Origin of the sequence: Piscibacillus salipiscarius (genome assembly GCF_042685285.1) — a bacterium.
GTDB lineage: Bacteria > Bacillota > Bacilli > Bacillales > Alkalibacillaceae > Piscibacillus > Piscibacillus salipiscarius.
The window spans coordinates 1-55,505 of record NZ_JBHUMZ010000022.1; the positions used below are offsets into that span (position 1 = coordinate 1).

Here is a 55,505-nt window from a genome sequence, read left to right on the forward strand (position 1 = left end):
TAGGAATGCTCCTGCAGGAACAGCACGAGCTGAAAATCACGCCAAACGAACGGGAGTGAGTTTGGGGAAGTTGAAGCCGTGCCTGCGGAAAGCGAAGCATTTTGATGCAGCTAAAAAATGAAGACGAATATTAGGGGTTGATCTCTCCTCTAATATTCGTCTTCTTCTAGATTAATTAATATTTTGTCCCAGCCTCTTGGTTTTTCGAGTAAATAAAAAAAGTTTCTAGTAAAATTGCAATTTTGTCTAGTAAATCTTAAATTTTGTCTAGTATTTTTTCGGAATTGTCTAGTAAATCTCTAGAATTGTCTAGTAACGTAACTGTTTTGTCTAGTATTGTATTAAGATTGTCTAGTTAATCTGAAGTTTTTCTCTTTCCTCGTTATACAATCGGCTCAGCGTACTTATTTTCTAAGCTTTCATTTAATGGGCGGCCGGTATCGTATGATATATCGCCGAGTAGGTCAAAGGCTGTTGCCCGCACTTCATCCAATGGTTTTTCCCAATATTGTAAAATAGCATTAACGAGAGTTACCGCCTCATCTCTGGCTTGTTTGTATAAATCAATAAAACTCTCTGTACTTGGCTCTTGAGTAGCTGAATGATGCCAAACCTCGTGCCGTTCATTTAAAAAGTCCGTTACCTCCGTGATTGGCCTATGTGAAATAGGTGGAATCACTTTTCCTAATAATTTATTTTTCCATCCATATGGATCATAAACGATTCTTAAAGCTAGCTTCATATCTTGATAAGACTTCTGAACAAAGCCTTCCTGCATTGACAGGTCATCTCCAAAATGTTCGTGCAAGATCTTCTCTAACATCACAGACAAATAGGAGTTAAGCTCTGTGCCCACATTTAATTTCTGAGAAACCGGTTCCTTCCAGGTTTTAATATTTCTAAAGTTCCACAGCATTAACGTATCAATAATCGTCTCGAGCTTTTGATGGTCATAGTCTTTATAACCAGCTCTATAATGAATATATGGATGCGTTACACGATCGAGAACATGATGAGTGATAAAACCCAGTGTATAGGCTTTCGTTTCGTCTGTTCCAATTTTAGCGCCTTCAATCATATCACGTAGGACGATCCCGCATTTATTACGGTGCATGAGAAGTCCTAGGTCATTAATTGGAGAACTCTTTGTCCAAGGCCAGGGGTTATGATAGAAGAACGGGTCTGGCCCTTGTGCTCCTAAATTAAAGTAATGTTGGTGCTTACGTACTTGAGAGCTTAACGGGACATATTCCATGACATCTTCACAAAATAAAATATGGGTCCAGACGTTTGGCATACGATCACCTTCTTAAATACTTGATACATAACTGATTCTAGATATATGGGTAAATCCCTTCTTTTTGAAGAAAATGTCAGGTTATGTCGGAAAATAAAAGGGAAAAGGTTTATCTAAAGAGGTTTTTGTTTAAAATGTTCTTAGCTGGTCTTATAATGAATAAGTAGCTCCTAAGAGGAGGAAAGATCATGTTCAAATTAATTAAGTATGCCGTTGTACTGTTAGTCATCGGTTATATTATAAATTCCCTGCCAGAGTCGATGTTTACAGATTCTAAGCAAAACGCAGCATCTAATGAAGAGACGACTGCTGTTGAAGAAGTCGGGAGCAGAGTTCAGCATTTAGTGACCAATGTTGACTGGGCAGAGGCTACGGAGAAAGCTGTCAATGGACTTAACCGTGCAGCGATGATGCTGTCTATGTACTTAGAAGGTGATGAAGACGTTGATGTAGTCCCAGTTTTTAAAGGTGATGAAGTAGACGGGACAGAGCGGGATTCTGACCAAGTCCATGAGTTTGAACGCCGCGTTCATGAACTGGTGAATGAAGAGCGAAAAAAGCGGGGACTTGAGCCACTTGAGTTTTCTGTTGACGTCAGCCATGTCGCTCGCGCTAAATCTCAGGATATGGCAGACAAAGATTATTTTAGTCACGAATCACCAACGTATGGATCACCATTCGATATGATGCAAGAATTTGGCCTGAAATACATGGCAGCTGGCGAAAATATCGCGATGGGTCAACGGAGTCCAGAACAAGTCATGGAGGGCTGGATGAATAGTGACGGACACAGAAAGAACATTCTCCATGAAAACTTCACACATCTAGGTGTCGGTTTTATTAAAGACAACGGAACTTATTACTGGACGCAGATGTTTATAGGGAAGTAGGAAGAAGCCGGATCACAATGAGTGGTTCGGTTTTTGTATAGTAATTAATATGTGAATAGGAGGAATTACAGTGAATTTAAATAAAATAGACTACTTACTGCTTATTGGGATAGGTGTTTTACTAATTATTGATCATTTTGTTAGTGGATTCTCACATAATTTTCTAGCTTGGATTTTTGCTGGGCTGATCGTTTATAGTTTAAATTATAAAAAGTACAAGGAAGGATCATTAGAGCAGATAAGGAACTGGCAAGTCGTCAGCACGTTGATCATAACAGGAATGGTCATCATTTTCTCGTTAATCGGTACCGTTAATGAACCAGGGGTATCTTTTGCTAGCGGAATATTCTGGTTCGCCATATTGCTTTCGATTTTTGAAATTATGTACCAAACCAATCAGATAAAACAAGGAACTGACGATCGTTAATTCCTCTGGTTAGTATAAAAAATTCTGATCCACATGATAACTTAACTTTACATTGAATATAATCTACCAATGAAAGGGTGGATTGTCATGTGGAAGGAATTCAAGCAGTTTGCTTTGAGAGGCAATGTCATAGAACTAGCTATTGCAGTAATTATTGGGACGGCTTTTAGTAAAATCGTAGACTCACTTGTAAACGACATCCTAGCACCTGTTTTAGGACTGCTTGCAGGCGGGACAAGTTTAAAATTTTTGGTCATTAACATTGATGGGACCGTTATTCGTTACGGAGCTTTTTTACAATCAACCATCGACTTCTTAATTATTGCCTTTTCAATCTATATCTTTATCAAGATTTTTAATTACATTAGAGGGAAAGAAAGTGTAAAACTTGAGGAGGCTCCTCACCCTAATCAAGAAGTGCTGAATGAAATACGTGACTTGTTAAAGGAAAAGAAAAAAGACGAAAGAGGCCCGAAGTTACGTATCAAATAGTAAGGAAGCGGTCTACTAACTAGAAACTTTTTCTATGGTATATATTAACTCTTAAAATCTGGTTGAAAGTTGTTATAATGTGCGTGTGGGGGTCAAGACATCTAAGGAGGTAATACCTTGAAAATGTTAAGACCAATTACGGCTGTGTTAATCGCAGTCATTATGTCAATTATTTTAGCTACTGGACAAGTAGCAGCAAGTAGCCAAGTCGATAGCCAGTCGTCAAACGAAGCACACACATTCACAGTTAATTTCTCTGAGTGGTTCCAACAGGATACAAAGTTTAATTGGAATAAATTTATAGATTACTACTGGAATCAAGCACAAAAACAGCAGCCAGTAGAAGATAAAGAGAAGCAAGCTGAGCCAAAAGAAGAGGCTCCAAAGCAAGAACAACCGGCTGAGCAAGAGCAGCCAGCTAAACAGGAGCCAGCTCCTGAAAAGCAACCTAAACAAGAGCAACCAGCTGAAGCTCCTCAAAAAGAGCAACAAGAACAAAAAGCTGAAGCTCCACAGCAAGATCAGCAACAAGAGCCAGCTCAAGAAAAGCAAGATCAACAACAAACTTCAGACTTACAAGCATTTGAGCAAAAAGTTGTTGAATTAGTCAACCAAGAAAGACAAGAACGTGGTTTACAACCATTAAAAGCTTCATCTGAATTAAGTGATGTTGCACGCGAAAAATCACGTGATATGGCTAAGAACAATTACTTCAGCCACACATCACCAACTTACGGTTCACCGTTTGATATGATGAAGCAGTTTGGAATTGACTACCGTACTGCAGGTGAAAACATTGCGATGGGTCAAACGACTCCAGAACAAGTTATGAATGGCTGGATGAATAGTGATGGCCACCGTAAAAACATCTTAAGCAGTAACTTCACACACATTGGCGTTGGCTACGTTGAATCAAATGGACAAACTTACTGGACACAAATGTTCATTGGTAAATAAATAGAGAGAGTAGAAAAAGGGAGACGTCTGGCTTAACTTTCTGTTAGGTCGGGCGTCTTTTTCTTAAGCTGAAATTGACCACGTTTACTAGACAATTTGACTGTTTTACTAGACAAAATTTAAGTTTTACTAGACAATTTCGAAATTTTACTAGAAGATTTTTTAATATACTAGACAATGAACATGTGCTTGGAGTACTAGGAGAGCTCTTTTGTGTTAAGATATGTTAAAACATGAATTACACTAGGGGGTCATAACATGGTATTTGAAACGGACCGGATTTACTTTCGCAAATTAGCTAAGGATGATGTCAAAACACTCTATAATTGGCACAATGACGTTGAAGTGTTTACGAACATGAGATCGTCACTTGATCTTTACAACCATGAAGACATTGAAGAATTTTATGACAAAATTAAAGAAGGTAAGAGCTTCATCATTGTTAATAAAGAAGACAATCGTGATATTGGAAATATTTCATTGGTTGGCCTTAACTTTAGGCAGCGTCATGCAGAGATCTTATTACTAATTGGCGAAAAAGATTACTGGGGGCAAGGTTACGGGAAAGAAGCGTTTCGACTGCTATTAAATTATGCGTTTAAAGAGCTCAATTTACACAGAGTTAGTTTAAAAGTGTTTTCGTTTAATCAGAAGGCTAAGAAAATGTATGAGAATCTTGGTTTTACAGTTGAAGGCAAACTAAGAGAGAGCTTCTTTAGACACGGAGAATGGCATGATATTTATATCATGAGTCTTCTGCAGCAGGAATACGCTGAACTAAACGAATAACGATGCTTTACATATCATATTTTTGTGGTAATATATTGAAAAAGTGAATCCAATGATGAAGAGAGTAATTTAGATGTAGCTAACAGCGAGTTAGGGTTGGTGTGAGCCTAACAGTGAAACCTAAATGAACCGCACTTCTGAGGAGCTACCTGAAACCTAGTATGGTGAGCCGGGGTAACCCCCGTTATCAATGTAAAGTGGCCTGTTAGTTTTAACAGGTAAAAAGAGTGGTACCGCGACAACTCGTCTCTTAATGGTTAAGAGGCGAGTTTTTTTATTGAGGAGGAATCTAATGGATATAAAACAGTCTCTCACAACGGTCATTCACGAACATGTTAGTGAACATTTAACCTTAAAGGAAGTAGCAAAGTTAATTGAAAAGCCTAAAAGTGAAAACCATGGAGACTATTCGTTTCCTTGTTTCATTTTAGCCAAAAAAATGCGTCAATCCCCACAGGGAATTGCTTCAGACATAACAAAGAAGATCGAGGATCCACTAATTGAACAAGTAGAAGCAGTTGGACCTTATGTCAATATCTTTTTAGACAAATCAGTTGTGAGTACAAACGTGCTTAAAACCATTCTAAAAGAAGGCAGCAATTACGGTCAGTCGCAAATTGGCCAGGGTGAGAAGATCGTTTTAGATTTTTCCTCACCTAATATCGCTAAGCCTTTCTCGATGGGGCATTTACGGTCTACAGTCATTGGTCAGTCACTTGCGAATATTGTTGAGAAGGTGGGTTTTCAATCAGTCAAAATTAATTATCTAGGTGATTGGGGAACCCAGTTTGGAAAGCTCATTTATGCCTACAAACTATGGGGCGATGAGAATAAGGTGCGCCAGAATCCGATCAAAGAGCTGCTGGAGCTTTATGTGAAATTTCATAAAGAAGCGGAAGCGAACCCTCAGTTAGAAGATGAAGGACGAAATTGGTTTAAAAAACTGGAAGATGGAGATGAAGAGGCTCATCAACTATGGGACTGGTTTAGAGATGAATCACTAAAAGAATTTAAGAAAATCTATGATTTGTTGGGTGTGGATTTCGATTCTTATAATGGTGAAGCCTTTTATAATGACAAGATGGCTAACACGATTAATCAGCTTAAAGAAAGAGAACTATTAGTTGAATCAGATGGAGCAGAGGTAGTCAGTTTAGATGAGTTTGACCTTCCACCTTCGTTAATAAAGAAGCGTGACGGGGCAACGTTGTATGCGACGCGTGATCTTACAGCTGCTATTTACAGGCAAAATCAATATCAGTTCAAACAAGCGATCTATGTCGTTGGACATGAACAGTCCTTGCATTTTAAGCAGCTATTTTTAGTTCTGCAGAAGATGGGCTTCACGTGGGCACAGAATATGCACCATGTTCCGTTTGGTTTTATTTTAAAAGATGGCAAGAAGATGTCGACCCGTAAAGGTAAAGTTGTGTTACTCGATCAAGTTATTCAAGAAGCGATTGAGTTAGCTAAGGAGAATATCGATGACAAAAATCCGTCCTTGGAAAATAAGGAGAAAGTCGCGGAGATGGTTGGTGTGGGTGCCATTATCTTTCACGATTTGAAAAATGATCGCCTTAACAATGTAGAGTTTTCACTTGAAGACATGCTCCGGTTTGAAGGCCATACAGGTCCTTATGTTCAGTATACGCATGCACGCGCCCAGTCTATTTTAAGTAAATATGCGGCAGAGCCAAAGGTGAATGATGGTGTAAACGATGATGAATCTTGGCCAGTCGTAAAACGATTACATCAGTTTCCAGAAGTGATTTTAAAGAGTTATATAGAATACGAGCCATCTGTTATTGCTAAGTATTTAATTGACTTATCGCAGGCTTTTAATAAATATTATGGGAAGGTCAAGATATTACATGATGATAGGCAGCTAGACGATCGTCTTGCATTAGTCGAATCAACAGGAATTGTAATTAAAGATGGATTACGTTTATTAGGAATTAGTGCCCCCGAGAATATGTAAACCTGCAGGTAAAATAGCTCAACATGTTGATAAAAGTTGAAAACGTGAAGGTAAATCGCAAAAACATGAAGATAAATCGTGAAAACCTGCAGGTAAATTAGAAAAACCTGCAGATAAACCAAAAAAACCTGCAGCTACAATAAAAGCTTGAGGCCTTGCGCCTCAAGCTTTTTCATCTTCTAATATCCAATCGACGGCTTCACTTAAATCTTTAAAGCTTTTATAAGCTTCTGGATGTGTGTTTACTACCATTAGACTTTTAATACCGACTGCATTCCCTGCTTCGATATCAGGCTCGCGGTCGCCGACCATATAACTTTTCATTATATCGATATCATAATCATCAATGAGGTCGAGTAACATTTGTGAACCTGGTTTTCGGCAGTAACAGTTTTCATGAGGGGCATGCGTGCATGCCATAATTTCGTGTATTTGCGCGCCTTGCTTTGCGAGTTCTCTAGCCATATGATCATGAATATCGTTTAGCGTATCTTCTGTCATATAACCTAATCCAACACCACCTTGGTTTGTAACGACAAACACTTTAAAGCCGGCATCGTTTAACTTTTTAATCGATTCAGGTACGTTTTCTAAGAAATACAGATCTTCTTTACGATTGACAAACTTAACGCGATGGGTCTTGACTTCATTAATGACACCGTCGCGGTCTAAAAATACTGCTTTATTCAATTGCACATTCATCCTTCCATGCTAATCTGTTGATGATCGGTTTCATCTATTGTCCTAAATTTAAATATAAGAACTAAAAACACTATTTGAGTGATGAGCCCAGCAATTGCTAGGATTATGATAAAGCCTAATAAATGGCTGACATTGATACTAAATGTGTTTAACAGCGCAATAAAGAACATGATAACCAAATAGGCTTTCATCGTCTTCTCCGTACGCCTTTTTAAATCACTACGATTCATTTGGTCAGCCAATTCAATTAATAACAGAAAGATGTAATAGGCTAAAACAATACTTAATATCGTAACACCTAAAAAGTAAAAGTTCCAGAGTCCGAGTGTTGTATAAGTGGCATTAGGGTCCACAAACATTTCTGGAATTACTAAGCCGGCGAGAAGAATAGAAATAATTTGAGCCGTTCTAGCAGGCTGAATGTTATTGGCAAAAAAGTTAAATCCTACTGTCGTGATGACATAACCTAAAGGGTCCATTAAGACGTCGAACTCATTTAATCGAAAATCTAAAAAGACAATTAATAACCCCCAAAAAATTAATAAAATGGCTTTTCTCATGTATGTTATTCCCCTCTCGCTTTGATTAATTCCTGAATATCCTTTGATGATAGGTTAGGATCTTCATGTAATAGCAGAGGAATGGCGAATGACTCGCCTTGGTCGGTCGTTCCGTTTAACTGAGCTCGAAAAAGGTACATATGAGTCTTATCTAAATCAATTTGAGTATATATGTATAATTGCTTACCTTGTTCGATCTTGTAAGGTTCGGCATCTTGAAAAAGCCCCCCAGGTAGTTCAGACCACTCGGCCTTCATCAAAGGTTCAATCGGGTGATTTTTCGATTTATTTATTTCCTCTCGCCACTCTTGTTTCGTCGTTCCTTTGGCGGTGTTCAGTTTAACTTCAAAATCTCCTTTAACTTCTTCTAAAGGTATACTTAATGATTCGATCTGTGCGCTCTCATGAAACTGTTTTGATTCAATCGCACGTCCATCGCTACCACTTCCATAGTGTCTTGATGTGTATATGTGGGGTTTTTTCTCAAATTGAGAAGGTTTCTTCACGTTTACATGGCCAACATCGACTTTCGCTGAAGTTCCATCATTAAAGTGGACCGTCATGTCATTAAAAGAAAACGGTAATTGAATTTCTCTAACAGATGGTTCGTTAAAATAAATAAAAATTTCTCTTAACGCATGATGGCTATATTCCGTAATATTTCTAGGTTTGTTTGGATGTTGAAACGCGAAAGAATTATTTTGAAGATGAAAGGTTTTACCATTAATCGTGACATAATTGATTTTTCGCTGATTAAATTTATTATCTATGTAGTAAAATTTTAAAGGTGTTTCTCCAACTTGATGTACGTAATAGTGTTCTAAAAATAACGGTTGATCTAGTTGTTGTGCGTTAAAGTATATGGAATTACCAATGGAGCTCAAAACAATAATGAGCAGCCCTAGTAACAGAAACTTTAATTTCATTCTTAATTCCCCCTCATACATAGCTATATGTTACCAAAAAATAGATTAGAAAAAAATGGTTTATATCAGAAGTCTTTCATCGGACAGACACCCATTCTTTAAAGTCTTACATATGATGATGGTGTGAGGCTTTTTAGAAAGGAGAATAAACCATGAACGGATATAACGGACAACATGGTCCATATCGGCAGCCAGATGATGATGATCAGTTTTCTCCATTTAACTTTCTTGGACAATTAATCGGTTTTCCTGGTCAATCGCCGGGAGGGTTTCCGCCAGGGCAAGGGTTTGGCCCAGGTGGCTTCCCAGGCGGTGGTCCTGGAGGCTTTCCAGGAGGTCCAGGTGGGTTCCCAGGTGGCGGCCCAGGAGGTTTTCCTGGCGGAGGACCGGGTGGCTTTCCAGGTGGACTAGGTCAAGGACCAAGTGGCCCCCCACAAGGACCACCTCCATCTTTTACCCCGCAGCAAGGTGGTCAGTACGGAGTTCAAGCGGTAGACCCGGGTTCCATTAGGGGCTGCTTGTACCGATACACTTATGTATGGCTAGATAACCGCCAGCGTTTCTGGTTCTATCCAACATATGTCGGTAGACGCTCAGTATCTGGTTACAGGTGGACTGGGTTCTTCTGGGTGTATTATGGTGTAGATTTAAGACGAATCGATTCATTTCAGTGTTATTAGGATCTGAAAAGAGCTGAGCGCCCGTTTAACCACGGAGAAATTTACTGTATTAGCACAAAAAAGGACCCCACATTTTACTGTGAGGTCCTAAAAACTATTAGGGGGAGGAGATAGTTTATTCTAATACCGATGATACGGCTTGATCGCTATTGATAATTAATAATACTTTACCTTCATCCATGTCTTCTTCATATTCTTCAGCTTCATCTTTACTAAAGCCCATTTCTTGAAGTTTAGTTCTAAGTTCGTCACCTTTTTTGTTGAACATATTATTCAAGAAGTTTTTCATATCTTGCTCACTAAAGCCAATCGTGTTGGCTTTTGCATTACTCGCAATACGTTCTGTACGATCGTCATCATGTGACAATATATACACTTCAGAGTTGTCAATTCCGTGATCTTTTAGTTTTTGAACATCTTGAACAAGTTTTTCATCATTCGTATATTCTTTTACAAATGGCATGTCTTTCACTCCTTCTTTAATATGTTACATTAGGTGTTTACCACGTGAACGAAATCTAAAACATACAAGAAGGGCTTAACTTAATAAATCATCAAAATCTCGCTCGCCTCTTACGATTAATAGAATCTTCCCTTGATCCAACATCGCTTCATATTGTTCAGCGCTTTCTTCTGATACGCCAACTTCTTCTAGTTTTGCTCTTAATTCATTGCCTTTTTGGTCAAATCCTTCACTTTGCATGAGTTCGATCGTATGTGTTCGAGTTTTATGAGCTAAATCTTCTGTATGCTCATCATCATGAGTCAATACATAAATATCTTCTTGACTGACACCATTACCTAATAATTTCTTAATGTCATGTTCAATGTTTTGGTCATTTTTATAATCTTTTACATACGCCATAAAACTTTCCTCCTTAATAACCTGAACGTTTGTCGTCAAATTTATAGTCGTCAATCATGTGAAAGTCATGCTTCTGCAATGGAGTTTCAGCAGGGCCTTCTAACACCTCACCAGTATATGAGAATCGAGATCCATGACAAGGACAATCCCATGAACGTTCTGATTCATTCCAATTAACTTCACATCCTGCATGAGTACATGTCGTGTCAACGATATGAACTTGTCCATCGGGATCTTTATAAGCTCCTTTTCGCTCACCATCCATTCGTATAATCGAACCTTCATCATGATCTAACTCTTCAATTTTAGTGCGTGGCACTTCCATTTTTCCTTTAATTAAGTGTTTAGCCATATCCAAGTTTTCCATGAAAAATTTCTTTAAACTTGGATCTGGTGAAAAGCGAGAAGGAGAAAAGACGTCTTGATATGGATTCATCTCACCTAAAACATAATCACTCATTAACTTTGCGGCATTAGTTCCATTCGTCATACCCCATTTACGGTAGCCTGTTGCAATTAGTACGTTTTGTCGTTTCTTAGTAATCGGGCCAACATATGGAATTTTATCTAGGGTGATAAGATCCTGAGCTGACCATCTGTGTAAAATTTCATATTCATTTTCTGTAAATAAGTCATCACAGAAGCGTTTTAAGCCTTTAAAGTGTTCCATCATGCCTTTACCTTGACCAGTCTTGTGATCCTCACCACCGATTAAATAAACCTCTTCGCCATTATAAGTAGCCTTACGGATTGAATGTTCTGGTTTATCAACACTTAAGTACATGCCACCTGGATAAGGTTTGTTAGCTTTAACAGCTAACACATATGAACGGCTGGCATACATTCTAGTTGAATAGAGTCCCGTTCCTTCATAAAAAGGAAAGTGAGAACAGGCTAACGCGTAGTTAGCTTTCACACGAAAGCCGTCTCGAGTGACAACGACAGCGGCACCGTGAGCATCCTCAACATCAACAGCAACTGTCTGTTCATAGAACTTCCCGCCTTTATCCTGGATGAGTTTAATTAAATGAGATAAGTATTTTAGCGGATGGAACTGCGCTTGATTTTTCATAGATAAAGCATTTTCAATTGGAACATTAAAGGGAATCTCACTTTCTAAATTTCCTTTAATATTTAAGTTGTCATAAGCTTGGTACTCTTTTTCAAGCTTATTTTTGTACTCTCCAGAAGTTGAAAATAGATAGGCATCCTGTTTCTCAAAATCACAATCAATTTGATGGTTCGTCACAAGCTCTTCAACCAATTTAAGTGCGTCCATATTCGCCTCATAATAGAGTCTGGCTGTGTTATACCCCATTTTATTAATTAAATCCTGATAGATAATTTCATGCTGGGCGGTTACTTTTGCCGTCGTATGTCCAGTTGTGCCATTTAATAACGTACTAGCTTCAAGTAACGCGACTTTAATATTTTGTTGTGACAAAAGATAGGCGGCAGTTATGCCAGTAATTCCACCACCAATAATGACGACATCAGTTGTTAAGTCTTCAGTAAGTGGTTCAAAGGTCGGAATTGAAGTCTCTTCAAACCATATAGAATGAGACTGATCCGGAAATTTAGGTTTAGACATCATTTTACACTCCATTTCTATATACCCTTTTTGTGTAGTATTTGTCACAATCAGAAGGATATTCAGATGCATTATTTTATTGTAAAATATAGTTAGATGGAGGGGATTAAATGTCGACGGCAGTTTATTTAATTATAGGTGTTTTATTTGTCGTAACGTTAATTGGTACATTCTTAATTGGGAAAAATGAAACAAATAAAGTTAAAAAGTATGAACAAGAAGGCCACTCACCAAAAGATGAACTTAAACGTTCTTGGGAATATGAGACATCTTCATTGCAGAAAAACATTCCGTCTCTGTTAATTATTTATGGAGTCGTGGTCATTGCAAGCATTATCGCTTTAGCCATTTATATTTTCTGATTTGACATAATTTTGTAATATTCATTTAAACCTTGTGTAATATGAAAGCGGTTCAAGTGGTGTTATTCTTATAATTAGAAAAAGGTTATTTCCCCCTAGTCACATATAGTGAGAAGCAGTAGTGAAGCTATGAACACATGTTCATAGCTTACTTTCTTTTGTCAAAAGGAAATTCGACATAACTTGCGAAATATATATATAAGGGGGGATTTCGTGGAGAACGTATTTAACCCGTTTCCAGAACTTGAAACAGAGCGAATTAAATTAAAGAAGCTTACCTATGAGGATGCTGCAGATATCCATCATTACGCAAGTCAACGCATCGTATCAGACAATGTCACTTGGGATGCCCATAAAAGTATAGAAGAAACATTACAGTTTATTGATTTTGCCCAAAGTCGATATGCGGACCATCAAGTAGCGCCATGGGAAATTAATCATAAAAAAGATCAAAAAGTAATCGGGACGGCCGATTTTGTATGGTGGAAGAAAGATCATCGTGTAGCAGAGATTGGCTATGTCTTATCACCGGATTATTGGGGAAAAGGTTTAATGCCAGAAGTGGTCAATAAAATGATAGATTTTGGCTTTAATAACATGAAACTTGTTAGAGTCCAGGCCTTATGTTTTGAAGAAAATATTAATTCTGAACGTGTGATGCAAAAAGTCGGGATGTCATACGAGGGAACGATGACGAAGAGATTTTTTGTTAAAGGTGAACACAAAAACTTAAAAATTTATGCCATAACTAATTAACCCAAGGAATTAAGCATCCTTGGGTTGTTTTGACTCTGGTTTTTTTTCATTTAACATTTTTTTAAGTTCTTCTTTATATTTTCGTGAGACTAAGATATATAAGAAGTCTCCAGGTTTAATTTCAGTATCACCATAAGGTGTGATTAACCGATCACCTCGCACAATGGCACTGATTGTAGCTCTTTTCGGAAATTCGATATCTTTTAATGTTCTACCCACCACCGCATTATCGCGATTTGCCTGAAACTGAATCATCTCGGCATTTGCTTTGGCAATTGAAATCAACTCAATAGAATGGTGCGGAGTATCTTTAACTGGCCCCATTAGACCTAATTTTTCCGCGATATAGTTAATCGATGAACCTTGAACAAGAGCCGATGTTAAGACAACGAAAAAGATAATATTGAATAATAAAGTAGCATTTTCAATACCGGCTACAATTGGAAAGGTAGCTAAGACGATTGGTACAGCACCGCGTAGACCTGCCCAAGATAAGAAAATCTTTTCTTTTACGGTATACTTCATTCGAATTAATGACAAGAACACGGCAGCTGGCCGAGCTATAAAAATAAGAACGAATGAAATTAATAATCCTTGCGTCATGACACTAAAAGAAAAGACGTGTTCAGGAAAAGCAAGTAATCCTAAAATCACGAACATTAGAATTTGAGCCATCCAAGCGAACCCTTCATTAAATTGCGAAATAGAATAACGGTAAGTTAATTCTGAGTTACCAATCACAAGGGCTGCAACATATACAGCTAAAAACCCACTGGCATCAATGGTTGAAGCAATACTATAGGTTAGTAACCCAAACGATAAAGTAAAAATCGGGTATAAACCAGATGATTCTAAATTAATTCGATTAATTGAAAACGAAGCTAATTTACCGATGCTTAGTCCAAGTAATAGACCCATTCCCATTTGCCAGAAGAAAGAAGGAATCATGATCCAAAGACTTGTGTCAGGTTGTAATAGTAGTTCAATAAAAATGAGTGTTAAGAATACAGCCATGGGATCGTTTGTACCTGACTCAGCTTCAAGAGTTGCTCCCATCTTGGCTTTAATATTTCGTTCTTTTAATGCTGCGAACACGGCTGCGGCATCAGTAGAACCAACAATAGCACCAAATAATAAGGCCTCATACCATAAGACATCTAATATATAATGAACGGCTACTCCTGTGATCAGTGATGTAAGAAGGACACCAACAGTTGCAAGCGAGATAGAAGGTAGGGCAACAGATCGAACGGTCTTCCATTTTGTTTGAAGACCACCTTCAAAAAGAATAATAATTAGTGCTAGAATACCTGCCATTTGAGCAATTTCTGCATTATCAAAGTAAATCCAGCCTAACCCGTCGCTACCAATTAACATTCCGACGAGTATGAAAAGGACTAGTGAAGGAAGACCAATGCGGCTAGAGAATTTTGCAGCTATGACTCCACTAATTAATAGAAAAGCTATGATTAATACGAATACATCATTATCAAACGAACCTAATTGCATGGCAGTTCCCCTTTTTTCACATTGTCTATTAACTATTTTATCAAAACTTCTTATTAATTTCTTCTGATAAAACTTTTCAGGTTCATAATTAAACTTATTAATAAGAGTTGGTATAATTGAACTATGTTAAAATAAAATTATTAATTTTCTGAATAAGGAGGATGCTGATGAGTAACCAAGTTCCCGTTTTAAAATCTCAATTATCGCCGCCGCCAGTAAAAGATCAATTTATCCATCGCATTAAATTACATAGACAATTACAACTCATTCCTAACTATCCTCTAACAATCATTTATGCTGGAGCTGGTTATGGTAAAACGGTTGGTTTAAGTAGGTTTATCCAAGACTTAGATTCTAAATCGTGTTGGCTAACAGTTGCCGAATATGACCAGCATATTATTAGATTATTAACGAAAATGGTGACAGCTATTCAATCCGCCTCACCTGAATTTGGTCGTGATTTAATGGATCAATTTAATCAATTGAATCAACATGTAAAAGATGATGAGCTTTGGACGTTAATGACGATGATGGTTAATGAAATAGAAGCCTTAAATGATGAACTAGTTTTAGTAATTGATGACGTTCATGTGTTAAATCAAGCCCATTCTTTTCATAAATGGATGCAGTTATTAATTAAGCATATTCCAAAAAACATTCACATCGTCATATCGACTAGGCATAAACCTAACTGGACACCATTACAACAATTAAAGGTCCAAGACGATTTATTAGAGATTATCACTCAACACCTTGCCTTGTCATTAGATGAAATGGATCACCTGATTAGAGACATGAATAGCATCGAACTAAATGATGATCAAGTTGAAGATATTTATAGCCTGACTGAAGGCTGGCCAATTGCTTGTTCAATGGTGGTGCAACAATTATCATCGGGGGTCTCTATTAATTAACTCTTAAATGAAACAGATTTTGTTTTAAAGGATTTATATCAATATATGCAAGTTGAAATTTTTTATAAACAACCTTCAATCGTCCAAAAGTTTATTGAACAAACAAGTGGTTTAAATGAATTAACAGAAGACTCGTGTAACCGTCTAATCCATATTTCACATTCAGACTTAAGTCTGATGTAAAAACATTCCCAAGTTGGTAACACTTTTCAGAAAATTTGTTATATAATGACAATGGATTATGAAAATGGGGGATGAGAATGGAGAAAATTATTGAGGTTAGGAACTTAGAGAAGGTTTACAAAAAGAAGAAGACAAAAGAACTTGTCAAAGCAGTAGATGGCGTTAGTTTTGATGTTTATCGAGGTGAAATCTTAGGTTTGTTAGGTCCAAATGGTGCTGGTAAAACAACGACCATTAAGTCAATTTGTGGTCTGTTAAAACCGAATGGAGGAAGCGTACATATAAATGGGTTTGACTCTAATAAAGAACGACTAAAGGCAGTCAATTATATTACGGCAGTGTTAGAAGGGAACAGAAATATATACTGGAGACTCACAGTTAGGGAAAACATGGAGTATTTTGCAGGGAATCGCGGAATCTCAAAAAAAGCGATTCAAGGTAAAATAGATGAGTTACTAGTTTTTTTCAATTTGAAAAATAAAGAGCAAGAACTGGTTAGTAGTTTGTCACGGGGGATGCAGCAGAAACTTGCGATCGCGATTGCATTACTCCCGGATACGGATGTGATTTTATTAGACGAACCGACTTTAGGGTTAGACGTTGAAACAAGCTATGAGGTAAGAGACTTACTTAAACAGATTGTGAGCGAGCAAGGTAAAACGATTATTATAAGTACTCATGATATGCCTATTGTTCAAGACATTTGCGATAGAGCGGTGATCATAAATGGTGGTAAAGTCGTAGCAGATGAAAAGGTTGAAGATTTAATTAAATTGTTTGAGACAAGAGCTTACAGTTTCACTATTGAAGAAGTCCTCACAGAACAGCAGAAAGTAGCCATCCATAACCACTTTCCGATAGTTGAAATAAATGACCTCCAGATTAACGTGACCTTGGAAAAAGAAGACGACCTTTATATCATTATGGATATTTTAAAAAGTAATCAAACTAAAATTGAAAAAATTGATCGTACGACAGTCGATTTTGAACAGGTCTTTATGCAGTTAATAAAGGAGGGGAATGACATTGACACAGCTGTGGCATCTCACTAAAGCCAATATGGCAAAAGAATATATAGAGTTAAAACGCTATTATCCCAATACGATCACCATGATTGTTCAATTTTATTTCGTCTTTTTAGCCATGCTGCTAGGACTATATGCTATTGGAGACCCCCAACAAGTTGATACGAACGTACAATACGTCATAGTAAACTACGTGATATGGTTTTTCATGTTAACCATTATGCAAAATTTAGGGTTTGTCGTGCTAGTCGAAGCACAGAGAGGTACTTTAGAGCAGCTCTTTATGTCGCCACTCGGCATGTGGAAAGTGCTTTTAGCAAGAATTGTCTCAAATGTATTGATTTATGGTGTGATTGTGTTTGTGTTACTTATTCTATCTATGTTAACGGCCGGCGAGTGGCTTATTTTAAGAATTGATATCGCATTACCAATTTTTATGGTTACGACTTTAAGTATGATTGGAGTTGGCTTTTTATTAGCAGGACTTGCAATTATTATTAAACAAATTCAATCCGTCTTAAATGTCCTTCAGTTTATTTTAATGGGGTTAGCTTTTGTACCACTATCAGTAGCTCCTTATTTAGTGTTTGCTCCATTTTCCAAAGGAATTGATATGGTACGTCAAGTCATGATCCACGGATATACATGGGGAGATTTTACAGCATTAGATTACACAGCTTTGCTTCTAAATTCAGTCTTTTACTTAGTGTTTGGAATTTTTATTTATTTAAGGTCTGAAAAAATTGCTATGGAAAAGGGACTTTTGAGTCAATATTAAATTTGAACGTGACAGAATAAATATTCTTTGTTAAAGTAAAATTATGAAAATTGAAAATGATGCACTACTAGGGGTGCCCAATAATCGTGGGCTGAGAGGAAGCACGCATGCTTCTAACTCTTAAAGGACCTGATCTGGTTAATACCAGCGTAGGGAAGTAGCTATGTATGACTTAGTATGTCTTCTAACGTCAGGTCCAGTTATGGCCTGACGTTTTTTTGTGTATATTTAGGTCCTTTTTTAGCATCAAAGGGAGGTGAAGTAGTGGGGCAAGTTCGTAAATTAACTGTTATGTCAGTGTTTATTGCAATCGGTATTGTTGGATCTCAGTTTATTTGGTTTCCAGCAGGAGTTGCTAAAGCTTATCCAGTTCAACATGCCATTAATGTCATGGCAGCCATTTCCCTTGGAACAGGTCCAGCTGTGTTAATAGCATTTCTCATGGCTTTAATTCGTAATTTGCTAGGTTTAGGTACGTTATTAGCCTTTCCAGGGGGGATGATTGGAGCTTTTTTCGCAGGAATTTTATATAAAAGGTTTAAGAAAAAAGGTTGGGCTGCTGGAGGTGAAATCTTTGGAACAGGAATAATAGGAGCGCTTATAGCATTCCCAATCGCAAATTTCCTAATGGGCAGTTCAGCAGGTGCTTTATTTTTTATCCCTGTATTTATAGTTAGTTGTGTTCCAGGTGCCATAATGGGTGTCTTACTAACTACTAGATTAAATCAACACATAATAAGAGCAGCAGGTAACATTGAGGAGGAGGTAGCTAAATGAGCTTTACAGAAAATTTAAGACATGAAAACGATGATTTATTTCAAAAGATCTTTAATCACTCTTTTGTTAAAGGAATTGGGAACGGTGATGTCCCGTCTGAAGCGGTGAAGCATTATATTAAAGCAGATTTTGAGTACTTAAATTCATTTATTAAGGTTTATGCATTAGCCATAGTTAAATCAAGTAGGCGAAGTGATTTTCAGTTTTTTAACGAACAAATAAGTTTTATTTTAAATGATGAAACGCACCCACACCATAACTTTTGCCAGTATGCAAATGTGGATTATAAGTCGTTACAACATCATCCGTTACCACCAACAGCAGATCATTATATAAAACACATGCTATTTCATGCACAAAACGGAACATTAGCTGAGATTTATTCTGCGCTTTTACCTTGCCCGTGGACGTATTATGAAATTGCCTTAAATTTAATCGAGCACTTTAACATTAATGAGGAGCACCCTTTTTATGAATGGATTAGCTTTTATGATCGAGACGATCTTAAGGATTTAATTCTAAATTTAAGAAAACGCTTAGACTCATTAGCATCACTAGCAAATGAAAATGAGAAAATTAATATTAGAGAAGCATTTCGTAAAAGCTGTGAGCTCGAACTTAAATTTTGGGACATGGCTTACACATGTGAAAACTGGTCTGGGTCAAGCGAGGTGTCTCTATGAAACAAGTATCAACTGTTTTAACGATTGCTGGAACCGATCCATCTGGAGGAGCTGGTATACAAGCTGACTTAAAAACTTTTCAGGAATTAAAAAGTTATGGGATGTCAGTCATTACATCGGTCGTTGCTCAAAATACGACGGGTGTTCAAGATGTGCACCACTTGCCAATAGAATTTATAGAAAAACAACTAGATTCTGTTTTAACAGATATACCTGTTAATGCATTCAAAACAGGTATGATTGCAACAGAAGATATGATGCGAGTTATACATCAGCGTATGAGGCAGCAGGATATTTACTACGTTCTAGATCCAGTCATGGTAGCTACAAGTGGTGATGTTCTAATAAATGAAAATGCGCGCGATTATTTAAGAGACTATTTAATTCCATTGTCAACGGTTGTGACACCAAATATTCCTGAAGCTGAATACCTAACCGAAACTAGTATTACGAGTATGGAAGATATGAAAGCCGCTGCCAAAATTCTTGTCAACGAATTAGGTGCTTCAGCAGCCTTAATTAAGGGTGGTCATTTGGAAGGTCATCCTATAGATTGGTTATACAATGGTGATGAGTTTTACAAGTTTACTTCTAATAGAATTAATACGACGAGTACGCATGGAACTGGGTGTACTTATTCTGCAGCCATTACAGCTCTTTTAGCGCAAGAAAATCTATTATTGACTTCTATTGAGTATGCGAAACAATTTGTGACGTCAGCTTTAAGATATTCTTTCTCATTAGGACATGGGAACGGGCCAACTAACCATTGGGGAATTCGGGAGGAATCGTATGAACTCAAACGTAATTGATGCTGTCCGAGAAAAAAGTCCACTCATTCATCATATTACGAATCATGTTGTGATGAATTTTAGTGCGAACGGTTTATTATCTTTTGGTGGCTCACCAATTATGGCTAAAGAAGAACAGGAAGTAGAAGAGATTGTTCAAGTGGCAGATGGTCTTCTACTAAATATTGGTACTGCAGTTGAGCAAGATTACAAATCTATGATTCGAGCTGGTATAAAGGCAAATGATAGAGGAATTCCAGTTTTGTTTGACCCAGTTGGAGTTGGTGCAAGCCAATTCAGACAGGCAAATGTTCAAAAGTTGTTAAAAGAAATCACGCCGACGGTTATTAAGGGGAATGCCGCAGAGATTGCCTATTTAGCAGATGTGAAATGGAAAGCTAAAGGCGTGGATGCCGTAGGAGATGGCAATGTCATTGAATTAGCTGAAAAAGCATTCGATCGCTATCAATGCCCTGTTGTCTTAACGGGAAAAAGGGATGTTATTGTAACTGCAGGCAAAACGGTAACTAATAAAACCGGTCATAGATGGTTAGAAAGAATAACAGGAGCAGGTTGTTTACTAGGAACTATCATCACCTCATGTATCTCTGTTGATGGTGATTTACAAGAACAACTAAAAGAGGCTGTCTATTTTTATGGTTTGGCCGCTGAATATGCAAGTCAATTGCAGCATGTGAAGGGACCAGGAACATTTATACCTCATTTTATAGATGCGCTTTCTTATGACCTAACGTTTTTGAAAGAGGCAACCAAATGAACGAGCATCTACTAAGAAAATATTTTATAATGGGCAGTCAAAACTGTGTGAATGATCCAAGAGACATATTACTAAAGGCAATTGAAGCTGGAATTACGATGTTTCAATTCAGGGAAAAAGGAAGTGGGTCTAAGAATGGAAATGAGAAATTAAAGCTTGGCCTTGAACTTAGGGAGATATGTAAAACCTACGATATTCCGTTTATTGTGAATGATCATGTGGAATTAGTAAATGTACTTGAAGCTGACGGTATCCATGTGGGTCAGGATGATGTATCTGTAGAGAAACTTCGGAAACAGTTTCCTTATAAAATTATAGGACTTTCAATTTCAAATCAAGATGAATTAAAACGAAGTCCGATTAATTTAGTGGATTATATTGGAACTGGACCGATTTTTGGCTCTAAGACAAAAGAAGATGCTAAGAAGCCTGTAGGGTTAGAGTGGATTCGATCGCTTAGAAATCAGGGTCTTACTCTTCCGATTGTCGGTATTGGCGGAATCAATGAAACGAATGCACAACAAGTGTTAGAAGCTGGAGCTAATGGAGTATCAGTGATTTCAGCTATTACGAAATCCAACCACATTTTTGAAACTGTTCAAAAATTATAAGCGACCACACGTTGGTCGCTTTTATTTTTGTTTGTAAAAGTAGTAAGATGATAGTCGGAGGTGGTAAAACTTGATTCGTTCATACATATTTCTACTCATCACAGTTATGATCTTCTCTGGTAATTTAATTGTTGGAAAAGCTATCAATGAATTACCACCTATTACGATTGCCTTTTTCAGAACGTTAATTGCTTTTTTAGTCGTTCTTCCATTTGGGTTCAAACAGTTTCGTTATTACCATAAAATTTGGCGTGAGAACTTTTGGCCACTTATTGGAATTGCACTAACTGGCATTACTACGTTTAATGTGTTAGTTTACTTATCGCTTAACTTTACGACGTCTACAAACGCTGGGATTGTGGAAGCGACGACTCCGGCCTTTGCGATGGTGTTATCATTTTTAATCTTAAAAGAAAAATTGAAACCTCGTCATATTATCGGGACTGTCGTATCCTTTATTGGAGCATTGTGGGTATTAACCTCGGGCTCAATTGAAAGGCTACTTGAATTAAACATTAATATTGGTGACCTAACGATGCTACTTGCGATGATCATATGGGCCTTTTACACACTGATAGTCAAACAACATAATCATAAGTTTCCGATATTTGGCGGTACACTTGTAATGGTAGGTCTAGGCTTAATAGTTATAATTCCAGCTGTTGTAATCGAGTGGTTTATTCTTGGGTTTCCTTCACAAATTGTGAATCCCGGTAATTGGTCAGGCTTATTATATTTAGGAATTTTCCCATCTTTTATCGCTTTAGTGCTATGGAATCAAGCAGTTTCCGATTTAGGACCGTCACTCTCAAGTGTATTCTTAAACTTATTACCTTTCTTCACCACAATTGGAGCCGTGATCTTTTTAAACGAACAAGTGGTTGCAGCTCAAATTGTTGGAGGAATTCTTGTTATTGTTGGGGTCATTATGGTGAATGTTAATTTTAGAAAAAGAAAATCGTCATAAACAATAAAAAAGGTTCGGATGACTAGTCATCCGAACCTTTTTCANTACGCACTCAAGTGGATTTTCAGCTACGTGTACAGGCACATCAATTACTGATGAAAGCCAATCTTTCATACCATTTAGTAATGCTCCACCACCAGTCAGCATAATACCGTGATCAACGATGTCACCACTTAGTTCAGGCGGACAGCTTTCAAGTGTAGCACGAACAGCTTCTAGAATAGATTCTAGCGGTTCTTTTAAGGCATCTTGAATTTCTTTTGAATTAAGCGAGATGGTTTTTGGTAAACCTGTAACTAAATCACGACCACGAATTTCCATTTCCATTGGATCATGATCAATTAAAGCATAACCAATTTCCATTTTTATGTTCTCAGCAGTACGTTCACCAATTAAAACATTGTAATGTTTACGTACGTGTTGAATTATAGCAAGGTCCATGTGATCTCCGCCTGTGCGGATTGAGTTGGCTGACACAACTCCACCAAATGAAATAATCGCAACTTCGCTAGTTCCTCCGCCAATGTCAACAACAACGTTTGACACAGGCTCGTCCACTGGAAGTCCAGCACCTACTGCAGCCGCAACAGGTTCTTCAATAATGTGTACTTGCTTTGCACCATAATCTTTAATGGCATTATCAATCGCTCGACGCTCAACAGAAGTCGAACCAGTTGGCGCACAGACAATAACGTTTGGTTTACGCATGGACATGCCTAAACGTTTACTTACTTTCTTAAGCATAACGTTTAACATTTGTGATGTAACTTCATAGTCGGCTATGACACCATCTTTTAATGGTCTAATCGACGTGATGTTTGCTGGTGTTTTACCAATCATTTCTTTTGCTTCATTACCAACAGCTAATACTTTACGAGTGTTCGTATCAATTGCTACAACTGAAGGTTCATTATAAACGATGCCTTTGTTTTTACTATATATTAATAGGTTAGCTGTTCCTAGATCAATTCCAATTTCTGCATTTGAAAACATTCAGATGCCTCCGTCTCTATAAGTCTTATCAATTAATCCTGTAGCTTTAATTTTAACACGGAAAATTGTCGAATGTCGTTAAGAATTTTTAACAAAAAAATTACAGAGGAGCCGATCCTCTGTAACAATACTGGTTATTTTTTCTTGGCTTCTAGTAAGTTTGCAAGTGTAGAAGCGTCATATGATTCGATTTTGCGACCTTCATGATAGCTGATACCAATATTTTTTAATTCGCTTACGAACCAACCTTTTGAACCGATATACATCTATAACACCTCTTTCTTGAATTGTTCCACTATTAAAATCATGCAGATGTCATTGTAACACTTATACCAATCATTGAGAAGGATAAAGTGTTGTAAGTTTTTGCATATGGTTTAAAAAAACATTGTGATATGATAAGAGTGATTTAGAAAGGGTTGTTATTTATGGAAAATCGCTCACTTGAAGAAGTCAAAAGACGTCTAAATACGCTAAAAAACTTTGAGTTGAACGAAGACGATTTTTATGATGCTGCTGAAGATCAATTAGATGAGGCGGGCACATCATTAGAGCGTATGGTGTCAGTATACCAGCGGCTTCAACAAGAAGTTTCACAAAAGATGAACGAAATGGATGACCATATGGGCATGACGCCTAATTGTCAGTTAGGATGTGCATTTTGCTGTTATTTTCCAATCATTATATCAAGACTTGAAGCGAACATGATTATGGCATCAATAGAAGCGATGCCACAAAGCAGGCGTGAAGAGTTTATTCATCATTTGAAGGATTATTTTGAACGTCATAAAGCATTAATAGATGAAGCAACAGCGCTTAATTTTGATGAGGAAGATATCAAATATGATTATATTAAGAAGCAACTGCCTTGCCCGTTATTAAATACAGAAACCAATGCGTGTATGGCATACGAAGCAAGACCACTACCATGCCGCACTTATGTAAACTATATGGACCCTGACATTTGTTATGAGAACTATGTTCCTGAAGAGACCGTTAGTTTTGAGTTCTTGTATGAAGATTATATGGGAGCTTTAAATGCGGCTGCACAAGTCATGTATGAAGATGAGAATCCAGACTTCTTGGACTATCCATCAGACGTTTATCAATATGACTACATGCCAGTGTTTTTAAAAGAGTGGATTGAAAATAGAAAATAAGGCTGCCCCACAAGTGGGTAGCCTTATTTTTTATGTCTTATAAAATGGGTCGAATGTCTCATATATCAAGTTCAATGTCCCATAAAATCATTTTTTTGTATCATAAATCTGAAAAATTGTCTCATAACTAGCCAGAAACGTCTCATAAATAAGATGTCATGTCCTATAAAAGTCAACCGTTACTGCGCAAGCGTATCTGTTAATACGTACTGATTATGTTCAACAGGTTTTTCCTTAGCATCGGTTAACCAAACTGCTCGCATGCCTAATTGAAGGGCAGGTGCGACTTCGTTCATGAAGTTATCGCCAACCGACACGGCTTGTTCAGGTTTTACATGATACTTTTCTAAAACATAGCTAAAATGTTTCTTCGTATGAACGGGTTTCATAGCCGAAGGAATGAGTTCTTCAAAATGCTCGTCAATGTCTAAGAATTTAAGCAGACGCTTTGCGTCGACTTCATCACTATTTGTACATACAATTAAACGCCTACCTTGCTGTAACTCTTTAAGATAACCTTTTAATCCTGGTGTTTGTTTTAGATAACCGTCTAATTCCGCCATCTGCTCTTTAGTTCGATTGTATGATGCTTGAATAACGTCAGTGCCAATACCGAAATGGCGTGCAATCGCATATGGAGGCCACCAGCCATCTCCAATCGGAACCCAGTTTTTAAAATCAAATTCATGCGCAGCAATCGTTTTAGGCGCATCTTGTACGTTTACCACTTCACCTTCCCAATTATGAGCTTCTGTTAACTCTTCTGTAAAAGGGTCCCACGTCCAGACAATGTCACGTTTTCCGTCATAGATTTTCCCAATTTGTACAGGGTGGTCGCCTTTTAATATCTGGTCGTAAATGGACTGGAATTTTTCCTTTTTCTCATCATTTAGGTGTTGTTTTAAGTTGTCAACATGTAGGTTAAAATGCTCTGTGCCTTCATATAATGTACCATCTAAGTCGAATATAATGACATCTGCTTGATCCAATAGTTTTTTATACATGTCTTTGATCCCTTCCTTTATATCTTTGAAAATAGTTTAACATACTAATCCGACTATTTTTTCGTTTGTTCCGCTTTTTTATTTAACATTTGATAAAATATGAGTAGACAGATAAAGGGGAGAGAGCAGCATGCGGACGATTTGGAGTTTGTTTTATGGTGTCTTGTATGTATTATATACAGTGCCTTTCATGAAAAGATATCAAAAATTAGATCGAGATAATTATACAAGAGCTGAATACAATCAATTAGTACATAGAGTACCAAAACAGTTTGCAAGGAAGTTTTTTAAACAATCAGGGTCAACCATGGTTGTATGTGGAGAAGAAAACATTCCAGAAGCGCCATATTTAATAGTGGGAAACCATCAGGCGAACTATGATATTTTTGCTTATTTAGGGTATTTCAAAGAACCGTTTGGGTTTATCTCAAAAGTAGAAGTAAGCAAAATTCCGATTGTTAAGCCTTGGATGGAGGTCATGGATTGCTTGTTTTTAGACCGAAAAAATCGCAGGGAATCGGTTAAAACCTTTAAAAAAGGTATAGAATTATTAAAGGATGGTCATCCTCTAGTTATTTACCCCGAGGGGACAAGGTCAATGGGGAGTAACATGTTGCCATTTAAAAGTGGAAGTTTAGCTTTAGCTAAAAAAGCTAAAGTGCCTGTCTTACCTGTAATGGTTGATGGCACTTATAAAATAATGGAAGAGAATCAAAACAGAATTAAAAAGGCAACGGTTTATATGACGATTTGTGAGCCGATTTCGGTAGAAGACGTAGAACAGATGAAACTTGAAAAGCTAGCTGAAGAGACACAAAGTAGGATTCAAAAGGCGTTAGATCAAGTGAAGGAAAGGTGATTGTATGTGCGGAAGATTTACGTTTGTTGCAAATCCTGACGAAGTGGCAGAGGAGTACGAGTTAGATCAGCCGTTTGATTTTCCAGCTCGTTATAATATCGCGCCAACACAGGAGATTTTAACGGTCGTAAATGATGGCGAGAAAAACCGGGCTGGTACGATGAAGTGGGGGCTTGTGCCTTTTTGGGCAAAAGATCAAAAGATTGGCCATAAAATGATTAACGCTAGAGCTGAAACGGCAGATGAAAAGCCAAGTTTTAAAAGGTTAATGGAACGTAGACGCTGTTTAATTTTAGCTGATAGCTTTTATGAGTGGAAGAAGACAGATGATGGTAAACAACCTGTAAGAATAAAAATTCCTGATCGAAATCTATTTGCGTTTGCGGGACTTTGGGATCGCTGGCGCCGTGATAGTGAAGAATTAGTTACCTGCACGATTTTAACAAAAGAAGCGGACGATTTTATGAGCGATATACATCACCGCATGCCTGTTATCTTGCCGAAAGAACAAGAACAGGATTGGTTAGATTTTAATTTAAAGGATGCAACTGAAATGAAAAAATTTGTTTTGAGTTTACCAAAACAACATCTAGAAGCTTATAGCGTTAGTCAATATGTTAATAATCCTCGTAACGATGATGAAGCATGCATCACTGCATTAACGGATTGATAAAGAAGAGGGGTTTCCTATGTATGTTGGGGAACCCCTTTTTTATGGTGAGTAATGTAATATTAATTTTCGAATAAAAAGCCCTACGCAAATTCCAGGAATTACGAATATGATGGGAAGCCATACCGGACCTACGATATATCCAAGTACTTCAGTACGATAGGAATACATTAACCCTATCGTGACAAAAAATGCTGTAAACACAAATGGCAAAAATTCATATGAAGGATTTTTACCATCAGCGTGTTTATAAGCATCCCATATTCCAAAGAAATAAATACACGGATAGAACATCAGCCACTGGTAATCAACTATGTGAATCGCCTTATCGATTTCACCTATAAAACTGTATAAAATCGCTTGATTGAACTTACTCATCACATTTATTAATACTTCTAAAATAATTAAAGCAATTCCCTTAACGAGCTGGTGATTGAGTAGTTGCCCAAAACCTGGGAAAGCGATGCTCCAAAATAGCACTTCAAGTTTTTTATTCCTCATGTTCCCGCCTCTTTTAATCCTTAATTAGTTGTTTTCGGTTCGGTACTTGTGGAGGCTCTTCAAGCCAACCATTGTCGATCATAATATTTGCACCATCCTTGGCATACATGGCAATTTCTGCAGATAAACGTTGGTAGGTTAACGTAATATCACTTCTCATACTCGCAGTCGATGCCGTAGCGTAATTCCCTTGGCCAGCTGCACTTAATACGGCCATGAAATGCATAATCAGTTTGTCAGAAAATACTTTTTCTGTAGAATTGGTTATATAACTATTGGACCCCATAGGTACATCAATATATGACTTTTCAATAATTTTACGAAAAGTTTTTACGTGCTTCTCAGAGATTTTCATACCTCGAAGCATGTATTCCTTCACAACTTGATTATCTGTAGTCTGTGCAGAAGACATAGTAATCATAATACCAACAGTGTTTGTTTTAATATTTTCAAATAAATGGGTTAACTCAACCGTATTTAGTGGGCGGTTACTGAATAAGCTCATGTACTTCTGAGATTTAACAAATTCAACTTCTGGTTGAACTTGAACACTGGGCGGCCTAACTAGAAGTCCTTTTTCTAATGCCAAATCAATACATTGATTATAGAGTTTGATGGATTCCTTAGTTGTGTTCGTAAAAAGGTCACGTATATCTTTGCGTACGCAGGTCATCAGAGTAGAACCGTGAGCGAGCATGCCTGCCTTTAAAGTATGTTCTAGAAACTGGACCATAAATGGATCTAAGAAAAGCTTGTCCGCATTTAAATTAACATCTTGACCATTAAAACCTTTCGGAATTGGAATGTTGTCATCTTTAAATAACTTTGTTAGATCTTTTACTATTTGATCAGATAGATTTATTGAATTCTGAACGAGGTTTTTGGTTTGTTCATCATCAACCGTTTCAAGGAAGTATTTAAGTATTTGGACGTAAAGAGAGTTCTGAATATACTGTGTCCACATTGTGCCTATTTCATTACTGTTTATATTTATTTTGTCCACAATTGTTCCCACCCTTCGGCAAACAAAACATTTACTGTTATTTTGACCTTAGTTATGTAATTTATTAGAGAAAATATAGATTAGGGATTTTTTTCAAATTTATCTTCTTTTAATGTGGCACAATTTTGTTTATGATATTGGTTAAAGGGAAATAAAATATGTAGCGATAAATTGATAGTGAAGGTGATGTAGTTGGTTAAAGTATTGTTCGTGTGTTTAGGAAATATTTGCAGATCACCAATGGCTGAAGCAGTCTTTTCAAATTTAGTCAGTCAAAAAGGACTTGATTGTCAGTTTGTGATTGATTCGGCTGGTGTGGCAAATTATCATGTTGGCGAACCACCTCATGAAGGAACCTTGCAAAAGCTAAAAGATCATCAAATTAATGCCTCTGGTTTAACAGCAAGACAAGTAGACAGTTCTGATTTTGAGCATTTTGATTATATTATTGCGATGGATGACGATAATATAAAAGCTTTAAATGATTTAAAACCTGATGATTCACATGCAATGATTAAGAAATTATTAGATTATACTGAGGAGCATGACACAAAGAATGTTCCAGATCCTTATTTTACGGGTGATTTTGATGAAACGTATCAATTAGTTTCAGAAGCATGTCAAAATTTACTTTACGATATTCGTATTAATCACGACATTTAAACAGGAGGATGTTTTATGAAATTAAAATCATGGCAATCGAGCATGTTGGTAGGGGCTTTAGTTGGACTTGCAGTATCGATGTTTAATAGGGAAGAACGTGAAAGCTTTAAAAGTGGTTCTAAAAAGACATATCAACAAATAAAACATATTTATAGCCACCCATCAGAAACAATTAGACAACTTCGATTAAAATTAGATCAAGTGAGTCAAGGAACCGATAAATTAATTGAACAAATCGACCAAGTTGAAAAATTAGTTGATAAGGTGGATCAAGGCCAGAAAAAATAGTAGGTGAATAACTCGTGATTTTCACACTAAAGTTTTGGAAAGATTTGTATCAACATTTTGTTGATGATGACGTGATTGGGATGTCGGCCCAGCTAGCGTATTTCTTCTTATTGTCTTTATTTCCATTTCTTATTTTCTTGTTAACTTTAATTGGATTTTTACCGATTGATAAAGATAGTGTATTTAATCTCATTCATCGCTATATGCCTGGCGATTCAATGGAACTGATTATTAATAACGTTAATCAGTTAATGGAGGACAGGAATGGCGGGTTATTGTCAATTGGGATTATCTTAACCATTTGGTCAGCATCGAATGGGATTAATGCACTCATGAGAGTGTTTAATCGGGCTTATGAAACTGAAGAAGATCGTTCATTCATTGTCACAAGATTAATATCAATAGCCATGACACTGGCGATGGTGTTGGTTATTTCCATTGCCCTAGCACTTCCCGTTTTCGGAAAAGCTATTGGTACTTACGCCTTTGAGTTTCTTGGATATTCAGAAAGCTTTATTGAATTTTGGAGTGCGATTCGTTGGATCATCTCGTTCTTTATCATTGTTTTTGTATTAACCGTGTTATATATGCTTGGTCCAAATCAGCGGATAAAGCTAAAACATGCTCTACCTGGTGCTGTAATCGCAACGGTAGGCTGGCAAGTGATATCATTAGGTTTTGCATATTATGTTGAAAATTTAGGGAACTTCTCCTATACTTACGGAAGCTTAGGAAGTATTATCGTTCTTATGATTTGGTTCTTCTTATCAGGCATGATGTTAATTATCGGAGGCGAAATTAACGGATTATTGCACCGACATAAAGCTAAATTATTTAAGCACGCGTGAGATCTCGCGTGCTTTTTTTTGTAATATGCGGAGATACGTTCATAAAAGGCGAGAACCGTTCATAAAAAGCAAAGTTACGTTCATAAAAGGACGAGAACCGTTCATAAAAAGCAAAGTTACGTTCATAAAAATGGGAGAACCGTTTATAGAGCTATAAAAACCGTTCATAGTAGCGAAAACCCGCCCTAAATTAAGCGCTAGCTTCGCCCTTAATTGGATTCTTGGCATAAATCGTTATGAGAATTAATACGACCAGTAGGAATCCTGACACAACGTAAAAGAATGACACCCCTGGTAAATACTCAATGAATAAGCCGCTTAGAGCAGGGCCAGAAATACTGCCAATGCTAAAGAACACACCACAAAGAATGTTTCCTGCTGGAAGTAAGCTTTTAGGTAGCAAGTCCGTCATATAAGACATGCCTAAAGAGAACAAAGAACCAACGAGTAAGCCGGAAACTGCGAAGACTATAAATAAGCCGATTACAGACTCCTCAATGAATACCGCGATTAAAAAAGTGACTACTCCGCCAATTAATACAAATGATAAAACACTTTTCCTCCCTATTCGATCACTCAAAATTCCTAAAGGTATTTGTGAGATAATACTTGCTGCGGCAAAACAAGGAATAATAAACGAAATAATCGACACATCATGACCAATTCTCATGGCGTAAACAGGGAAATTCCCATGCAATGATGCCTCTAAAAAGCCATACGCAAAAGGTGCTAGAAACGCAACCCACGCATATTTAATCGTACCTAAAAAACGTCCTATTGAACGGGTTGATGTTACTTGCATAGCGTCTTCTTGTACGGGGAATTCATTACGCACAAAGAACATAGAAGACCAGGCAATTAAGCACATCAATCCACTAATAATGAACGGCAGACTAGGATTAATTTCGATTAATGCTGTCATCAAGGGGCCAAGAGCAAACCCTAAAGCGAACATTAAACCATAGATTGCAATATTCCGTCCGCGATTATGTTCTTCGGTCGTTGTTGTAATCCATGTTTGCGTTCCGAAGTGTAAAATATTATCTCCTATTCCAATCATCATTCTAAGTACAAACCAAAACCATAAGGATTCCCATATGGTGAAAAAGAATAACGATAAGAAGACGAGAGAACCTCCAATTAAAATTAAAGGTTTATAACCATACGTTCTTAAAGGTTTTTCTAAAAACGGGGAAATGACTAAAATCCCTATGTATAATGCAGTTGCATGTAGTCCATTAACAGATGAGGAAATTCCACTCTGTTCTAATAAAACAGCGATTACCGGCAACAGCATACCCTGTGAAAGACCTGATATTCCTACCATCGTGACGAGTATGATAAAACGTGCTTTTGGACCTGCCATATTGCCATCCCCCTTTGAGCAAAGTCAATGACATTTTACCCCACATCCATGTTAGAATGAAATCAAAACGATTTAACGAATAGGAGTGACGTTCATGCAATTCCACGTAACACAAGATGAGATTAAAACTAAGACAAACTACGGCTCACTAGACATTTCGCCGAACGATGAAAAAGGTTTTAGACCCTTTCAATTAATGGTTGCATCATTAGCAGGTTGCAGTGCATCTGTCTATCGAAAAATTTTAGCAAAACAAAAAGTAGAATTTGATGAAATGACGATTGATGCGGATGTAGAACGTACTGGTGATGACGTTAATAAAATTGAAAAAGTGACGTTGATCTTTAAAGTGAAAGGCCAAAACTTAAATGAGAAAAAACTTCAAAAGAGCTTAGAGATTGCGAGTAAAAACTGCTCAATGGTTCAATCGGTTACTGGATCCATTGAGGTCATCGAAAAAGTAGAAATAGAAGAAGCATAACAACGAGATCAGCCCCATATTTTTTAAAAAAGGGGTTGATTTTTTAAATTAACACCTTTATCATGATAAAGTGTTAACGTGGTAACAAGATGAAAAGGGAGAGTTTAAAATGGCTTCAGCAGTTATTATATCTGTAATTATATTAACAATTCTAAGCTTATTAAAAGTTAACGTATTAGTCGCAATAGTCATCTCAGCTTTTTCAGCAGGACTGATCGCTGATTTAAGTTTTACTGAAACAGTTGAAATGTTTGTAACTAATATGGGAGGCAGTGCAAATACCGCTTTAAGTTATGTGCTTCTAGGTGGATTTGCCGCAGCGATTGCTTATACAGGAATTACTAAAGGAATCGTTCAATTTTTAAGACGAGCAGTGAAAGGGAAACGCGGATTTATGCTAATTGCTATAGCTATTATCGCGTCGTTCTCACAGAACTTAGTTCCCGTTCACATTGCGTTTATTCCAATTTTGATTCCACCATTGATTGCGTTATTTGATAAAATGCAACTGGATCGTCGTGCAGTCGCAACGTCACTAACATTCGGGTTAAAGGCTCCGTATGTAATGTTGCCAGTTGGGTTCGGACTAATCTTCCACGAAACGATTCAAGATAGTATGAAGGAAAGTGGAGTAGAACTGACAGTTGGTCAAATTGCTTCATCTATGTTTATTCCAGGTCTAGGAATGATTGTTGGTTTATTAATCGCAATCTTTATTACGTATCGTAAAAAGCGTGACTACAGTCAGGTCACACCTGAAGGGCAGCCATCAGACATTGAGGAAATCGATGATGAGCCATTTAAATTTGAACTCAAGCACTTAATGACGATGATTGCAATTGTAGCAGCATTAGTTGTGCAAATTTTAAGTGGTGAAATGGTGCTAGGCGCATTAACAGGTCTAGTCTTAATGTTCTTGCTTGTAGCCGTTCCATTTAATGAAAGCGAACAAATCATGTCAAAAGGTATTACAATGATGGGCATGATTGCATTCATTATGTTAGCAGCATCAGGATTTGCTGGAATATTAGACGGAACAGGATCTGTTGAGGCTTTAGTTGATGCATCATCAGGTATTTTAGAAGACCAAAAAGCGTTAGTTGCTTTTGTCTTATTATTAGTCGGGTTAATTGTCACAATTGGAATTGGAACGTCATTTGGTACCATTCCAATCTTAGCAGTATTATTTGTGCCAATCGCATCACAAGCAGGTTTTTCACCGTTAGCAATCGCAGCGTTAATCGGAACAGCTGGCGCATTAGGTGATGCAGGTAGTCCTGCTTCAGACAGTACATTAGGTCCAACAGCAGGTCTTAATGTTGACGGAAAACACAATCACATTTGGGATACGGTAGTGCCGACTTTTATTCACTTTAACATCCCGCTATTCATTTTCGGTTGGATTGCATCATTGATTCTATAAAATGAAAAAGCTATTGCGACACGTGATCGCAATAGCTTTTCTTATATTAAAGTAATGATAAAACAAAGCCGATGACTACGATAAGACCTATGATCATAAGAATTGTGCGAATCACTATCTTCACCCACCTTTTCTCTTTCCGTTAATAATCAATTACCTTAAATCCCGCTTATTAAACCTTAGAAGTATGTTTTTTTATGGAACAACACAAAATATAAAAAAACATATGGAGGATGACTTAATGAAAAAAGTATTGTTTTTAGTGTTGATTAGTCTTCTTTGTACATCCATTTCTGCATCCGCAACTCCTGCTCATCAGGAAACATACGGTTACGGATATAAGAAACAATATAATGAACAGCCACCTGATTTAGGGTTTTACGCTCCATTAATTGAAAAATACAATGGATTTTACATGGGGGATCCAAATGAAAAGAAAGTGTACTTAACGTTTGACAATGGTTATGAGCAAGGTTATACGTCGACTATTTTAGATATTCTAAAAGAGAAAAAAGTTCCGGCGACGTTTTTCTTAACAGGTCATTATGTAAACGACGAACCCGAGTTAGTTAAACGGATGGTTAATGACGGTCATATCATTGGGAACCATTCTAATAAGCATCTAGATTATACAAAAGCTTCTGAAAGCGACATTAAACAGGATTTAAAAGCGCTAGATGAAAAAATCAAAAAATATACTAATCAGGATACCGTTCAATTTTTCAGACCAGCTGAAGGCCGATTTAATGAGAAATCTTTAGCAATCACAGACGAATTAGGTTATGTAAACGTCTTTTGGACAGTGGCATTTGTTGATTGGCATAGTGACCGCAAAAATGGCTGGAAATATGCATTTGATGAGGTCATGGAGCAGGTTCATCCAGGGGCCATAATCTTACTACACACCGTTTCGCAGGATAACGCCGATGCACTAAGTCATCTCATTGATGAACTGAGAAAAAGAGGGTATGAGTTTGGCTCTATAGAAGATATACTTTGGGACAAATACGTCCCGTTGTATTAAGTTATTAACTCGCATATTTAATGCGAGTTTTTTATTTTTATTTTAAGGTAGAAAACTTTTTAAAACCTAAGTTAAGTTCATGTCGTCTAATCTATAGGGAGTGAGAAACGTGGATGCAGAATCATTGAAACCGCTAAATCTTGATCACAAAGAAGAGCTCATTAACGAACTCATAAATAAATATGGTCAAGACTTGTTAAAGCTTGTTTATTCGTATGTGAACAATCAAGAAGTAGCTGAAGACCTCACACAAGATATATTTATAAAGTGCTATAAGACACTCGATACCTTTAAAGGACGTTCAAGTGTTAAAACGTGGCTATGGCGAATTGCGATAAATCAGTGTAAAGACTATCTAAAGAGTTGGCATAAAAGAAACGTATTTCCTTCTGAAAATCAGAATGTTTTTGATCAATCTGATTATGAACACGTAGAGCATCATGTGATTCAAAAGGATACAGATGTGGCTTTAGTAAGGGCAGTTATGAAATTACCTATTAAATACCGAGAAGTGATTTATTTGCATTATTACGAAGACTTACCTATTAAAGAAATCGCAGCTGTTATCAATAAAAATCAAAATACCATTAAGACACGTTTGAAACGTGCAAAAGAGCTTTTAAGAAAGGAGCTAGAGAGAGTAAATGGAAAATAGATTAAGCAAACTTCGTAAGTCGCTGGATCATTCAGTTTTCAAACAGCTGACTTTTTCAGAACAACTTAGGGAAGGTATTTTTAAAAATTTAGACCGCGATCAAGAAAGTGATTACGAAATAGATTTATCTATTTTACACCTGTTGGTTGAGAAGAAAACAGGTTATCAACTTCTTCAAGACCTTTATTCTCGAGGGATTTATAACTATGAAAGCAATGAAGGGATGTTATATTTAAAGTTACACGATTTAGAGAAACAAGATTATATAACATCTAGTTGGGGAAATGACGGTGAGAAGTTTTACCGGATTAGTCAAATAGGTAATAACATATTAGACACTCACTATAAGCAAAATCATACTCTGTTTAGAAACCTAATAGAGGAGTGAGGTTAAATGAGGGAGATTGATTCTTTTTTAGAGAAGGTATCGAGTCAAATCAAAACAAAACGAACAAAAAGATACGTACAGTTAGAACTATCCCATCATTTAGAACAATCTAAGCAAAAATGGATTGAAAGAGGGTTTAACGATTTAGATGCAGAAAAGAAAGCGGTAGAGGAGATGGGTGACCCTTATAAGATTGGATCCAATTTAAATAAGACACACGCTACAACTGCTTTCTCTTATTTCAAACCTTGGTTTGTTCATATCATCATCGTCATAATATCTGCGTTAATGTTTAACGTGCTTCAAGTAATGGATCAATTAATAGTCAATCATATATTTAGGTTAATTATTTATGTTGCTCAGACAGCTTTAGTTATTTGTCTTTATTTTTATTTTGGAAGAAAGCTTTTGAGTGATTTACCTAAAAGAATCATTTACATATCGGTTGGAAGTTTACTTGTTTTAAATTTGGCCATAGCCTTAAGCGGTTACGTAATGATGAATTCAAGCAATCACATCACAGCTGAAAACGGCCAATTTCCTATCATGCTTTTGATGGTTTTTAATCACAGCTTTCATATGATACTGACTTCCATTTCCGTAATTCCAGATATAATAAATATATTATTAATTTCAATATTGTCTCCACTCTTTTTATATATAGGAAGTAAAAATAAAAAGACTTATTTAACCACACATTAATCAAATCGTTTTGCCATAATATGAGTTAGATGTACACTGTTAGTAGTGACTAAGCAAAGGGGAAGTTAACGATGTGGAAAGAATATTATCATGCTCCAGGCATGTATGATTTTGACTATTCATTAAGACGTTTAAGTATGGATCCACTTATTCGTATTAATTCCAAAGAGCGTTGGGTTGACGTTCCAGTACGTTTAGAGAATGACAAGGTAGTTGTCCGTGTAAAAGCAGAAGGAACGACGGAGAAACCTGTTTTTTCTGTTATGTCGGATCACGATGAAAATCAAGATGTAATTTTTGAACATATCCGAAATATTTTTCAGTGGGATAAAGATTTAGATGAAGTTCATCAATTTTTCCAGCAGTCGGAGCTATCTATGTTGTTCCATCAATATCAAGGCACTCCAATCGTAAGGGATTTTAATTTGTATGATTCGCTTATGAAAGTGATCATTCATCAGCAATTAAATATGAAATTCGCTTTTACGTTATCGACTCGCTTCGTTCAGAAATACGGAGAAGAAGTAGATGGTTCCTGGTTTTATCCAGAACCCGAAACCGTTGCTAAGTTAAATTATGAAGACTTACGAGAACTGCAATTTAGCCAGCGTAAAGCTGAATACGTCATCGATACATCAAAAAAAATCGTGGACGGTGATCTTGACTTACAAGAAATCTCCAAACTTCCAACCGAAGATGTGATGAAACGATTAGGTAAAGTGCGAGGAATCGGACCGTGGACAGTTGAAAACTGGTTACTGTTTGCGCTTGGAAGAGACGACTTATTCCCAGCTGCCGATATTGGCATACAGAACGCACTTAAGAAATGGTGGCAGATGGACAAAAAGCCGAGTAAAGATGATGTTGAGAAAAAGGCTGAAGAATGGACGCCATATAGAAGCTACGCAGCACTAACTCTTTGGAGGAGTATAGAAGATTAAAATTAATTAGAGCATCGATTGGCACACGCCATGTCGATGCTCTTTATCATATTTAGAACTTAATAACTTCCGTCTTCGATAGTTACAACTGGTTCTGATGTTGTCTCTAGTGGAGGGGCATTCTCACACTCAGGGAAGCTCGTTTGAACATCAGCATTAGTATGAAATGAATTACCAGCAGGGTTGACGATTGTTTCACCATCTTCAGTTTTAATAATCAAATCACCCGATACATAAATGTCGCCTCCAAATTGTGTATGGGAAAATTCTTCAGAAGACGTGTTAACGTAAATTGTTAGATTACCATCAACGGTTAAGTCAGTTCCATGAAGGATCAGACCGTTTTTAAGTATGGCATCACTACCAAAAACGACAGGGTTATGACTGAAAATCACGTCATCGTCCGTAATCACATACCCTCTGACACTGAAGTTTCCTTTATAATCAATTTTCTGTTTAAACCTTGCATGACCACAGGCTAAAAACAAACTGTTTGGATTATTACCGCTAGTTAAAGTTGAATTAATATAAGCATTTCCTTTAATAATTGCCTGAGTCAAAGTATTGATTTCAATACTATTTAATACAGCCGTCCCGTTTACAATTAGTGAGCTGCTTTTGACTGTCAAAGGACCATTCAAAAATAGGCTTCCAATTTCAGCATCCCCACAATTCTTCGTATCTAATGACCCAGTTATGACGTATGTATGATCGTTCACTAATGGACATTTTTTATGGTTCCAACTCACATCTTCATCATAAAAATGATCAGGATTACTCGGAGGTTCAGGTGGGGATGTGCTATCTGATTCCCATTCCTCAATAGGTAATGTTCCGTTCTCTAGGCTAAACGAGATGGTCAGACTTTCATTGAATTCGCCATCATGACCGTTGATTTGAGTAGAAACGATGGCGCCTTTAGATGTTTCTTGGATGTTAATATCAGGTTCGAGTTCAAAATAACGCTCGGGGTATTCATCATCAATTTGAACTGCTTCAACTTTATCGATCGTGTCGTCAACCATATCTTGAAGCGCGCTTTCATTTAGCTCGACGTTATGCTCTTTTAAGTAGTTAGTAAACTGATCGCTCACAAAAGAAACGCCCATTTCAGCAATGTGGGTCGCACGGTTATGATGTTCAATCACGTTATTCTGCTTCGCGTTCGATAAAATATTATTCATCATAACAGTTGAGAACAGCATAATTAATGCTATCGTAAGTAGCACCATAATTAAGGCTGCTGCGTTTTCGTTATGAATAAGTTTGCGCATATTAATCACGTTCCTTTGAACCGATGATTTGAGTAATAGTTGTCGTTAGAGTGACCGGCTTAAAGCGTTTGTTAGAAGGGTCTGTGACTTCAATTAATAACCTTAAATCATCTACATGATCGACGCTAATGGTGTCACCAGCTGCTAAGTTCGTTAAGCTACGTTCCCCTGCGCCAGCGGCTATATCATAAATTCCACCGTGTCCATCAAAGGTGTAACTTTGATCTTCTGACATACGAACGACATACGTTGAAGAGTCAATCCGTGTCAGGTCATATTGCTTATGCGTTTGATGGATATCGGTTAAGTGAGCAATAAAACGATTGAGATCTGATTGAACCTGAGATTCGATTTCGGATTGCTGATAGTGATTAATTGTTGATAAGGTAACGGAGAACACGACTGAACCAACAATAAACATTAACGTTAACGTAGCTAACAGCTCCACTAATGTAATTCCGCGTTCATCCTTCATTCTTCATCCACCTCTATGTATGTATAAGTATCTGCCAGCGTTTCCCCGTCCTTATTAATCAAAATTTTGGCTAACCAAAGAGAAGTATCTGGTTCTTCAGATAGCTCTAGTTGTAATTGAAAAGATGGATGTTTGTGAAATTGACCTGATGAATTTACAGAAGTGATGTGAGGATGGGATGTTTGGTTGAACTGAGTATATGTACCTAAATCTAATAAATCCGTATTTAAATCACGTACGTCTTCTAAAGCCACCCTCGCTAAATTAGTCGCGATCATTTCCTCCTCATTTGTGTTTTGCATGCTTGCAGACTGCGTAAAGACTGAGAAGAAGCCAATCAATACAATTGAGAGGATGACTAATGAACTTAATAATTCTATTAAAGTGATGCCTTTTTGATTATTTAAAATAGAGAACATACTGAACATACCTCGACTTTTTTCTAGTAAAAAAGTATAATGTAAAATATACTACTAATTTATCATATTTTAATAGATTATGTATGTCTTTTCTTGAAGAAAGGAAGATTGGCTTGGTGAATAAAGTAAAGTTGAGATTAGGTGAAATCCTGACTCAGCAAGGCTTAATAACGAAAGAACAGCTTAATCATGCCTTGGAAACCAAACGCCCTGGCCAAAAACTAGGCGATAAGCTATTAGAGTCTGGTGACATAACCGAAATGCAGCTCATGGAAGTGTTGCAGCAACAACTCGGCATTCCACATGTAAGGTTACATAATTACAATATCGATCAAAGTCTATTAAATTTAATATCGAAAGAATACGCACGGGAAAATCTCGTCTTACCGTTAAAAAAAGAACAAAATAAATTAATTGTTGCAGTTAGTGATCCATTAGATTATTTTGTATTTAATGATTTATGGTTATCGACTGGATTTATCATTGAACCAGCAATTGCTACAAAAGATGAAATAAGGCAACAAATTTTAAGGCATTATGAAAGAGAAAATCTAGCCGAACAATTTGACTTAGAACATGAACCAGAGACCTCTCGCGACCTAACACTTGAAGAAGAAACATCACCTGTTGTTAAGCTCCTTAGCCAAGTGATTCAACAAGCCGTTGTTGAAAAGGCCAGCGACATACACTTCGATCCTCACGAACATCACGTTGTTATTCGTTTAAGAATAGATGGATCCTTACGAACAGAACAAACGTTATCTAAGAACATTCAGTCTTCAATGATTACCCGCATTAAAATTATGGCAGGATTAGATATTACAGAACAAAAGATTCCACAAGACGGCCGCATCAAACGTAAAATCGAAGGCCGAGATATCGACATGCGTGTAAGTACACTACCCACGATTTTTGGCGAAAAAGTTGTCATTAGGGTACTCGACATCCACTCGGTATCAAATCATTTAGCTGATTTAGGTTTTGAAGACCATCAATTAAATGCATTTGTCAGTATGATAGAGAAACCACATGGTATCGTACTATTAACTGGCCCGACTGGTTCAGGTAAAACCTCAACTATGTACGGAGCCTTAACTCGGTTAAATCAGGAAAACGTGAATATTATAACAGTTGAAGATCCCGTCGAGTATCAGCTAGACGGCATCAACCAAATACAAGTTAATCCAAAGGTTAATTTAACTTTTGCATCGGGGTTAAGGTCAATTCTAAGGCAAGACCCCGATATTATTATGGTCGGCGAAATTAGAGATGAGGACACCGCCAATATGGCCGTACGCGCATCCATCACTGGACATTTGGTCTTAAGCACGCTACATACCAATGATTCCATCGGTGCAATAGATCGTCTCATTAATATTGGTGTTGAGCGTTTCTTAGTTGGAACATCCCTAAATGGAGTTGTAGCTCAAAGGCTTGTGCGAACTATTTGTAAAGATTGTGTGGTAAGTAAAGAGCCGGCTGAACGGGAGAAGGAAATCTTTGCGAAATACAATCTGAAAATTGAACAGGTTAAAAGAGGAAAAGGCTGCCCGACGTGTAACCAAACTGGCTATAAGGGCCGAACTGCCATCCATGAAGTCCTTAATATAGATGAAGATGTTCAGTCAGCTATATTAAATAATCAAACCTCAATAGAAATTCAGAAATTAGTTCGTGATAAAGGCTTTACGTATTTATTTGAAGATGGTTTACGCAAAGTACAAAAAGGTTTGACTACGACTGAAGAAGTCTTAAGAGTAGCAGTGGAGTAGTGGAGGTAAAACGAGATGGGCGCTTATAAATATATCGCTTATGATTTCTATGGACAGACAAAAAAGGGTCGAATTGAAGCCTATAACGAAGAACAAGCCAAAAAAATGCTGAAAGATGAAGGATATAAAGTTAATGAAATAGAAGAAGTTAAAGATTCTATTTGGAACCGCGACCTCTATATAGGAAAACCTGTTAAAACAAGAGATTTAGTTGTGTTTTTACAACAGTTCTCAGCTTTGTTAGAAGCCGGGATGACTGTGGTTGATACGATGGCCATCTTACGCGAACAAACCAAAAATAAGGTGCTGAATAAAGCACTATATTATATCGAGATTGACCTTAGACAAGGAACCTCGTTAGCTAAAGCGATGAAAAAGCATCCAAGGATATTTCCATCTATTTTAATTAACGTGATCCATAGCGCAGAAGTGAGTGGATCGCTAGAAGAAACACTTAATGAGCTTGCTAACTATTATCAAAAGCACCATAAGACAGTGTCAAAAGTTAAGTCTAGTCTGGCTTACCCATTAACCGTCATGATCGTGGCAATTGGAGTCGTGATCTTTTTACTTATGTACGTGGTTCCGCAGTTTGTGTCTATGTTTGACCAATTTGGTGCGGAGTTACCTATGATCACCAAGGTCGTTTTAACTTTAAGTAATGTTTTACAGAAGCATTGGTTACAGTTATTTCTTACCGTCATTGGACTCATGACAGGGTTAGTTCTTCTTATGAAAAATGAACAATCCAGATTGAAACTGGATGCACTATTATTAAAGCTACCATTATTCGGTTCACTGATTTTAAAGTCGAATCTAGCCAACATGGGACGGACATTAAACTCTTTACTTAAAAATGCTGTTCCGATTATAGATTCAATCGATTTAACAAAACAAACAGTTAAAAATAGAGTCATTCAGCACATTTTAGACCAATCAAAAAGTTCACTGAAGCAAGGTGGTTCGTTTACTAAACCTATGAAAGACCACTGGGCATTCCCGTTTCTAGTGACGCAAATGCTATCAGTCGGTGAGAAAACAGGGTCACTTGAGGAGATGTTAAACCAAGTAGCCAGTTTCTATGAAGAAGATGTGGAAACAGCTTCAGATCAATTAAAAACACTTCTAGAACCATTACTTATTATTACGATGTCCATCATCGTTGGAGCTATTGTCCTCGCGATTGTAGTGCCAATGTTTGAATTATATAATCAGTTATAAAATTTTATATAAAAGGGAGAGAGTGTGGATGTTGAAAACAACACGTAATCTATTAAGGAAAGAGAAAGGTGTCACGTTAGTTGAGTTACTTGCTGTCATCATCATCTTAGGGATTATTGCTTTAATAGCGGTGCCGGCGATTGCAGGTGTGATTGATGAATCAAAGTATAATAGTTTAAAAGCGTCAGCAATTAATGCGATTGAAGCGGCAGAACTATATAGAGTGACAAACGATGATTTGCCAGAGGGGATAAGTGAATTAGAAGGATATTATGATAGTAAGGGCGTTACTTGGTCAACAGGACCTACTTTTACAGAAGGATCCAATGGAACTATCTTGTTATCGGGAACAGTTACTGTAGACTCTAAAGAGATTAAGTTAACAAATGCATCTGTGAGTGATATTGATACTGCCGATATTAGTGATGATGACTCTACTATAGATTAGATAATTTTTAAAGTATGAATGTTTGGATTGGTGCATATGATTTGGATTTATTTATACATTACAGTTCTTGCCCTCATCCTCGGCTCTTTTTACAACGTCGTAGGATTAAGAGTGCCTTTAAGGGAATCAATCATACGTCCGCCTTCTCATTGTCCTTCTTGTGAGAAGCGACTTAAAGCTTATGAACTAATTCCAGTTATTTCATTTGTTATTCAAAAGGGGAGATGTCGGCACTGCCAAACTCGGATTTCTCCTTTATATCCTTTCTTTGAACTGGTAACAGCCGTATTGTTCGTACTGGCTTTTGAGAGAATTGGATTTCAAATGGAATTAATCGTCGCTTGGGTGTTTGTGAGTTTACTAGTGATTATAACCATTACAGATCTTCACTATCAGCTCATTCCCAATCGAATTCTATTATTTTTCTTAGCTGTACTTGTTCCACTTAGACTGATCATTCCCACTGAACCATGGTATGATGCTTTTTTAGGCGCTGTCATAGGCTTCGGATTACTATTCTTTATAGCCCTTTTAAGTAAAGGTGGTATGGGTGGTGGTGACATCAAATTATTTGGTGTGATCGGTTTAGTGCTAGGACTTGAAGGTACGATGCTAACGTTATTTTTTGCTTCAATACTAGGAGCCATAATCGGCATCATTCTTATGTTTTCCGGAAAAATTAAACGAGGTGTTCCGTTTGCGTTCGGGCCGTTTATTGCAGCTGGAGCCATTTTAGCTTATTTTTACCACGATTTATTAATAGATTGGTATATAAATGTGTTGTTATAAGGATGATACCCTATGAGTAAAAACATCGTAAATATTGAAATAAGAGACTATGTTATTCGGTTTACAGAAGTCAATCCGAAACGTCCTACAGAGATGGTTAGATTTGGAGAGCATTTTTTACCTAATGGTATTATAGATGTTGGTACGATTCAAGATTCATCATTGTTTCAAAAGGCTATGAATACTTGTGTGAAAAAGTGGCGTCTTAAGCGTAAGCAAATTAGACTTACGATGCCTGATTCACAAGTTATTGTGCGTAAACAAACGATCCCATCTAGTATTAAGTCTGAAGATATAGATCGTTACATATACTTTCAGCTTGGTGATAGAATCCATTTACCGTTTCAAAAGCCCATTTTTGAAACGGCTATATTAAAAGAAAACGAACAACAAGTTGAAGTGAGCATTATGGCAACGTGTGAAACTCTAGTCCAGCCATTTATCGATCAACTAGAAGACGCTAAATTAAAAGTGGTTGCTGTAGATATTTCTCCGCTTAATCATTACCGTATTTTCTATGACAAACAACTTGTGACGAAAGAAGATCACATATTGCTCGTTCAATATAATGCGAAGTCAGTCGTCTTTTGTGCTTTTGAAAAGCATGTCCCCATATTCTTGCAACAGTTTCAACTAGAATCAGAGGGAGAATCAAGGTCATATGGCCCCACAATGACACGAGAAGATTTTAATGAAGAACAGGTCATGCTTGAATTTGAAGAGATTCGAATAGAACTAGAACGAGTTGAACGTTTCTATCAATATTCAATGAATGATGGGTCTCAATCATTCAATAAAACAATTGTTGTTGGAGACCATCCATACTTAGATGACATTATTGATCGAATGAAGGAGCGTTCGGAAACAGAACTCATAACGTTAACCGATGATTCGTTAAGTGGGCCTAAAGGATTAACTATTGAACGAAAATTCCACAATGTATATGGGTTAGCCATGAAGGATGGAAGTTAAATGTTAGTTGACATTAACCTTTTACCTAAAAAAGAAAAAAAAGCACTCAGCTTATTTTCACTGCCAGCTTTATTAACGGCCTTAACCTTACTAGTTTTAGGAACTGGAGGGTTTATTTACTGGCTTCAAGTACAAGATGTACAAGCATTAGACAGCCAGATATATGAGCAGAGAAGTATAAATCAAAACCTTCAGCATGAATTAGAAGGCGGAGAAGAAGTTAATCAAGCTAAAGTCATACAAACATTGTCTGAACAGTTGTATACAGATACTGCAGGAATCGTAAGTGACATTCATCAACAAATACCAAATAAAGGTGAGTTAATTGCTCTTAAGCTAAATGAAAATCAAATAGACTTAACGATTACAACGACGACTAATGAACAAGCCGTTCAGTTTTACAAGAAACTTGAAGAGATGGATTTCTATGAGGTGGTCATTCACACCATTAATTATGATCAATCTCAAAACTATTTTACAACGAATTACACCATTCACCTGGAAGCTAGTGAAGAAGGAGGGAATGGTTCATGATCTCTAAAACCGTTCATAGACGCGTTATATACATATGGCTTGTGGTAATCATATTAACCTGCACTGCGGCTTATTTATTTATTTTCATGCCATTAAGTACGGAAATTTCTCAAAAAAAAGAAGCCTTAAATTTTACTGAAAAGAAATACGAATTATTAAAAGAGGAAGCCGAAAAAGCAGAGAGTCACACGATACCAGTTACAAGCTTATTAAACTCAATTCCTGAAACGATGGATGAAGAAGAGGTGATTGAGTTAATTAATCAAGCCTCAAACGGCTCCAAATCTCTTGTTGAAAGTTATCAATACAAGGAAGAAGAGGTTATAGAAGTCAAAGGAGAAAAGGTCGAACAGTTAACGATGCAGCTGAACGGAACTACTAGCACCCTAGCCCAATTAAATAAATTTATTAAACAGCTCGAGATGTCTGACCGGCTCGTTCACATAAGCGGTTTGGACTTTCAAAACAGGGATAAATCAATATATTTCCAAACAGAGTTAAACGTTTATTCGAAAACATTTGAGTAGAAAAAGAGCATCCAACTGAAGTGAAGTTGGATGCTCTTTTTAAATAGTCTTGCCTGTTAATGTAGAACTCTATTTTTAAGTGTGACAATCGCAAACTGTAAGCATGCAACTGTAAAGACGAATGCCATTAAAGCTGCATACCATAATTCTGTTGATAAATGACCAGAAGCTAAGAACTCTCCGATGTAATCAGAAATGAGTGCAGGGCTCCAGGTGAAAATATGTCCATAAATATTCGTTAGTACATTAACCGCAATAATAATCCCTAGTGAAATAAAGGCAACCAAACCTGATGACTGCGTCCACGTGTTAACCATCATGACAATCGATACGACTAAAGCAAAATATAACGCGAAGAAGAATAGGCTTATGAGTAAGTGTGTGAAATCAATCGTTCCAAACAATATCATGACATAATACCAAGCTGCGATGACTGATATTACTAGAGACAATAAAACAATTAACATCATAGACATGAATTTTGCCGATACATAGTTGGTGAACTTAACTGGTTTTGATAAAATCATCTCATAAATTCCCGATTTCATCTCACCTGAAATGGTGCTCATGACAATCACAACGGTTAATAAAACTCCTAACAACCCAAGCTCACCAAAACTCATCATTAAGGCTTCAGTTGCGTTAGGCATTGGAATATCGATAACAGAACCATCCGGCATTCCTCCAGCTGCATCCATGATCTTCGGTAAATAATAAGTCGTTATTGGATCCATTATAGCGAACAGAACGAACACGATTGGAACCCAAATCCATTTAAGATTGCGCCAGTTTTCAAGTATTTCTTTTTTGAAAATAACAAACCACTGCATCTAATTTTTCACCGCCTTCATGAACAAGTCTTCAAGTGACGTTTTCGCAACTTCAAATTTGGTCAGCTGCCAGTCTTCGTGATAAACGACTTCTAACAACTGTTTTCGTGCCGTTTTCAAATCATGAACGGTTAATAGAAAATCGTCCTCGACTCTATGAATTTTAAACACGGATTCGATTTCTTTAAGTCGTTCCTCAATAAATTTTGGTTCATCTGAGAATGATAGTTTTAACGTAACAGTATTTTGCACAGTTTCAATCTCGTGCATGCTGCCTTGTTCGATGACATTACCATTATTAAGTAATAGAATTTCATCACTTACTTCTTCAGCATCGTTCAAAATATGTGTTGAGAACAGAATCGTTGCATCTTTCTTTAATTCACGCATGAGGTTAAGGACCTCACGTCGTCCAATAGGATCTAATGCTGAAGCGGGTTCATCGAGAATAATCAGTTTAGGTGAATGGATTAAAGCCTGTGCGATTCCAAGCCTCTGTTTCATACCACCTGAATACTTTGAAATTCTTAGTTTTCGAACCTCTTTAAGATTCACTAATTCTAGTAATTCATCTGCTCGCTCTTTGGCGATTTTCTTTGGCAAGTGGGATAACCTACCCGCATAGATCAGAAATTCCTTTCCCGTCATCCAGTCATGAAAAACGGGAAACTGAGGTAAATAACCTACATGCTGCCTAAAATCTTTTGATAGACTTTCATCTTCGAATTGTATATCACCTTCAGTTGGTTTAATAAAACCTGCCAGCATTCGTAAAGTCGTTGTTTTCCCAGAACCATTAGGACCTAAAAGCGCAACACAACGTCCATGCTCAAGTGTGAATGACACATCAGAAATCACTTGGTGGTCTTTGTACTTCTTAGTTAAATGATTAGCCTGTAACAATGCCACATTTATGGCCTCCTTCCAAAAATAAAGTAAATGATTGGGCCGATAATATTCATGAAAACAATGACAAGTGCCCAGACCCATTTAGGGCCGTTTGTTTCGTGAATTCTTATTAAATCTATTATGGCGATGATGAGTAAGATTAGCTGCAAGATGACGATTGGTAAAATTAATAGAATAATATCTTGGTTAATTTCCATTATGACCACCTCACTTTGTTTTATACATCTAGATACGGTTTTATAGATTAAAAGTTTTACTTAAAATTCCATGATGATTATAAAGTATAAAAAAAGATAAGCTGTTTTTAAAGCTTATCTTAAATACGTTCATATTCATGAATGAGTTGATTAAAAATTTGAAGAACCGATTTTTGTTTCCGTACGGGTAATTCTGATAATTTATTTAAATCGTGGAGCAAAGATTTGTTTTTCTTAAGTAAATCAATCGCGACAATAATTTCTTGTTGTTCATCATTTGTTTCTTGATCGAGTGAGTACACGCGCTCAAACTCTTTTAACAGAAATTCATCCGATAGACTTTTTCCTACTAGTTGATCTAATGAAATCGAAAAGATATCACTAATCTTAATTAAAGTATTTAAATCCGGAATCGTGGATTCGTTTTCCCATTTCGTAATATTAGATCTGGACACATTAAGCTTATTAGCTAGTTGTAGTTGAGTCCAGTCATTCTGTTCGCGAAAATATCGGATGTTCGTCGCAATTTTACTAGACATACTTTACTCGCACCCTAATTTAGTAGATTTGTGGAATAATCGTAACACTAAACAGGTGCTAATTGTTGGTAATGAATGGTACGTTTCGTAACATTTTATTTAATGTTCTTTAAAAGAACATAAAGGGTAAAAAATAACCTAACAGCTAACATGTAGCTGAAAGGTTATATTAAGCTTCGAGTTCATCGTAGACTTGTTCTTGCTCATGTAAGTGGAAAATGAACGCATCTTTGTAAATCGCAAAGAGCTCATAGGCTTTTGGGCCTTGGTTGATCTGTTCATATATGTGAGGGTAATGATCACTTGCGTGAACGGCGTATTCAATCTTTTTCATCGCGTTTAAAGATCGTTCATTCACTTTATTCACTTTTAAGAAGACGACTTCAATCTCTTTTTCCATAAATAATTCACGCAAAAATAAGTCTTTTGCGTATTGATTATACCCTTTTCCAAAATACGGTTTGCCGAGCCATGTTGCTAGAAAACCCATTTGGTCTTGAACATCATACAATGTGATTGCTCCTATTGGCATATCCCATTCATCCAAAATCGTCCTGGAGATGAGCTCACCATTTTCCTCCTGATTCATCATCTTGTTTAGGAAGAAATAGTATTCTTCAATGGACTCAGCCTTTTCACGAACATATGGTTTAACAGCTTCGTCGCTTAATAATGGGAATAGGATTTGGGCATCGTGTAAATCTCGTTTTTTAAGCATAAAAAACACCCTCCATCACTTGAGGGTGTTGTCGCTGAAAGTTGGCACACCTTGGGTAACGACCACCCTCGAATTTTTATCAATTGCTCACAAAAATTCGGGGTGGGAATCGAACCCACTAGAACTGCTTGAAACAAGCAGTGGCGCACCATTTGCCTTCCCTTAATTTATATCCAAATCATACAATATTTTTTTCGATTTGGAAATAGTTTTTTGCATTAATTTTTAGAGTAAATATTTTCTAACGCTTCCTTAAGTGTTGGGTACTTAAATTGATAATCAGTAGCCTCTAATTTTTCCGGATATACGTACTGACCCTTCAAAACTAATATACTCATTTCTCCTAAAATCGTTCTTAATGCAATAGAAGGGGCAGGGAGCCAGTGAGGCTTACCTAATACTTCGCTAAGTGTTTTGCCGAAATCTTGATTCCTCTGTGGCGTCGGAGCAGTTAAATTGACCGGTCCACTGAGCTCGTCATGATTGATGATGTGATCAATCGCTTGAATGACATCATCAATATGAATCCAGGACATCCACTGTTGTCCATCGCCAAGCGGACCGCCAATCATTAATTTATACGGCATCACCATTTGAGGAAGCGCTCCTTCATTTTGATCTAAGATAATTCCAAATCGAGTAAATACAGTTCTGACACCAATGTCTTCAGCTTCTCTAGCTTCTTGTTCCCAAACCGAGCACACCTCAGCTAGAAAGTCATGTCCCGATACCATCGTCTCTTCAGTGAAAGTTGTTTCTTTTGATGTACCATAATAACCAATAGCCGATGCATTAATAAAGACATTCGGTTTTTCAGTAAGTGCATTCATAATACGAATAAACTCTCTAGTTGTAATCATGCGGCTTTCAAGAATTTGTTGCTTTCGTTGATCCGTCCAGCGTCCGCTATTAAGAGAAGTTCCGGCAAGGTTGATGCACACATCAATATTTTCAAGCTCTGTTTCTGGTTGGCTATGAGGGTCGAGCCATTCAATATATGATACGCGTTCTTTATACGGATGCTTTTGAGGATTTCTTGTCAGGATAAAAATTTCATGGCCTTGTTTTTGAAAATAATCCGTTAATCGGCTTCCTATAAAACCAGTTCCACCAGCAATTAAAAATCTCAAGTAGCAGTCCCCCTTATATCTATACTATACTATTATTAGAATATCTTCACTTATATAGGAGTCATGACGATGAAAATTAGTAAAATTTCTACCCAGAAGAAAAATAAACAACGTTATAACGTTTTTGTGGATTATAATGGACGTGAAGAATTTGCGTTCGGTGTACACGAAGATCTGCTTATTCGTTTTAACCTTAGAAAAGGGTTAGAGTTAACAGATAAACAAGTGCGAGAAATTAAACAACAAGATGCGATTTATCAATACTATACCCTTTCGATTAACTATTTAAGCTATCGAATGCGTGCAAAATCAGAAATTGCGGAGTATTTAAAAGGGAAAGAAGCAACACCCGAAGCGATTGAAACCGTCATACATAAGCTTGAAGAAGAAAAATTAGTCGATGACCTGCAGTTCAGCAAGGCATACGTGCGTACGAAAATGAATACCTCGACAAAAGGGCCGAATAAAATTAAACAAGAATTAATTCTAAAGAAAATTCCGGAAGCTTATGTTGAAGAGGCCATGTCAGAATACTCAAGTGAGATCGAAGTTGAGAAGGTTATAAAGATGCTAAAGAAAAAGTTCGCCTCATCCTCTCGAAAAAAATCATTTCAACAACAGCTGATGCAGGCTAAACAATCTTTAATTCAAAAAGGATTTACACAAGGGGCTATCGAAATAGCATCACAGGAAGTCGATTTGTCACCAGATGAAGATGATGAAATGGATGCGGTACGTTATCAAGGTGAAAAAATCTGGACGAAGCATGCGCGTAAGCATGAAGGATTTCAGCTGAAACAGAAAGTGATGGCTTCGTTATATCAGAAAGGTTTTAAGGTGGACTTGATCAATCAATATTTAGATGAGAAAGAAGAGGACTAAGGTGGGCTTTCATGAAGAAGATATTGCTATTGGTTTGTTTAAGTATACTCGCTGCCTGTTCTAACAGTTCAAACTATAATCAAGATGATGTTGCGGCGATCGTTAGGGGCGAGGAAATTACAGTAGGAGACATTCGATTTTTTAAGCAGGTAAACGATAAAGAATTACCTGAAGCTGTAATGGCACATGTGAGAAACAAACTCATCGTATTGGAAGCGAAGGAAATGGGCATCACCGTTAGCGGGGAAGAACTTAACAAAGCCCAGGAAGCATTCCCATATCCTAAAGAATCAGTTAAGTCGGAACAAGCTAATGAGATTAGAGACTTTGCAGAGTCTCAAGCAGATCAGTTTAATATGGAACCAAGAGAGTATTATCAAGAGTTTGTCAGAAGAAGCGCAAAGAATAGTCAGTACCAGCAGAAATTTTGGAAGCAAAAACTAGGTAAACCAGAGAGTGAAAAAGAACAGATTATGACGAACGAAAAGGGTCAAAAAATTATGGACGAATTGCTTGAGAAGTATGAGGATGAGATTGAAATAATCATTAAGTAGTTTGATTTGGGACATGATGCATAGAGATTAGGACTCGAAATTTGTCGAAAACAGGCGTTGTACTCAACTTATGAGACATTTTTTGGGGGATATGAGACATTTCCGACCCGTTTGTGAGACAAACGAGATGAAATATGGGACATAACAAAAAAAGCTATCGGTTTGTTAAGCCGATAGCTTTTTAACTATTATTTTTCTAACACAATTTCATTTCTACCATCATCTTGCTCTACGATTTGTTCAGCTATTTGATCTGGTGACGGTAGGAAAGATGGATCGGATACATAGTCACTTCCATCCCAGAACGGTGTGTTCATGCCGCCCATGTAAACACCTGTAACTGAAATTCCGCGATCCTCATACTCTTTTTGCAAGCTTTCCGTGAAACCACGCTGCGCAAATTTACTAGCGCAGTAACCAGCTTCATGGACTTTGCCGCGAAGTCCAGCTGTCGAAACAATGTTTAAAATGCGTCCTTTACTAGTTAAAATATGAGGCATCAAATGCTTCGTCGTGTAAATTAGTCCTGCTGCATTTACGTTTAACATCGTGTCAATTTGGTCTTTTTCTAAATCTTCAAATGCTCCAAAGTAACCAATGCCTGCGTTATTAATAAGCACATCGATTTGATCGACTTTTTGAGCTAATTCCTCTAACTCGTCCCATTTCGTAATATCGCAAGTATAACTTTCAGCAGTGCCGCCTGCTTGTTCAATTAAGTCCTTCGTTTCATCTAGCTTCTCTTTGCGGCGACCAACCAATAAAATATGATAGCCTTGTTTGGCATATTGTTTAGCGAGTGATTGCCCGAGACCAGTTCCTGCCCCAGTGATCAGTGCGTTTTTCATAAATTTTACCTCCATTAAGTTCAGTCTAGTTGATGCAATAGCGTTTTCTATTGTAAATGACTTTGATATACTTATGAAAGTCATAAGTATAGAAAGGGGTCACAGTATGCAACGCCGTTATAGTGACTTGACCGTAGAAGAATTGCGCAAAGAAGTTTCTGAGCTAACCGAAAAAGCTCGTAAAGCAGAGCAAATGGGAATGGTTAACGAATATGCCGTCCATCAGCGCAAAATCGTCATGGCTAAATCTTACATGATGAATCCTAAAGAATTTAAAAAAGGACAAGTTTATGAAATAGAAGGGGCACCCGGTGAACACTTTGACATCAACTATATGAATGGTGTCTTTGCTTGGGGTACCCGCAAATCACAACAAGGCCAAGTCTTAAATGAAGAAGAGGCTTTACCAATCGCTCTTCTAACTAATCAAGTTAATTAAGAGCCTTTCTTAGGTTAAAGGCTCTAATTTTTTTTGTAATTTGTCTTCAGAATAGACCCAACCTGTATAAGACGTGATGATATTGTAAAATTTATCCATCGTAACAACAGCTACGAATGGATACCTGTCTTTAGCCCGGTATCGTAAGTCAATAAAACGTATCTCTGTATAATCATCAAAACGGTCGATCTCATACCGATAGACTGGAGAAAAGTTAATAAATGATTTTACATTAGCGTCTTGTAAGGCGGCGTTCATCTCTGTTGTATCGGGCAGTGGCATGCGATCGAAAGCATCTTTAATTTCAACGTGACCATCTTCCGACCTTGCAACGAAAAACTGATCCTTAGTCACAACAGCAACTCGCCATATGTTATGTCTTATGGTAGGCTGAGTAATCACTTTTTCAACGTCGTCAAAATAATTTTCCATTAACTTGACGATTTCTCGTTTATCCATATAACGTTTTATATAGTATAGAAATACGATGAAAAATACGATACCAAACGTATAACGAGGGTCAGCTCCAAGTAACCATGCAAAGATTCCAGCTATATATAAAACAAATATGAGTGGGTCAAACGTATTAATAAATCCAACTGCGATCCACTTATCGACAAATGGTTTTAAGGCTTGCGTTCCATATGCATTAAAAATATCTACAAATACATGTAGAAATACTGAGAATAGAACCCATAACCATAAATGTAGATAATTCACATCAGGACTAAACAGAAAAATAACACCCGAGACTAAAAAGCTCCACAACAATACAGCAATTGGAGAATGTGAAGCTCCCCTATGGTGTCTGATGTAAGTCGCATTATCTTTTAATTTAAACAATGTATCGAAATCTGGAGCATGAGAACCAACAATGGCCCCAATTAATACAGCTTGAAATAATGCAGGGTCTTGTTGTACAGCAGGATCAACGGTGGCTAGCCCACCCACTGCCACGCCCATCGTAATATGGGTTGCAGTATCCAAAATATGCTCCTCCTTTTAGTTCAATTGAAGTAGGTGATTTAACGTTGAAAGATACTACTACTTTTTCTATACCCGTTTTATTTAATGTTCATTCGTTCCAAACGGATTTAATATCATGGTATTTATCAATCAAACGTGATTTGCCATGGCGCTTAAATCAAGATCCGTACCGTGTTTGGGTATCTGAAATTATGCTACAACAAACGCAAGTTGATACGGTCATTCCGTATTTTAATCAATTTATGAATCGATTTCCGACTACTTACGACTTAGCCAATGCTGAAGAACAAGACGTTCTTAAGTCGTGGGAAGGTTTAGGTTATTATTCCCGAGCCCGAAATCTTCATGCAGCCGTCAAAGAAGTTGTGGCAAGCTATGACGGCGAAGTACCACATGAAAAAGACAAGCTTAAAAAACTTAAAGGTATTGGGCCATACACGTTAGGGGCTATATTAAGCATTGCGTTTAACCAACCAGAACCCGCAGTTGATGGAAATGTGATGCGCGTCATGTCTAGAGTTTTTCATATAGAAGAAGATATTGCAAAACCTAGAACTAAAAAGATTTTCGAAGATGTGGTGAGAGAAGTTATTTCTCATGACGACCCATCATCTTTTAACCAAGGCTTAATGGAGTTAGGCGCATTAATTTGTACACCGCAGAAGCCGAAGTGCGACCAGTGCCCAGTTCAAGAACACTGCCTTGCTTATGAATACGGTAATCAAACAGATTTACCTATTAAGTCAAAAAAGAAAAAGCAGAAACAAACTGACTTCTATGGTTTAATTATTCAAAATAAACATGGAGAGTTACTTATTCAAAAGCGTCCAAGTGAAGGTTTGCTTGCGAATCTGTGGGAATTTCCGCTAATGCCTAAATCAGAGCTACCTATTGAAGAATGGTTTAAACAGCATTATGGCGCTGACTTATCTGTTAATGCTAAGCGTGGTCAAGTACGCCATGTATTTTCACATGTGATTTGGAATATTGAACTAGTTTTTGCTCAAGTTGAAGGTGAGGAAATTGATTACGGGCAGTTTGTAACAGCAGATCAGTTAAAAGAATATCCATTTCCAAACGTTCAATATAAAATGATGGATGAAATTTTATAAATGAAATTAGGATAAAACCCTCCGTTTTGGTTACTCTAAAGTTTGCGGAGGTGATATTGATGGCTAAAAAGCAAAACCAACAAAAGCCAAATGCGCAAGCATCAGGTACAAACGTAGAAAAAGTGAAGCAGCAAAACCAAGCTGCTGAACAAGGTCAGTATGGTGCGGAATTTGCTTCTGAGACTGATGCTCAAGAAGTACAGCGTCGTAACCAACAATCTCAGCAAAAGAAAAATCAACAAAACAAATAACCCTAAGCGTTAAAATCTGAAGCACTCCTATGGTAGGGGTGCTTCTTTAATTGAATTAAAGCCTGCTTATTCTTAGAACTTTATATTATGGTTATGTTACAATTACATTTACTAAAGAAACTGTTAGGAGTATAAAGATGTTCCCAAAAATCGGAGAAAGGATTGAAATTCAGAGCTATAAGCATGACGGCAACATTCATCGTATTTGGGAAGAAAGCATGGTGCTCAAAAGCCAGTCTAATTTATTAATTGGGGCAAACGACCGAGTTTTAGTCAAAGAAAGTGACGGGCGGTTTTGGCGAACCAGAGAACCAGCGATTACATATTTTACAGGCAACTATTGGTTCAATGTCATATGTATGATTCGTACAGATGGGATCTATTATTATTGTAATATTAGTTCGCCGTTTGTCATTGATGA

Annotated in this window: 70 protein-coding genes, 1 riboswitch and 1 other annotated feature (1 of these 72 running past the window's edge); of the genes, 45 read left to right on the forward strand and 25 right to left on the reverse strand. The window is 37.1% G+C overall.

Annotated elements, in window-relative coordinates; genetic code table 11:
- Nucleotides 1-382 precede the first annotated feature (382 nt).
- Nucleotides 383-1,297: a zinc dependent phospholipase C family protein gene (locus ACFSW4_RS09945; protein ID WP_377329013.1), complete on the reverse strand. Its 915-nt coding sequence runs from the start codon at nt 1,295-1,297 to the stop codon at nt 383-385.
- A gap of 188 nt (nt 1,298-1,485) precedes the next feature.
- Between ACFSW4_RS09945 and ACFSW4_RS09950 the strand changes: the two genes are divergently transcribed.
- From ACFSW4_RS09950 to argS, 6 genes are all read left to right on the forward strand, one after another.
- Nucleotides 1,486-2,187, forward strand: coding sequence for a CAP domain-containing protein (locus tag ACFSW4_RS09950; protein WP_054754450.1), 702 nt, complete (start codon nt 1,486-1,488; stop codon nt 2,185-2,187).
- Nucleotides 2,188-2,257: 70 nt separating this feature from the next.
- On the forward strand, nt 2,258-2,614 hold the full coding sequence (locus ACFSW4_RS09955; RefSeq protein WP_054754449.1) for a hypothetical protein: 357 nt from the start codon (nt 2,258-2,260) through the stop codon (nt 2,612-2,614).
- Between the two features lie 87 nt (nt 2,615-2,701).
- Nucleotides 2,702-3,106, forward strand: a complete 405-nt coding sequence (gene mscL / locus ACFSW4_RS09960) for a large conductance mechanosensitive channel protein MscL (protein ID WP_377329015.1) — start codon at nt 2,702-2,704, stop codon at nt 3,104-3,106.
- A 123-nt stretch (nt 3,107-3,229) separates the two neighbouring features.
- A complete protein-coding gene (locus ACFSW4_RS09965) occupies nt 3,230-4,063 on the forward strand; it encodes a CAP domain-containing protein (RefSeq protein ID WP_377329117.1) in 834 nt (277 codons plus the stop codon).
- A gap of 258 nt (nt 4,064-4,321) precedes the next feature.
- Nucleotides 4,322-4,852: a GNAT family N-acetyltransferase gene (locus tag ACFSW4_RS09970; protein WP_054754446.1), complete on the forward strand. Its 531-nt coding sequence runs from the start codon at nt 4,322-4,324 to the stop codon at nt 4,850-4,852.
- Nucleotides 4,853-4,895: 43 nt separating this feature from the next.
- Nucleotides 4,896-5,106 (forward strand) — a binding site (T-box leader).
- 38 nt (nt 5,107-5,144) lie between these two features.
- Nucleotides 5,145-6,830 (forward strand): arginine--tRNA ligase, encoded by a 1,686-nt coding sequence (gene argS, locus ACFSW4_RS09975; RefSeq protein WP_377329017.1) that lies wholly within the window; start codon nt 5,145-5,147, stop codon nt 6,828-6,830.
- Nucleotides 6,831-6,992: 162 nt separating this feature from the next.
- Here the strand turns inward: argS and ACFSW4_RS09980 are convergent, their stop codons facing one another.
- The 3 genes from ACFSW4_RS09980 to ACFSW4_RS09990 are packed head-to-tail and all read right to left on the reverse strand — an operon-like array spanning nt 6,993 to nt 9,018.
- Complete coding sequence (locus ACFSW4_RS09980) at nt 6,993-7,520, reverse strand: D-glycero-alpha-D-manno-heptose-1,7-bisphosphate 7-phosphatase (protein ID WP_054754453.1); 528 nt, start codon at nt 7,518-7,520, stop codon at nt 6,993-6,995.
- An 8-nt stretch (nt 7,521-7,528) separates the two neighbouring features.
- The gene (locus ACFSW4_RS09985; protein ID WP_377329019.1) at nt 7,529-8,092 is read right to left on the reverse strand and encodes a hypothetical protein; all 564 of its coding nucleotides are present in this window, start codon (nt 8,090-8,092) and stop codon (nt 7,529-7,531) included.
- A gap of 5 nt (nt 8,093-8,097) precedes the next feature.
- Nucleotides 8,098-9,018, reverse strand: coding sequence for a hypothetical protein (locus tag ACFSW4_RS09990; RefSeq protein ID WP_054754444.1), 921 nt, complete (start codon nt 9,016-9,018; stop codon nt 8,098-8,100).
- 152 nt (nt 9,019-9,170) lie between these two features.
- On the opposite strand from ACFSW4_RS09990, the gene ACFSW4_RS09995 reads away from it, so the two are divergent.
- A complete protein-coding gene (locus ACFSW4_RS09995) occupies nt 9,171-9,698 on the forward strand; it encodes a hypothetical protein (RefSeq protein WP_054754443.1) in 528 nt (175 codons plus the stop codon).
- Nucleotides 9,699-9,813: 115 nt separating this feature from the next.
- Here ACFSW4_RS09995 and ACFSW4_RS10000 read toward each other — a convergent pair whose 3' ends face one another.
- The 3 genes from ACFSW4_RS10000 to ACFSW4_RS10010 form a co-directional block, all read right to left on the reverse strand.
- On the reverse strand, nt 9,814-10,161 hold the full coding sequence (locus ACFSW4_RS10000) for a general stress protein (RefSeq protein ID WP_377329021.1): 348 nt from the start codon (nt 10,159-10,161) through the stop codon (nt 9,814-9,816).
- A gap of 75 nt (nt 10,162-10,236) precedes the next feature.
- Nucleotides 10,237-10,563, reverse strand: a complete 327-nt coding sequence (locus ACFSW4_RS10005) for a general stress protein (RefSeq protein WP_054754442.1) — start codon at nt 10,561-10,563, stop codon at nt 10,237-10,239.
- A 13-nt stretch (nt 10,564-10,576) separates the two neighbouring features.
- Nucleotides 10,577-12,154 (reverse strand): FAD-dependent oxidoreductase, encoded by a 1,578-nt coding sequence (locus ACFSW4_RS10010; protein WP_377329023.1) that lies wholly within the window; start codon nt 12,152-12,154, stop codon nt 10,577-10,579.
- A 110-nt stretch (nt 12,155-12,264) separates the two neighbouring features.
- Between ACFSW4_RS10010 and ACFSW4_RS10015 the strand changes: the two genes are divergently transcribed.
- Both ACFSW4_RS10015 and ACFSW4_RS10020 read left to right on the forward strand, forming a co-directional pair.
- Nucleotides 12,265-12,516 carry a hypothetical protein gene (locus ACFSW4_RS10015; RefSeq protein WP_377329025.1) on the forward strand — a complete coding sequence of 84 codons (252 nt, stop codon included), beginning with the start codon at nt 12,265-12,267 and terminating at the stop codon, nt 12,514-12,516.
- Nucleotides 12,517-12,729: 213 nt separating this feature from the next.
- On the forward strand, nt 12,730-13,272 hold the full coding sequence (locus ACFSW4_RS10020; RefSeq protein ID WP_377329027.1) for a GNAT family N-acetyltransferase: 543 nt from the start codon (nt 12,730-12,732) through the stop codon (nt 13,270-13,272).
- A 9-nt stretch (nt 13,273-13,281) separates the two neighbouring features.
- On the opposite strand, the gene ACFSW4_RS10025 is transcribed toward ACFSW4_RS10020, so the two are convergent.
- Complete coding sequence (locus ACFSW4_RS10025; RefSeq protein ID WP_377329029.1) at nt 13,282-14,781, reverse strand: potassium/proton antiporter; 1,500 nt, start codon at nt 14,779-14,781, stop codon at nt 13,282-13,284.
- Between the two features lie 167 nt (nt 14,782-14,948).
- On the opposite strand from ACFSW4_RS10025, the gene ACFSW4_RS10030 reads away from it, so the two are divergent.
- From ACFSW4_RS10030 to ACFSW4_RS10075, 10 genes are all read left to right on the forward strand, one after another.
- Complete coding sequence (locus tag ACFSW4_RS10030; RefSeq protein ID WP_377329031.1) at nt 14,949-15,695, forward strand: hypothetical protein; 747 nt, start codon at nt 14,949-14,951, stop codon at nt 15,693-15,695.
- A 45-nt stretch (nt 15,696-15,740) separates the two neighbouring features.
- Nucleotides 15,741-15,878 carry a hypothetical protein gene (locus tag ACFSW4_RS10035; protein WP_279401801.1) on the forward strand — a complete coding sequence of 46 codons (138 nt, stop codon included), beginning with the start codon at nt 15,741-15,743 and terminating at the stop codon, nt 15,876-15,878.
- Between the two features lie 77 nt (nt 15,879-15,955).
- Complete coding sequence (locus ACFSW4_RS10040) at nt 15,956-16,930, forward strand: ABC transporter ATP-binding protein (RefSeq protein ID WP_377329033.1); 975 nt, start codon at nt 15,956-15,958, stop codon at nt 16,928-16,930.
- On the forward strand, nt 16,905-17,681 hold the full coding sequence (locus tag ACFSW4_RS10045) for an ABC transporter permease (protein WP_377329035.1): 777 nt from the start codon (nt 16,905-16,907) through the stop codon (nt 17,679-17,681). The genes ACFSW4_RS10040 and ACFSW4_RS10045 overlap by 26 nt, the downstream gene beginning before the upstream one ends.
- A 59-nt stretch (nt 17,682-17,740) precedes the next feature.
- Nucleotides 17,741-17,854, forward strand: a riboswitch (TPP riboswitch).
- A gap of 91 nt (nt 17,855-17,945) precedes the next feature.
- Nucleotides 17,946-18,458, forward strand: a complete 513-nt coding sequence (gene thiW, locus ACFSW4_RS10050; protein ID WP_377329037.1) for an energy coupling factor transporter S component ThiW — start codon at nt 17,946-17,948, stop codon at nt 18,456-18,458.
- Nucleotides 18,455-19,141 carry a thiaminase II gene (gene tenA / locus ACFSW4_RS10055; protein WP_377329039.1) on the forward strand — a complete coding sequence of 229 codons (687 nt, stop codon included), beginning with the start codon at nt 18,455-18,457 and terminating at the stop codon, nt 19,139-19,141. The genes thiW and tenA overlap by 4 nt, the downstream gene beginning before the upstream one ends.
- Nucleotides 19,138-19,953, forward strand: a complete 816-nt coding sequence (gene thiD, locus ACFSW4_RS10060) for a bifunctional hydroxymethylpyrimidine kinase/phosphomethylpyrimidine kinase (protein ID WP_377329041.1) — start codon at nt 19,138-19,140, stop codon at nt 19,951-19,953. Before tenA ends, thiD begins: the two co-directional genes overlap by 4 nt.
- On the forward strand, nt 19,934-20,710 hold the full coding sequence (gene thiM / locus ACFSW4_RS10065; protein WP_377329043.1) for a hydroxyethylthiazole kinase: 777 nt from the start codon (nt 19,934-19,936) through the stop codon (nt 20,708-20,710). The genes thiD and thiM overlap by 20 nt, the downstream gene beginning before the upstream one ends.
- Nucleotides 20,707-21,321, forward strand: a complete 615-nt coding sequence (gene thiE / locus ACFSW4_RS10070; protein ID WP_054754435.1) for a thiamine phosphate synthase — start codon at nt 20,707-20,709, stop codon at nt 21,319-21,321. Before thiM ends, thiE begins: the two co-directional genes overlap by 4 nt.
- A 70-nt stretch (nt 21,322-21,391) precedes the next feature.
- Nucleotides 21,392-22,288, forward strand: coding sequence for a DMT family transporter (locus tag ACFSW4_RS10075; protein ID WP_054754433.1), 897 nt, complete (start codon nt 21,392-21,394; stop codon nt 22,286-22,288).
- On the opposite strand, the gene mreBH is transcribed toward ACFSW4_RS10075, so the two are convergent.
- Entirely contained in the window at nt 22,283-23,281 is a 999-nt protein-coding gene (mreBH, locus tag ACFSW4_RS10080) for a rod-share determining protein MreBH (protein WP_377329045.1), read from the reverse strand. The genes ACFSW4_RS10075 and mreBH overlap by 6 nt on opposite strands.
- A gap of 134 nt (nt 23,282-23,415) precedes the next feature.
- Nucleotides 23,416-23,547: a YflJ family protein gene (locus ACFSW4_RS10085; protein ID WP_279401799.1), complete on the reverse strand. Its 132-nt coding sequence runs from the start codon at nt 23,545-23,547 to the stop codon at nt 23,416-23,418.
- A 162-nt stretch (nt 23,548-23,709) separates the two neighbouring features.
- Between ACFSW4_RS10085 and ACFSW4_RS10090 the strand changes: the two genes are divergently transcribed.
- Entirely contained in the window at nt 23,710-24,441 is a 732-nt protein-coding gene (locus ACFSW4_RS10090) for a YkgJ family cysteine cluster protein (protein ID WP_377329047.1), read from the forward strand.
- A 179-nt stretch (nt 24,442-24,620) separates the two neighbouring features.
- Here the strand turns inward: ACFSW4_RS10090 and ACFSW4_RS10095 are convergent, their stop codons facing one another.
- On the reverse strand, nt 24,621-25,445 hold the full coding sequence (locus tag ACFSW4_RS10095) for an HAD family hydrolase (RefSeq protein WP_377329049.1): 825 nt from the start codon (nt 25,443-25,445) through the stop codon (nt 24,621-24,623).
- 130 nt (nt 25,446-25,575) lie between these two features.
- Here ACFSW4_RS10095 and ACFSW4_RS10100 point away from each other — a divergent pair, with 130 nt between their 5' ends.
- Complete coding sequence (locus ACFSW4_RS10100; RefSeq protein ID WP_377329051.1) at nt 25,576-26,304, forward strand: lysophospholipid acyltransferase family protein; 729 nt, start codon at nt 25,576-25,578, stop codon at nt 26,302-26,304.
- A 4-nt stretch (nt 26,305-26,308) separates the two neighbouring features.
- Nucleotides 26,309-26,974 carry an SOS response-associated peptidase gene (locus ACFSW4_RS10105; protein ID WP_054754424.1) on the forward strand — a complete coding sequence of 222 codons (666 nt, stop codon included), beginning with the start codon at nt 26,309-26,311 and terminating at the stop codon, nt 26,972-26,974.
- Between the two features lie 42 nt (nt 26,975-27,016).
- On the opposite strand, the gene ACFSW4_RS10110 is transcribed toward ACFSW4_RS10105, so the two are convergent.
- Both ACFSW4_RS10110 and ACFSW4_RS10115 read right to left on the reverse strand, forming a co-directional pair.
- Nucleotides 27,017-27,475 carry a hypothetical protein gene (locus ACFSW4_RS10110; protein WP_377329053.1) on the reverse strand — a complete coding sequence of 153 codons (459 nt, stop codon included), beginning with the start codon at nt 27,473-27,475 and terminating at the stop codon, nt 27,017-27,019.
- Nucleotides 27,476-27,488: 13 nt separating this feature from the next.
- The gene (locus ACFSW4_RS10115; RefSeq protein WP_377329055.1) at nt 27,489-28,478 is read right to left on the reverse strand and encodes a DUF3231 family protein; all 990 of its coding nucleotides are present in this window, start codon (nt 28,476-28,478) and stop codon (nt 27,489-27,491) included.
- A 192-nt stretch (nt 28,479-28,670) separates the two neighbouring features.
- Here ACFSW4_RS10115 and ACFSW4_RS10120 point away from each other — a divergent pair, with 192 nt between their 5' ends.
- From ACFSW4_RS10120 to ACFSW4_RS10130, 3 genes are read left to right on the forward strand one after another with little or no spacing between them, the layout of a single operon-like run.
- The gene (locus tag ACFSW4_RS10120; protein ID WP_054754422.1) at nt 28,671-29,141 is read left to right on the forward strand and encodes a low molecular weight protein-tyrosine-phosphatase; all 471 of its coding nucleotides are present in this window, start codon (nt 28,671-28,673) and stop codon (nt 29,139-29,141) included.
- Nucleotides 29,142-29,156: 15 nt separating this feature from the next.
- A complete protein-coding gene (locus ACFSW4_RS10125) occupies nt 29,157-29,429 on the forward strand; it encodes a hypothetical protein (protein ID WP_377329057.1) in 273 nt (90 codons plus the stop codon).
- Between the two features lie 14 nt (nt 29,430-29,443).
- On the forward strand, nt 29,444-30,277 hold the full coding sequence (locus ACFSW4_RS10130) for a YihY/virulence factor BrkB family protein (RefSeq protein ID WP_054754417.1): 834 nt from the start codon (nt 29,444-29,446) through the stop codon (nt 30,275-30,277).
- A gap of 190 nt (nt 30,278-30,467) precedes the next feature.
- Here the strand turns inward: ACFSW4_RS10130 and ACFSW4_RS10135 are convergent, their stop codons facing one another.
- Nucleotides 30,468-31,643 (reverse strand): MFS transporter, encoded by a 1,176-nt coding sequence (locus ACFSW4_RS10135; RefSeq protein WP_377329059.1) that lies wholly within the window; start codon nt 31,641-31,643, stop codon nt 30,468-30,470.
- A 94-nt stretch (nt 31,644-31,737) separates the two neighbouring features.
- Between ACFSW4_RS10135 and ACFSW4_RS10140 the strand changes: the two genes are divergently transcribed.
- The 7 genes from ACFSW4_RS10140 to ACFSW4_RS10170 all read left to right on the forward strand — a co-directional run bounded on the left by ACFSW4_RS10140 (nt 31,738) and on the right by ACFSW4_RS10170 (nt 37,257).
- Nucleotides 31,738-32,124, forward strand: coding sequence for an OsmC family protein (locus ACFSW4_RS10140; RefSeq protein WP_377329061.1), 387 nt, complete (start codon nt 31,738-31,740; stop codon nt 32,122-32,124).
- Between the two features lie 109 nt (nt 32,125-32,233).
- Nucleotides 32,234-33,547, forward strand: a complete 1,314-nt coding sequence (locus tag ACFSW4_RS10145) for a Na+/H+ antiporter family protein (RefSeq protein WP_054754415.1) — start codon at nt 32,234-32,236, stop codon at nt 33,545-33,547.
- A gap of 241 nt (nt 33,548-33,788) precedes the next feature.
- Nucleotides 33,789-34,571: a delta-lactam-biosynthetic de-N-acetylase gene (gene pdaA / locus ACFSW4_RS10150; RefSeq protein WP_054754413.1), complete on the forward strand. Its 783-nt coding sequence runs from the start codon at nt 33,789-33,791 to the stop codon at nt 34,569-34,571.
- Between the two features lie 109 nt (nt 34,572-34,680).
- A complete protein-coding gene (locus ACFSW4_RS10155; RefSeq protein ID WP_377329063.1) occupies nt 34,681-35,226 on the forward strand; it encodes a sigma-70 family RNA polymerase sigma factor in 546 nt (181 codons plus the stop codon).
- Nucleotides 35,216-35,614 (forward strand): PadR family transcriptional regulator, encoded by a 399-nt coding sequence (locus tag ACFSW4_RS10160; protein ID WP_377329065.1) that lies wholly within the window; start codon nt 35,216-35,218, stop codon nt 35,612-35,614. Before ACFSW4_RS10155 ends, ACFSW4_RS10160 begins: the two co-directional genes overlap by 11 nt.
- Nucleotides 35,615-35,620: 6 nt before the next feature.
- Nucleotides 35,621-36,316, forward strand: coding sequence for a permease prefix domain 1-containing protein (locus ACFSW4_RS10165; protein ID WP_377329067.1), 696 nt, complete (start codon nt 35,621-35,623; stop codon nt 36,314-36,316).
- 71 nt (nt 36,317-36,387) lie between these two features.
- The gene (locus ACFSW4_RS10170) at nt 36,388-37,257 is read left to right on the forward strand and encodes a DNA-3-methyladenine glycosylase family protein (protein ID WP_377329069.1); all 870 of its coding nucleotides are present in this window, start codon (nt 36,388-36,390) and stop codon (nt 37,255-37,257) included.
- Nucleotides 37,258-37,316: 59 nt separating this feature from the next.
- Here the strand turns inward: ACFSW4_RS10170 and ACFSW4_RS10175 are convergent, their stop codons facing one another.
- Genes ACFSW4_RS10175 through ACFSW4_RS10185 form a run of 3 tightly spaced genes read right to left on the reverse strand, consistent with a single transcriptional unit; the run spans nt 37,317 to nt 39,434 of the window.
- Nucleotides 37,317-38,531 carry a hypothetical protein gene (locus ACFSW4_RS10175; RefSeq protein WP_377329071.1) on the reverse strand — a complete coding sequence of 405 codons (1,215 nt, stop codon included), beginning with the start codon at nt 38,529-38,531 and terminating at the stop codon, nt 37,317-37,319.
- A 1-nt stretch (nt 38,532) separates the two neighbouring features.
- Entirely contained in the window at nt 38,533-39,006 is a 474-nt protein-coding gene (locus tag ACFSW4_RS10180; protein ID WP_054754403.1) for a type II secretion system protein, read from the reverse strand.
- Nucleotides 39,003-39,434 carry a type IV pilus modification PilV family protein gene (locus ACFSW4_RS10185; protein ID WP_377329073.1) on the reverse strand — a complete coding sequence of 144 codons (432 nt, stop codon included), beginning with the start codon at nt 39,432-39,434 and terminating at the stop codon, nt 39,003-39,005. Before ACFSW4_RS10185 ends, ACFSW4_RS10180 begins: the two co-directional genes overlap by 4 nt.
- Nucleotides 39,435-39,508: 74 nt before the next feature.
- On the opposite strand from ACFSW4_RS10185, the gene ACFSW4_RS10190 reads away from it, so the two are divergent.
- The 7 genes from ACFSW4_RS10190 to ACFSW4_RS10220 are packed head-to-tail and all read left to right on the forward strand — an operon-like array spanning nt 39,509 to nt 45,688.
- On the forward strand, nt 39,509-41,197 hold the full coding sequence (locus ACFSW4_RS10190) for a GspE/PulE family protein (protein ID WP_377329075.1): 1,689 nt from the start codon (nt 39,509-39,511) through the stop codon (nt 41,195-41,197).
- A gap of 15 nt (nt 41,198-41,212) precedes the next feature.
- Nucleotides 41,213-42,418 (forward strand): type II secretion system F family protein, encoded by a 1,206-nt coding sequence (locus tag ACFSW4_RS10195; protein WP_377329077.1) that lies wholly within the window; start codon nt 41,213-41,215, stop codon nt 42,416-42,418.
- 28 nt (nt 42,419-42,446) lie between these two features.
- On the forward strand, nt 42,447-42,866 hold the full coding sequence (locus tag ACFSW4_RS10200) for a prepilin-type N-terminal cleavage/methylation domain-containing protein (RefSeq protein ID WP_054754398.1): 420 nt from the start codon (nt 42,447-42,449) through the stop codon (nt 42,864-42,866).
- 36 nt (nt 42,867-42,902) lie between these two features.
- Nucleotides 42,903-43,655, forward strand: a complete 753-nt coding sequence (locus ACFSW4_RS10205; RefSeq protein ID WP_054754396.1) for a prepilin peptidase — start codon at nt 42,903-42,905, stop codon at nt 43,653-43,655.
- A 12-nt stretch (nt 43,656-43,667) separates the two neighbouring features.
- Nucleotides 43,668-44,627, forward strand: a complete 960-nt coding sequence (gene pilM, locus ACFSW4_RS10210; RefSeq protein WP_377329079.1) for a type IV pilus biogenesis protein PilM — start codon at nt 43,668-43,670, stop codon at nt 44,625-44,627.
- Complete coding sequence (locus tag ACFSW4_RS10215; protein WP_377329081.1) at nt 44,628-45,161, forward strand: hypothetical protein; 534 nt, start codon at nt 44,628-44,630, stop codon at nt 45,159-45,161.
- On the forward strand, nt 45,158-45,688 hold the full coding sequence (locus ACFSW4_RS10220; RefSeq protein WP_054754389.1) for a hypothetical protein: 531 nt from the start codon (nt 45,158-45,160) through the stop codon (nt 45,686-45,688). Before ACFSW4_RS10215 ends, ACFSW4_RS10220 begins: the two co-directional genes overlap by 4 nt.
- Nucleotides 45,689-45,744: 56 nt before the next feature.
- On the opposite strand, the gene ACFSW4_RS10225 is transcribed toward ACFSW4_RS10220, so the two are convergent.
- From ACFSW4_RS10225 to ACFSW4_RS10250, 6 genes are all read right to left on the reverse strand, one after another.
- Nucleotides 45,745-46,518 carry an ABC transporter permease gene (locus tag ACFSW4_RS10225; protein ID WP_377329083.1) on the reverse strand — a complete coding sequence of 258 codons (774 nt, stop codon included), beginning with the start codon at nt 46,516-46,518 and terminating at the stop codon, nt 45,745-45,747.
- Entirely contained in the window at nt 46,519-47,427 is a 909-nt protein-coding gene (locus ACFSW4_RS10230; RefSeq protein ID WP_054754381.1) for an ABC transporter ATP-binding protein, read from the reverse strand.
- A 2-nt stretch (nt 47,428-47,429) separates the two neighbouring features.
- Nucleotides 47,430-47,624 carry a PLD nuclease N-terminal domain-containing protein gene (locus ACFSW4_RS10235; RefSeq protein ID WP_054754379.1) on the reverse strand — a complete coding sequence of 65 codons (195 nt, stop codon included), beginning with the start codon at nt 47,622-47,624 and terminating at the stop codon, nt 47,430-47,432.
- Nucleotides 47,625-47,743: 119 nt separating this feature from the next.
- Nucleotides 47,744-48,163: a helix-turn-helix transcriptional regulator gene (locus ACFSW4_RS10240; RefSeq protein WP_054754377.1), complete on the reverse strand. Its 420-nt coding sequence runs from the start codon at nt 48,161-48,163 to the stop codon at nt 47,744-47,746.
- A 169-nt stretch (nt 48,164-48,332) separates the two neighbouring features.
- The gene (locus ACFSW4_RS10245; protein WP_377329085.1) at nt 48,333-48,881 is read right to left on the reverse strand and encodes a GNAT family N-acetyltransferase; all 549 of its coding nucleotides are present in this window, start codon (nt 48,879-48,881) and stop codon (nt 48,333-48,335) included.
- 218 nt (nt 48,882-49,099) lie between these two features.
- Complete coding sequence (locus ACFSW4_RS10250) at nt 49,100-50,011, reverse strand: TIGR01777 family oxidoreductase (RefSeq protein ID WP_377329087.1); 912 nt, start codon at nt 50,009-50,011, stop codon at nt 49,100-49,102.
- 69 nt (nt 50,012-50,080) lie between these two features.
- Here ACFSW4_RS10250 and recX point away from each other — a divergent pair, with 69 nt between their 5' ends.
- Nucleotides 50,081-50,893: a recombination regulator RecX gene (gene recX, locus ACFSW4_RS10255; RefSeq protein WP_377329089.1), complete on the forward strand. Its 813-nt coding sequence runs from the start codon at nt 50,081-50,083 to the stop codon at nt 50,891-50,893.
- 11 nt (nt 50,894-50,904) lie between these two features.
- Nucleotides 50,905-51,447 (forward strand): hypothetical protein, encoded by a 543-nt coding sequence (locus ACFSW4_RS10260; RefSeq protein ID WP_054754376.1) that lies wholly within the window; start codon nt 50,905-50,907, stop codon nt 51,445-51,447.
- A 188-nt stretch (nt 51,448-51,635) separates the two neighbouring features.
- Here ACFSW4_RS10260 and ACFSW4_RS10265 read toward each other — a convergent pair whose 3' ends face one another.
- Nucleotides 51,636-52,295: an SDR family NAD(P)-dependent oxidoreductase gene (locus ACFSW4_RS10265; RefSeq protein ID WP_377329091.1), complete on the reverse strand. Its 660-nt coding sequence runs from the start codon at nt 52,293-52,295 to the stop codon at nt 51,636-51,638.
- 106 nt (nt 52,296-52,401) lie between these two features.
- On the opposite strand from ACFSW4_RS10265, the gene ACFSW4_RS10270 reads away from it, so the two are divergent.
- On the forward strand, nt 52,402-52,734 hold the full coding sequence (locus ACFSW4_RS10270; protein WP_054754374.1) for a YfhH family protein: 333 nt from the start codon (nt 52,402-52,404) through the stop codon (nt 52,732-52,734).
- 9 nt (nt 52,735-52,743) lie between these two features.
- Here ACFSW4_RS10270 and ACFSW4_RS10275 read toward each other — a convergent pair whose 3' ends face one another.
- Nucleotides 52,744-53,721 carry a metal-dependent hydrolase gene (locus ACFSW4_RS10275; protein WP_377329093.1) on the reverse strand — a complete coding sequence of 326 codons (978 nt, stop codon included), beginning with the start codon at nt 53,719-53,721 and terminating at the stop codon, nt 52,744-52,746.
- 44 nt (nt 53,722-53,765) lie between these two features.
- On the opposite strand from ACFSW4_RS10275, the gene mutY reads away from it, so the two are divergent.
- The 3 genes from mutY to ntdP all read left to right on the forward strand — a co-directional run.
- A complete protein-coding gene (gene mutY, locus ACFSW4_RS10280) occupies nt 53,766-54,833 on the forward strand; it encodes an A/G-specific adenine glycosylase (RefSeq protein WP_377329095.1) in 1,068 nt (355 codons plus the stop codon).
- Nucleotides 54,834-54,892: 59 nt separating this feature from the next.
- Nucleotides 54,893-55,084, forward strand: coding sequence for a gamma-type small acid-soluble spore protein (locus ACFSW4_RS10285; protein ID WP_054754372.1), 192 nt, complete (start codon nt 54,893-54,895; stop codon nt 55,082-55,084).
- Nucleotides 55,085-55,221: 137 nt separating this feature from the next.
- Nucleotides 55,222-55,505 carry the 5' portion of a nucleoside tri-diphosphate phosphatase gene (ntdP, locus tag ACFSW4_RS10290; RefSeq protein WP_054754371.1) on the forward strand. The gene runs 244 nt beyond the window's last position, so the window shows 284 of its 528 coding nt (coding positions 1-284); it begins with the start codon at nt 55,222-55,224; its stop codon lies beyond the right edge, outside the window.

Bases quoted from the DNA above. Each gene is read 5' to 3' on its own strand.
- ACFSW4_RS09945 (WP_377329013.1), bottom strand. From the start codon at position 1,297: ATGCCAAACGTCTGGACCCATATTTTATTTTGTGAAGATGTCATGGAA.
- ACFSW4_RS09950 (WP_054754450.1), top strand. From the start codon at position 1,486: ATGTTCAAATTAATTAAGTATGCCGTTGTACTGTTAGTCATCGGTTAT.
- mscL (WP_377329015.1), top strand. From the start codon at position 2,702: ATGTGGAAGGAATTCAAGCAGTTTGCTTTGAGAGGCAATGTCATAGAA.
- ACFSW4_RS09965 (WP_377329117.1), top strand. From the start codon at position 3,230: ATGTTAAGACCAATTACGGCTGTGTTAATCGCAGTCATTATGTCAATT.
- ACFSW4_RS09970 (WP_054754446.1), top strand. From the start codon at position 4,322: ATGGTATTTGAAACGGACCGGATTTACTTTCGCAAATTAGCTAAGGAT.
- argS (WP_377329017.1), top strand. From the start codon at position 5,145: ATGGATATAAAACAGTCTCTCACAACGGTCATTCACGAACATGTTAGT.
- ACFSW4_RS09985 (WP_377329019.1), bottom strand. From the start codon at position 8,092: ATGAGAAAAGCCATTTTATTAATTTTTTGGGGGTTATTAATTGTCTTT.
- ACFSW4_RS09990 (WP_054754444.1), bottom strand. From the start codon at position 9,018: ATGAAATTAAAGTTTCTGTTACTAGGGCTGCTCATTATTGTTTTGAGC.
- ACFSW4_RS09995 (WP_054754443.1), top strand. From the start codon at position 9,171: ATGAACGGATATAACGGACAACATGGTCCATATCGGCAGCCAGATGAT.
- ACFSW4_RS10000 (WP_377329021.1), bottom strand. From the start codon at position 10,161: ATGCCATTTGTAAAAGAATATACGAATGATGAAAAACTTGTTCAAGAT.
- ACFSW4_RS10005 (WP_054754442.1), bottom strand. From the start codon at position 10,563: ATGGCGTATGTAAAAGATTATAAAAATGACCAAAACATTGAACATGAC.
- ACFSW4_RS10010 (WP_377329023.1), bottom strand. From the start codon at position 12,154: ATGTCTAAACCTAAATTTCCGGATCAGTCTCATTCTATATGGTTTGAA.
- ACFSW4_RS10015 (WP_377329025.1), top strand. From the start codon at position 12,265: ATGTCGACGGCAGTTTATTTAATTATAGGTGTTTTATTTGTCGTAACG.
- ACFSW4_RS10025 (WP_377329029.1), bottom strand. From the start codon at position 14,781: ATGCAATTAGGTTCGTTTGATAATGATGTATTCGTATTAATCATAGCT.
- ACFSW4_RS10030 (WP_377329031.1), top strand. From the start codon at position 14,949: ATGAGTAACCAAGTTCCCGTTTTAAAATCTCAATTATCGCCGCCGCCA.
- ACFSW4_RS10035 (WP_279401801.1), top strand. From the start codon at position 15,741: ATGCAAGTTGAAATTTTTTATAAACAACCTTCAATCGTCCAAAAGTTT.
- ACFSW4_RS10040 (WP_377329033.1), top strand. From the start codon at position 15,956: ATGGAGAAAATTATTGAGGTTAGGAACTTAGAGAAGGTTTACAAAAAG.
- tenA (WP_377329039.1), top strand. From the start codon at position 18,455: ATGAGCTTTACAGAAAATTTAAGACATGAAAACGATGATTTATTTCAA.
- thiD (WP_377329041.1), top strand. From the start codon at position 19,138: ATGAAACAAGTATCAACTGTTTTAACGATTGCTGGAACCGATCCATCT.
- thiM (WP_377329043.1), top strand. From the start codon at position 19,934: ATGAACTCAAACGTAATTGATGCTGTCCGAGAAAAAAGTCCACTCATT.
- thiE (WP_054754435.1), top strand. From the start codon at position 20,707: ATGAACGAGCATCTACTAAGAAAATATTTTATAATGGGCAGTCAAAAC.
- ACFSW4_RS10085 (WP_279401799.1), bottom strand. From the start codon at position 23,547: ATGTATATCGGTTCAAAAGGTTGGTTCGTAAGCGAATTAAAAAATATT.
- ACFSW4_RS10090 (WP_377329047.1), top strand. From the start codon at position 23,710: ATGGAAAATCGCTCACTTGAAGAAGTCAAAAGACGTCTAAATACGCTA.
- ACFSW4_RS10095 (WP_377329049.1), bottom strand. From the start codon at position 25,445: ATGTATAAAAAACTATTGGATCAAGCAGATGTCATTATATTCGACTTA.
- ACFSW4_RS10100 (WP_377329051.1), top strand. From the start codon at position 25,576: ATGCGGACGATTTGGAGTTTGTTTTATGGTGTCTTGTATGTATTATAT.
- ACFSW4_RS10105 (WP_054754424.1), top strand. From the start codon at position 26,309: ATGTGCGGAAGATTTACGTTTGTTGCAAATCCTGACGAAGTGGCAGAG.
- ACFSW4_RS10110 (WP_377329053.1), bottom strand. From the start codon at position 27,475: ATGAGGAATAAAAAACTTGAAGTGCTATTTTGGAGCATCGCTTTCCCA.
- ACFSW4_RS10125 (WP_377329057.1), top strand. From the start codon at position 29,157: ATGAAATTAAAATCATGGCAATCGAGCATGTTGGTAGGGGCTTTAGTT.
- ACFSW4_RS10135 (WP_377329059.1), bottom strand. From the start codon at position 31,643: ATGGCAGGTCCAAAAGCACGTTTTATCATACTCGTCACGATGGTAGGA.
- ACFSW4_RS10140 (WP_377329061.1), top strand. From the start codon at position 31,738: ATGCAATTCCACGTAACACAAGATGAGATTAAAACTAAGACAAACTAC.
- ACFSW4_RS10145 (WP_054754415.1), top strand. From the start codon at position 32,234: ATGGCTTCAGCAGTTATTATATCTGTAATTATATTAACAATTCTAAGC.
- pdaA (WP_054754413.1), top strand. From the start codon at position 33,789: ATGAAAAAAGTATTGTTTTTAGTGTTGATTAGTCTTCTTTGTACATCC.
- ACFSW4_RS10160 (WP_377329065.1), top strand. From the start codon at position 35,216: ATGGAAAATAGATTAAGCAAACTTCGTAAGTCGCTGGATCATTCAGTT.
- ACFSW4_RS10165 (WP_377329067.1), top strand. From the start codon at position 35,621: ATGAGGGAGATTGATTCTTTTTTAGAGAAGGTATCGAGTCAAATCAAA.
- ACFSW4_RS10170 (WP_377329069.1), top strand. From the start codon at position 36,388: ATGTGGAAAGAATATTATCATGCTCCAGGCATGTATGATTTTGACTAT.
- ACFSW4_RS10175 (WP_377329071.1), bottom strand. From the start codon at position 38,531: ATGCGCAAACTTATTCATAACGAAAACGCAGCAGCCTTAATTATGGTG.
- ACFSW4_RS10180 (WP_054754403.1), bottom strand. From the start codon at position 39,006: ATGAAGGATGAACGCGGAATTACATTAGTGGAGCTGTTAGCTACGTTA.
- ACFSW4_RS10185 (WP_377329073.1), bottom strand. From the start codon at position 39,434: ATGTTCAGTATGTTCTCTATTTTAAATAATCAAAAAGGCATCACTTTA.
- ACFSW4_RS10190 (WP_377329075.1), top strand. From the start codon at position 39,509: ATGTCTTTTCTTGAAGAAAGGAAGATTGGCTTGGTGAATAAAGTAAAG.
- ACFSW4_RS10195 (WP_377329077.1), top strand. From the start codon at position 41,213: ATGGGCGCTTATAAATATATCGCTTATGATTTCTATGGACAGACAAAA.
- ACFSW4_RS10200 (WP_054754398.1), top strand. From the start codon at position 42,447: ATGTTGAAAACAACACGTAATCTATTAAGGAAAGAGAAAGGTGTCACG.
- ACFSW4_RS10205 (WP_054754396.1), top strand. From the start codon at position 42,903: ATGATTTGGATTTATTTATACATTACAGTTCTTGCCCTCATCCTCGGC.
- pilM (WP_377329079.1), top strand. From the start codon at position 43,668: ATGAGTAAAAACATCGTAAATATTGAAATAAGAGACTATGTTATTCGG.
- ACFSW4_RS10215 (WP_377329081.1), top strand. From the start codon at position 44,628: ATGTTAGTTGACATTAACCTTTTACCTAAAAAAGAAAAAAAAGCACTC.
- ACFSW4_RS10220 (WP_054754389.1), top strand. From the start codon at position 45,158: ATGATCTCTAAAACCGTTCATAGACGCGTTATATACATATGGCTTGTG.
- ACFSW4_RS10225 (WP_377329083.1), bottom strand. From the start codon at position 46,518: ATGCAGTGGTTTGTTATTTTCAAAAAAGAAATACTTGAAAACTGGCGC.
- ACFSW4_RS10235 (WP_054754379.1), bottom strand. From the start codon at position 47,624: ATGGAAATTAACCAAGATATTATTCTATTAATTTTACCAATCGTCATC.
- ACFSW4_RS10240 (WP_054754377.1), bottom strand. From the start codon at position 48,163: ATGTCTAGTAAAATTGCGACGAACATCCGATATTTTCGCGAACAGAAT.
- ACFSW4_RS10245 (WP_377329085.1), bottom strand. From the start codon at position 48,881: ATGCTTAAAAAACGAGATTTACACGATGCCCAAATCCTATTCCCATTA.
- recX (WP_377329089.1), top strand. From the start codon at position 50,081: ATGAAAATTAGTAAAATTTCTACCCAGAAGAAAAATAAACAACGTTAT.
- ACFSW4_RS10260 (WP_054754376.1), top strand. From the start codon at position 50,905: ATGAAGAAGATATTGCTATTGGTTTGTTTAAGTATACTCGCTGCCTGT.
- ACFSW4_RS10265 (WP_377329091.1), bottom strand. From the start codon at position 52,295: ATGAAAAACGCACTGATCACTGGGGCAGGAACTGGTCTCGGGCAATCA.
- ACFSW4_RS10270 (WP_054754374.1), top strand. From the start codon at position 52,402: ATGCAACGCCGTTATAGTGACTTGACCGTAGAAGAATTGCGCAAAGAA.
- ACFSW4_RS10285 (WP_054754372.1), top strand. From the start codon at position 54,893: ATGGCTAAAAAGCAAAACCAACAAAAGCCAAATGCGCAAGCATCAGGT.